This is a genomic window from Ruegeria sp. CL3, from assembly GCF_056536505.1.
In genome coordinates, this window is the sequence record NZ_JBQFPT010000009.1 from 165883 (window position 1) to 221639 (window position 55757).

General features: G+C 59.5%; 59 protein-coding genes, 1 tRNA gene and 1 riboswitch (2 of these 61 only partly in view). Of the genes, 31 read left to right on the plus strand and 29 right to left on the minus strand.

The annotated features are described in order from the left end of the window. The 3 genes from ACR0NO_RS15005 to ACR0NO_RS15015 form a co-directional block, all read left to right on the plus strand. Window positions 1–473 carry the 3' portion of a recombinase family protein gene (locus tag ACR0NO_RS15005; RefSeq protein ID WP_480724525.1) on the plus strand. It extends 100 nt beyond the left edge of the window, so only the last 473 of its 573 coding nucleotides appear in the window; its start codon lies off the left edge, out of view; the stop codon is at window positions 471–473. A 492-nt stretch (window positions 474–965) separates the two neighbouring features. Then, the gene (locus tag ACR0NO_RS15010; RefSeq protein WP_480724526.1) at window positions 966–1286 is read left to right on the plus strand and encodes a hypothetical protein; all 321 of its coding nucleotides are present in this window, start codon (window positions 966–968) and stop codon (window positions 1284–1286) included. Beyond that, window positions 1277–2374, plus strand: coding sequence for a tyrosine-type recombinase/integrase (locus ACR0NO_RS15015; protein WP_480724527.1), 1098 nt, complete (start codon window positions 1277–1279; stop codon window positions 2372–2374). Before ACR0NO_RS15010 ends, ACR0NO_RS15015 begins: the two co-directional genes overlap by 10 nt. 55 nt (window positions 2375–2429) lie before the next feature. Here the strand turns inward: ACR0NO_RS15015 and ACR0NO_RS15020 are convergent. Further along, window positions 2430–2505, minus strand: a tRNA-Lys gene (locus ACR0NO_RS15020). Between the two features lie 212 nt (window positions 2506–2717). On the opposite strand from ACR0NO_RS15020, the gene dapF reads away from it, so the two are divergent. Then, window positions 2718–3560 carry a diaminopimelate epimerase gene (gene dapF / locus ACR0NO_RS15025; RefSeq protein WP_480724528.1) on the plus strand — a complete coding sequence of 281 codons (843 nt, stop codon included), beginning with the start codon at window positions 2718–2720 and terminating at the stop codon, window positions 3558–3560. Continuing rightward, window positions 3557–4813: a tRNA (N(6)-L-threonylcarbamoyladenosine(37)-C(2))-methylthiotransferase MtaB gene (gene mtaB / locus ACR0NO_RS15030; RefSeq protein WP_480724529.1), complete on the plus strand. Its 1257-nt coding sequence runs from the start codon at window positions 3557–3559 to the stop codon at window positions 4811–4813. The genes dapF and mtaB overlap by 4 nt, the downstream gene beginning before the upstream one ends. A 202-nt stretch (window positions 4814–5015) precedes the next feature. Here the strand turns inward: mtaB and ACR0NO_RS15035 are convergent, their stop codons facing one another. Genes ACR0NO_RS15035 through petA form a run of 3 tightly spaced genes read right to left on the minus strand, consistent with a single transcriptional unit; the run spans window position 5016 to window position 7752 of the window. Continuing rightward, window positions 5016–5804, minus strand: coding sequence for a cytochrome c1 (locus ACR0NO_RS15035; RefSeq protein WP_170644066.1), 789 nt, complete (start codon window positions 5802–5804; stop codon window positions 5016–5018). A gap of 17 nt (window positions 5805–5821) precedes the next feature. Next, on the minus strand, window positions 5822–7153 hold the full coding sequence (gene petB, locus ACR0NO_RS15040) for a cytochrome b (protein ID WP_170379706.1): 1332 nt from the start codon (window positions 7151–7153) through the stop codon (window positions 5822–5824). A gap of 14 nt (window positions 7154–7167) precedes the next feature. Then, the gene (gene petA / locus ACR0NO_RS15045) at window positions 7168–7752 is read right to left on the minus strand and encodes a ubiquinol-cytochrome c reductase iron-sulfur subunit (protein ID WP_170379708.1); all 585 of its coding nucleotides are present in this window, start codon (window positions 7750–7752) and stop codon (window positions 7168–7170) included. A gap of 462 nt (window positions 7753–8214) precedes the next feature. On the opposite strand from petA, the gene ACR0NO_RS15050 reads away from it, so the two are divergent. Then, window positions 8215–8658: a c-type cytochrome gene (locus ACR0NO_RS15050; RefSeq protein WP_480724530.1), complete on the plus strand. Its 444-nt coding sequence runs from the start codon at window positions 8215–8217 to the stop codon at window positions 8656–8658. 3 nt (window positions 8659–8661) lie between these two features. On the opposite strand, the gene ACR0NO_RS15055 is transcribed toward ACR0NO_RS15050, so the two are convergent. Then, window positions 8662–9270 (minus strand): glutathione S-transferase, encoded by a 609-nt coding sequence (locus tag ACR0NO_RS15055; protein WP_480724531.1) that lies wholly within the window; start codon window positions 9268–9270, stop codon window positions 8662–8664. Between the two features lie 56 nt (window positions 9271–9326). Next, window positions 9327–9956: an FMN-binding negative transcriptional regulator gene (locus ACR0NO_RS15060; RefSeq protein ID WP_480724532.1), complete on the minus strand. Its 630-nt coding sequence runs from the start codon at window positions 9954–9956 to the stop codon at window positions 9327–9329. A gap of 54 nt (window positions 9957–10010) precedes the next feature. Beyond that, a riboswitch (FMN riboswitch) is annotated at window positions 10011–10165 on the plus strand. Between the two features lie 75 nt (window positions 10166–10240). Here ACR0NO_RS15060 and ACR0NO_RS15065 point away from each other — a divergent pair. The 5 genes from ACR0NO_RS15065 (at window position 10241) to cobO (ending at window position 14212) form a co-directional block, all read left to right on the plus strand. Next, entirely contained in the window at window positions 10241–10678 is a 438-nt protein-coding gene (locus ACR0NO_RS15065; protein ID WP_480724533.1) for a 6,7-dimethyl-8-ribityllumazine synthase, read from the plus strand. A gap of 141 nt (window positions 10679–10819) precedes the next feature. Further along, window positions 10820–11920 (plus strand): chorismate synthase, encoded by a 1101-nt coding sequence (gene aroC, locus ACR0NO_RS15070; protein ID WP_480724534.1) that lies wholly within the window; start codon window positions 10820–10822, stop codon window positions 11918–11920. Continuing rightward, window positions 11892–12566: an HD domain-containing protein gene (locus tag ACR0NO_RS15075; protein WP_480724535.1), complete on the plus strand. Its 675-nt coding sequence runs from the start codon at window positions 11892–11894 to the stop codon at window positions 12564–12566. Before aroC ends, ACR0NO_RS15075 begins: the two co-directional genes overlap by 29 nt. A gap of 54 nt (window positions 12567–12620) precedes the next feature. Beyond that, entirely contained in the window at window positions 12621–13556 is a 936-nt protein-coding gene (locus ACR0NO_RS15080; RefSeq protein ID WP_170640659.1) for a DMT family transporter, read from the plus strand. Between the two features lie 56 nt (window positions 13557–13612). Further along, a complete protein-coding gene (gene cobO, locus ACR0NO_RS15085) occupies window positions 13613–14212 on the plus strand; it encodes a cob(I)yrinic acid a,c-diamide adenosyltransferase (protein ID WP_480566359.1) in 600 nt (199 codons plus the stop codon). Here the strand turns inward: cobO and ACR0NO_RS15090 are convergent. The 4 genes from ACR0NO_RS15090 to ACR0NO_RS15105 form a co-directional block, all read right to left on the minus strand. Further along, the gene (locus tag ACR0NO_RS15090) at window positions 14209–14394 is read right to left on the minus strand and encodes a hypothetical protein (RefSeq protein WP_480724536.1); all 186 of its coding nucleotides are present in this window, start codon (window positions 14392–14394) and stop codon (window positions 14209–14211) included. The genes cobO and ACR0NO_RS15090 overlap by 4 nt on opposite strands. 250 nt (window positions 14395–14644) lie before the next feature. Further along, window positions 14645–15010 carry an SPW repeat domain-containing protein gene (locus ACR0NO_RS15095; protein WP_480724537.1) on the minus strand — a complete coding sequence of 122 codons (366 nt, stop codon included), beginning with the start codon at window positions 15008–15010 and terminating at the stop codon, window positions 14645–14647. A gap of 111 nt (window positions 15011–15121) precedes the next feature. Beyond that, window positions 15122–16072 carry an AraC family transcriptional regulator gene (locus ACR0NO_RS15100; RefSeq protein ID WP_480724538.1) on the minus strand — a complete coding sequence of 317 codons (951 nt, stop codon included), beginning with the start codon at window positions 16070–16072 and terminating at the stop codon, window positions 15122–15124. A 111-nt stretch (window positions 16073–16183) separates the two neighbouring features. Continuing rightward, window positions 16184–17050 (minus strand): branched-chain amino acid aminotransferase, encoded by an 867-nt coding sequence (locus ACR0NO_RS15105; protein WP_480724539.1) that lies wholly within the window; start codon window positions 17048–17050, stop codon window positions 16184–16186. 159 nt (window positions 17051–17209) lie between these two features. On the opposite strand from ACR0NO_RS15105, the gene ACR0NO_RS15110 reads away from it, so the two are divergent. The 6 genes from ACR0NO_RS15110 to dxs all read left to right on the plus strand — a co-directional run bounded on the left by ACR0NO_RS15110 (window position 17210) and on the right by dxs (window position 22467). Continuing rightward, complete coding sequence (locus ACR0NO_RS15110) at window positions 17210–17722, plus strand: MarR family transcriptional regulator (RefSeq protein ID WP_170459388.1); 513 nt, start codon at window positions 17210–17212, stop codon at window positions 17720–17722. Next, window positions 17719–18420 carry a response regulator gene (locus tag ACR0NO_RS15115; RefSeq protein ID WP_480724540.1) on the plus strand — a complete coding sequence of 234 codons (702 nt, stop codon included), beginning with the start codon at window positions 17719–17721 and terminating at the stop codon, window positions 18418–18420. Before ACR0NO_RS15110 ends, ACR0NO_RS15115 begins: the two co-directional genes overlap by 4 nt. A gap of 69 nt (window positions 18421–18489) precedes the next feature. Beyond that, window positions 18490–19416 carry a histone deacetylase family protein gene (locus ACR0NO_RS15120; protein WP_480724541.1) on the plus strand — a complete coding sequence of 309 codons (927 nt, stop codon included), beginning with the start codon at window positions 18490–18492 and terminating at the stop codon, window positions 19414–19416. After that, window positions 19413–19655, plus strand: coding sequence for an exodeoxyribonuclease VII small subunit (locus tag ACR0NO_RS15125; RefSeq protein WP_170484940.1), 243 nt, complete (start codon window positions 19413–19415; stop codon window positions 19653–19655). Before ACR0NO_RS15120 ends, ACR0NO_RS15125 begins: the two co-directional genes overlap by 4 nt. Further along, entirely contained in the window at window positions 19656–20522 is an 867-nt protein-coding gene (locus tag ACR0NO_RS15130) for a polyprenyl synthetase family protein (RefSeq protein WP_480724542.1), read from the plus strand. It abuts the gene before it with no gap. Between the two features lie 16 nt (window positions 20523–20538). Then, entirely contained in the window at window positions 20539–22467 is a 1929-nt protein-coding gene (dxs, locus tag ACR0NO_RS15135; RefSeq protein ID WP_480724543.1) for a 1-deoxy-D-xylulose-5-phosphate synthase, read from the plus strand. 9 nt (window positions 22468–22476) lie between these two features. On the opposite strand, the gene ACR0NO_RS15140 is transcribed toward dxs, so the two are convergent. Further along, window positions 22477–24687, minus strand: a complete 2211-nt coding sequence (locus tag ACR0NO_RS15140) for a hypothetical protein (RefSeq protein ID WP_480724544.1) — start codon at window positions 24685–24687, stop codon at window positions 22477–22479. Window positions 24688–24880: 193 nt separating this feature from the next. Between ACR0NO_RS15140 and ACR0NO_RS15145 the strand changes: the two genes are divergently transcribed. Further along, window positions 24881–25849 (plus strand): glycosyltransferase family 2 protein, encoded by a 969-nt coding sequence (locus ACR0NO_RS15145; RefSeq protein WP_419739107.1) that lies wholly within the window; start codon window positions 24881–24883, stop codon window positions 25847–25849. Window positions 25850–25852: 3 nt separating this feature from the next. Here the strand turns inward: ACR0NO_RS15145 and ACR0NO_RS15150 are convergent, their stop codons facing one another. The 8 genes from ACR0NO_RS15150 to ACR0NO_RS15185 all read right to left on the minus strand — a co-directional run bounded on the left by ACR0NO_RS15150 (window position 25853) and on the right by ACR0NO_RS15185 (window position 35570). After that, window positions 25853–28099: a glycosyltransferase family 2 protein gene (locus ACR0NO_RS15150; protein WP_480724545.1), complete on the minus strand. Its 2247-nt coding sequence runs from the start codon at window positions 28097–28099 to the stop codon at window positions 25853–25855. Then, a complete protein-coding gene (locus tag ACR0NO_RS15155; RefSeq protein ID WP_480724546.1) occupies window positions 28096–29136 on the minus strand; it encodes a glycosyltransferase family 2 protein in 1041 nt (346 codons plus the stop codon). The genes ACR0NO_RS15150 and ACR0NO_RS15155 overlap by 4 nt, the downstream gene beginning before the upstream one ends. A 189-nt stretch (window positions 29137–29325) precedes the next feature. Next, on the minus strand, window positions 29326–29793 hold the full coding sequence (locus ACR0NO_RS15160) for an Hsp20 family protein (RefSeq protein ID WP_170484927.1): 468 nt from the start codon (window positions 29791–29793) through the stop codon (window positions 29326–29328). A gap of 126 nt (window positions 29794–29919) precedes the next feature. Then, the gene (locus tag ACR0NO_RS15165; RefSeq protein ID WP_480724547.1) at window positions 29920–30732 is read right to left on the minus strand and encodes a trypsin-like serine peptidase; all 813 of its coding nucleotides are present in this window, start codon (window positions 30730–30732) and stop codon (window positions 29920–29922) included. Beyond that, window positions 30732–31523 (minus strand): trypsin-like serine peptidase, encoded by a 792-nt coding sequence (locus ACR0NO_RS15170; protein ID WP_480526893.1) that lies wholly within the window; start codon window positions 31521–31523, stop codon window positions 30732–30734. Before ACR0NO_RS15170 ends, ACR0NO_RS15165 begins: the two co-directional genes overlap by 1 nt. 119 nt (window positions 31524–31642) lie before the next feature. Then, complete coding sequence (gene glcF, locus ACR0NO_RS15175) at window positions 31643–32962, minus strand: glycolate oxidase subunit GlcF (RefSeq protein ID WP_480724548.1); 1320 nt, start codon at window positions 32960–32962, stop codon at window positions 31643–31645. A gap of 4 nt (window positions 32963–32966) precedes the next feature. After that, window positions 32967–34067, minus strand: coding sequence for an FAD-binding protein (locus ACR0NO_RS15180; protein ID WP_480724549.1), 1101 nt, complete (start codon window positions 34065–34067; stop codon window positions 32967–32969). A 63-nt stretch (window positions 34068–34130) separates the two neighbouring features. Then, window positions 34131–35570 carry an FAD-linked oxidase C-terminal domain-containing protein gene (locus ACR0NO_RS15185; protein WP_480724550.1) on the minus strand — a complete coding sequence of 480 codons (1440 nt, stop codon included), beginning with the start codon at window positions 35568–35570 and terminating at the stop codon, window positions 34131–34133. Window positions 35571–35651: 81 nt separating this feature from the next. Between ACR0NO_RS15185 and ACR0NO_RS15190 the strand changes: the two genes are divergently transcribed. Beyond that, entirely contained in the window at window positions 35652–36362 is a 711-nt protein-coding gene (locus ACR0NO_RS15190; RefSeq protein WP_480724551.1) for a DUF599 domain-containing protein, read from the plus strand. Window positions 36363–36397: 35 nt separating this feature from the next. After that, a complete protein-coding gene (locus ACR0NO_RS15195) occupies window positions 36398–36745 on the plus strand; it encodes a hypothetical protein (RefSeq protein WP_419739088.1) in 348 nt (115 codons plus the stop codon). Between the two features lie 107 nt (window positions 36746–36852). Here ACR0NO_RS15195 and ACR0NO_RS15200 read toward each other — a convergent pair whose 3' ends face one another. Genes ACR0NO_RS15200 through rsfS form a run of 3 tightly spaced genes read right to left on the minus strand, consistent with a single transcriptional unit; the run spans window position 36853 to window position 38225 of the window. After that, window positions 36853–37338, minus strand: coding sequence for a flavodoxin family protein (locus ACR0NO_RS15200; protein ID WP_480724552.1), 486 nt, complete (start codon window positions 37336–37338; stop codon window positions 36853–36855). 12 nt (window positions 37339–37350) lie between these two features. Continuing rightward, window positions 37351–37821 carry a 23S rRNA (pseudouridine(1915)-N(3))-methyltransferase RlmH gene (gene rlmH / locus ACR0NO_RS15205; RefSeq protein ID WP_170379769.1) on the minus strand — a complete coding sequence of 157 codons (471 nt, stop codon included), beginning with the start codon at window positions 37819–37821 and terminating at the stop codon, window positions 37351–37353. 44 nt (window positions 37822–37865) lie between these two features. Beyond that, on the minus strand, window positions 37866–38225 hold the full coding sequence (rsfS, locus tag ACR0NO_RS15210; protein ID WP_170379770.1) for a ribosome silencing factor: 360 nt from the start codon (window positions 38223–38225) through the stop codon (window positions 37866–37868). Between the two features lie 230 nt (window positions 38226–38455). Here rsfS and ACR0NO_RS15215 point away from each other — a divergent pair, with 230 nt between their 5' ends. From ACR0NO_RS15215 to ACR0NO_RS15240, 6 genes are all read left to right on the plus strand, one after another. Continuing rightward, window positions 38456–38563 (plus strand): isopropylmalate isomerase, encoded by a 108-nt coding sequence (locus tag ACR0NO_RS15215; protein WP_152611973.1) that lies wholly within the window; start codon window positions 38456–38458, stop codon window positions 38561–38563. 43 nt (window positions 38564–38606) lie between these two features. After that, window positions 38607–40010, plus strand: coding sequence for a 3-isopropylmalate dehydratase large subunit (leuC, locus tag ACR0NO_RS15220; protein WP_170379774.1), 1404 nt, complete (start codon window positions 38607–38609; stop codon window positions 40008–40010). A gap of 37 nt (window positions 40011–40047) precedes the next feature. Further along, the gene (locus tag ACR0NO_RS15225; protein WP_170379776.1) at window positions 40048–40602 is read left to right on the plus strand and encodes an HdeD family acid-resistance protein; all 555 of its coding nucleotides are present in this window, start codon (window positions 40048–40050) and stop codon (window positions 40600–40602) included. A gap of 42 nt (window positions 40603–40644) precedes the next feature. Then, a complete protein-coding gene (gene leuD, locus ACR0NO_RS15230; RefSeq protein ID WP_170472726.1) occupies window positions 40645–41250 on the plus strand; it encodes a 3-isopropylmalate dehydratase small subunit in 606 nt (201 codons plus the stop codon). Between the two features lie 333 nt (window positions 41251–41583). Further along, window positions 41584–42414, plus strand: a complete 831-nt coding sequence (locus ACR0NO_RS15235) for a hypothetical protein (RefSeq protein ID WP_480724553.1) — start codon at window positions 41584–41586, stop codon at window positions 42412–42414. Beyond that, window positions 42411–43439, plus strand: coding sequence for an endonuclease/exonuclease/phosphatase family protein (locus ACR0NO_RS15240; protein WP_480724554.1), 1029 nt, complete (start codon window positions 42411–42413; stop codon window positions 43437–43439). The genes ACR0NO_RS15235 and ACR0NO_RS15240 overlap by 4 nt, the downstream gene beginning before the upstream one ends. A gap of 3 nt (window positions 43440–43442) precedes the next feature. Here ACR0NO_RS15240 and ACR0NO_RS15245 read toward each other — a convergent pair whose 3' ends face one another. Beyond that, window positions 43443–43970 (minus strand): redoxin domain-containing protein, encoded by a 528-nt coding sequence (locus ACR0NO_RS15245; RefSeq protein ID WP_480724555.1) that lies wholly within the window; start codon window positions 43968–43970, stop codon window positions 43443–43445. Window positions 43971–44061: 91 nt separating this feature from the next. On the opposite strand from ACR0NO_RS15245, the gene leuB reads away from it, so the two are divergent. Continuing rightward, on the plus strand, window positions 44062–45165 hold the full coding sequence (gene leuB / locus ACR0NO_RS15250) for a 3-isopropylmalate dehydrogenase (protein ID WP_480724556.1): 1104 nt from the start codon (window positions 44062–44064) through the stop codon (window positions 45163–45165). A gap of 72 nt (window positions 45166–45237) precedes the next feature. Here the strand turns inward: leuB and ACR0NO_RS15255 are convergent, their stop codons facing one another. Then, complete coding sequence (locus ACR0NO_RS15255) at window positions 45238–47424, minus strand: transglycosylase domain-containing protein (RefSeq protein WP_480724557.1); 2187 nt, start codon at window positions 47422–47424, stop codon at window positions 45238–45240. Between the two features lie 260 nt (window positions 47425–47684). On the opposite strand from ACR0NO_RS15255, the gene ACR0NO_RS15260 reads away from it, so the two are divergent. From ACR0NO_RS15260 to ACR0NO_RS15270, 3 genes are all read left to right on the plus strand, one after another. Continuing rightward, window positions 47685–48023 carry a P-II family nitrogen regulator gene (locus ACR0NO_RS15260; RefSeq protein ID WP_170379789.1) on the plus strand — a complete coding sequence of 113 codons (339 nt, stop codon included), beginning with the start codon at window positions 47685–47687 and terminating at the stop codon, window positions 48021–48023. 34 nt (window positions 48024–48057) lie between these two features. Next, complete coding sequence (locus tag ACR0NO_RS15265) at window positions 48058–49371, plus strand: ammonium transporter (RefSeq protein ID WP_170644025.1); 1314 nt, start codon at window positions 48058–48060, stop codon at window positions 49369–49371. A 157-nt stretch (window positions 49372–49528) separates the two neighbouring features. Continuing rightward, window positions 49529–49894, plus strand: a complete 366-nt coding sequence (locus tag ACR0NO_RS15270; protein ID WP_480724558.1) for a SpoIIAA family protein — start codon at window positions 49529–49531, stop codon at window positions 49892–49894. Between the two features lie 56 nt (window positions 49895–49950). On the opposite strand, the gene ACR0NO_RS15275 is transcribed toward ACR0NO_RS15270, so the two are convergent. The 4 genes from ACR0NO_RS15275 to ACR0NO_RS15290 all read right to left on the minus strand — a co-directional run bounded on the left by ACR0NO_RS15275 (window position 49951) and on the right by ACR0NO_RS15290 (window position 52911). Then, entirely contained in the window at window positions 49951–51135 is a 1185-nt protein-coding gene (locus ACR0NO_RS15275; protein WP_480724559.1) for an amino acid aminotransferase, read from the minus strand. Beyond that, window positions 51135–51989 carry a 3-mercaptopyruvate sulfurtransferase gene (gene sseA / locus ACR0NO_RS15280; RefSeq protein WP_480724560.1) on the minus strand — a complete coding sequence of 285 codons (855 nt, stop codon included), beginning with the start codon at window positions 51987–51989 and terminating at the stop codon, window positions 51135–51137. Before sseA ends, ACR0NO_RS15275 begins: the two co-directional genes overlap by 1 nt. A 70-nt stretch (window positions 51990–52059) precedes the next feature. Next, window positions 52060–52332, minus strand: a complete 273-nt coding sequence (locus ACR0NO_RS15285) for a CBU_0592 family membrane protein (RefSeq protein WP_480676140.1) — start codon at window positions 52330–52332, stop codon at window positions 52060–52062. 24 nt (window positions 52333–52356) lie between these two features. Next, the gene (locus ACR0NO_RS15290; RefSeq protein ID WP_480724561.1) at window positions 52357–52911 is read right to left on the minus strand and encodes a helix-turn-helix domain-containing protein; all 555 of its coding nucleotides are present in this window, start codon (window positions 52909–52911) and stop codon (window positions 52357–52359) included. Between the two features lie 106 nt (window positions 52912–53017). Here ACR0NO_RS15290 and ilvD point away from each other — a divergent pair, with 106 nt between their 5' ends. Then, entirely contained in the window at window positions 53018–54850 is a 1833-nt protein-coding gene (ilvD, locus tag ACR0NO_RS15295) for a dihydroxy-acid dehydratase (RefSeq protein ID WP_480724562.1), read from the plus strand. Between the two features lie 371 nt (window positions 54851–55221). Here ilvD and ACR0NO_RS15300 read toward each other — a convergent pair whose 3' ends face one another. Beyond that, window positions 55222–55757, minus strand: partial view of a sulfotransferase family protein gene (locus ACR0NO_RS15300; protein WP_480724563.1) — the 3' portion only. 283 nt of this gene lie beyond the right edge of the window; 536 of the gene's 819 nt are visible here — the last part of the coding sequence; the start codon falls outside the window, past its right edge; it ends in the stop codon at window positions 55222–55224.

Consider the following 55757-nt stretch of genomic DNA (forward strand, 5'->3'; position numbering starts at 1 on the left):
AGACTAGCGGCAAGTCCCGAAACGACCGACCAGAACTGGCTGCAATGCTAAAGAGTATGCGTTCTGGAGACGAAGTATTTGTCTGGTCCATCGACAGGCTCGCTAGATCACTACGTGACCTAACCGACATAGTAGACGAGATCGCAAATCGCGGGGCTTCGATTTGTTTTGTGAAAGAGGGTCTTAAGTTTAGCAATGCAGACACGGACATTACCGGGCGCTTGATGCTTCAAGTTCTTGGCGCCATCGCTGAGTTTGAGCGAGCGTTGATCTTGCAACGCCAGAAAGAAGGCATCGAGAAAGCCAAGAAGGCTGGCCGTTACCGTGGCCGACCGCCGGCGGACAATCGAGAAGAGATTCAGCAACTCTTGAACAGCGGCCTTAAACCCAGCCAGATTGCCAAGCTCGCAAAGATCCATGTCTCCACAGTGTACAGAATAAAGGCCCAACTAAGTATCAAACTAACCTGCTGAACGCCTATGAAGTGTCGTTTGCCCTAGCGCCTATTCAATTGACGCTGCATTTTTCGAGTTCGACATTTCTGTGATAACCGAAGCCAGAAACTCTACGCCTGCGAACGTTAGTCCAAGATGCTTTTCGCGTGCGTCGCTACCAGGCTTCTTTATGACCCAACCCAAACCAGACCTTCCCGGCGGCCCTTCGCCCAATATCTCACAGTGTCGCCTTGCAGTTCCATGACCGATCCCAAGCGCCTCTGCGACATCTCGTATTCTTGGCTGTTGATCTGCCTTGGTTGCAGCACGCCTAGCAACAAAGAGAAACGTTCTGAGAGTGCCCACCGTCAGATCGGGCCTCTCTCGCCGACATGCTGATAGAAATGTCTCCAACTCATCCCAAGTAAGAGTGTCTCTATTCAAAAAGGCAGTCACATCCTCGGGTAAGTCTCCCAGAAACTCTGGAAAAAAGAAAAAGAACATAACTTCAGAACCTTGCCCAAAAAGAACTTGATTATCGCGCACACGTTCTATAATAGTGTCATTCCGAAGTCAACGAAGAATGGATCGAGTGATGCAGTATCTCACGCCACACCCAAAAATATGACGAAACCGGCGCCCGCCAGTGTGCGCACGTTCGAAATATTTTTGCTGCGGCAGGAGAACGAGATGAAAAGAGTCTCAACATTTAAGCAAAACGACATGACAAAGGTTCTCAAATCGTTTCGCGATGCGGGCCTTCCTACGCCCGTTATTGTAATTGAGCCGAACAAGCTCACCGTGACACCAATGGGCGCTGAGCCTGAAGAGGAGGCCAACCCATGGGACTGAAAAAGAACCAAAAGAGAACCTCAAAGCTCCAAAAAGAGTTTCCTGGCGCTAGCGCCTACAGGGATCGACATGGGGTTCGTCGCTGGCGATACCGTGAAAGCGGCTTTTCGGCAGAGTTGGGCACAAAGTACGGGAGCCAGGAGTTCGTTAGGCGGTACGAAGATGCGTTACTTCGCCTGAAATCTCCATCTGGTGAAACACGTAGAAAAGTGCTCAAAGGCACGGTCGCAGGTTTGGTGGATTCCTGGTACGAAAGCGACGACTTTCTCGGTCTCGCAGAAAGCACGCAAAAAGTTTATAGAGGCGTGGTAGACCCTTTCCGAGCAAAGCACGGCGCCAAACCGGTTGCCAAAATGAGACTTAGGCACGTAAAGGAAATTTTGGCTGAAAAGGCTAGAACGCCCAGCGCTGCCAGCAATCTTCGAAAGCGCTTAGCTCAGCTGTTTGATCACGCCGTTGCACTTGAGTGGCGCGAAGACAACCCAGTCCGCTCAACAAAGGCGAAGAAAGTATTCTCTCAAGGATTCCACACCTGGAAAGAGAGCGAGATCGAAAAATTCTTTAATTGCCACGAACCTGGGACTCTCGCTCACAGAACGGTGACCTTGATGCTTTACACTGGGGCCGCGAGAGCCGATGCAGTTCAACTTGGTCCGTTTAATGTCAAAGAAGGCAGGCTGACCTACTTTAGGCAAAAGACAGCTGGCAAAGGTGGCGTTGAAGTGACAATGCCATTGCACCCTGATCTCGCAAAAGTCTTGAGCGAACTGCCAAAAGATAGGCCCTACTTGGCCACCCTAAAGGGTACTGTCCGATCATCAGATTCGTTGGGGAATATGATGAGGCAGTGGTGTGACGAAGCCGGGTTGCCCGAATGCACAGCGCATGGCCTGCGCAAAGCATGCGCACGGCGACTTGCTGAAGCGGGGGCAACGCCTCATGAAATTATGTCCGTGACCGGACACAAAACTTTGTCCTTGGTTGAGCTCTACACCAAAGAAGCGGAGCGTAAAAGTATGGCAGATTCTGCTGTCAAAAAACTTGCGATGAGTTCAAACGAAGAACAAAACCTGGCGAACCTCGACTAATGGTTCGCCAATCAAACTCACAAACCCCCAAAAAGAAAGGGTAAATTATGAAAAGTGGTGAGCCGTGCAGGATTCGAACCTGCGACCCACTGATTAAAAGTCAGTTGCTCTACCAACTGAGCTAACGGCCCACTCTTTTGTCTGGATCTGTACGATCCGTGGCGCTCTTTAAGGCATTTTCCCGACCGGGTTCAAGACCTTATTTTGCACCTCGTTTCGCCAGAGTAATCAGTGTTTCCGGCGACCCGATAGGCGGCCTAATTAGGCAGGTGGCGCTGGGGGGTCAAGCCCTTTTTTCAGGAATCGTCACCGCAGGGTGGATTCATCGCAGGACCAACGTTATATGCCCGCCATGCAACAGAGACTCGATACCGGTTTGCCCTTCATGAAGATGCACGGGCTGGGCAATGACTTCGTCATTGTCGACGCGCGCGCGCAGGCGACGCCGATAAGCGCTGCGTTGGCAAAAGGAATCGGGCACCGGCGGTTTGGTGTCGGATTCGATCAGCTGGCCGTGATCGAGAACGGAGCAGCCGACGCGCATCTCGTGTTCTACAACGCGGACGGGTCGACCTCGGCCGCTTGCGGGAACGCCACACGGTGTATCGCCCGTTTCCTGATGGAAGAGAGCGGCAAAACAGACCTGACACTGACGACCGAACGCGGCACGTTATGCGCGCAGGATGCAGGCAACGGCCTGACCTCGGTCAATATGGGGCAGCCCCAGCTGGACTGGCAGGACATACCTTTGGCTGAAGAGATGGACACGCTGGAACTCCCGATTGAGGGCACGCCCTCGGCGACAGGCATGGGCAACCCCCATTGTACGTTTTTCGTGGACGACGCCGAAGCGATTCCCCTGGCCGAGTTCGGCGCGCGCTACGAACACCATCCGCTCTACCCTGAACGCACCAATGTGCAGGTGGCGCAGGTGATCGGGCCGGACCACATCCGTATGCGCGTCTGGGAGCGTGGAGTGGGCATCACGCTGGCCTCAGGGTCTTCGTCCTGTGCCACGGCTGTTGCTGCGGCCCGGCGCGGCCTGACGGGGCGCAAGGTTCAGATCGAGCTGGACGGCGGCACAATCTGGATCGACTGGCGCGATGATGGCGTCTGGATGACCGGGCCGACCTGCCATGTGTTCTCAGGCACTCTCACCCCGGAATTCCTGGGATCACTGGGATGAGCGCCCCGAAATTCACCACTCTGGGCTGTCGCCTGAACGCCTATGAGACTGAGGCGATGAAAGAGCTGTCTCAGCAAGCGGGTCTGCAAGATGCGGTGATCGTTAACACCTGCGCTGTGACAGCCGAGGCGGTTCGCAAGGCCCGGCAAGAGATTCGTAGGCTGCGCCGCGAAAACCCCAACGCGCGCCTGATCGTAACCGGATGCGCCGCGCAGACGGAACCGCAGACCTTCTCGGCCATGAACGAGGTCGATGCGGTGATCGGTAATACCGAGAAGATGCAGCCTGACACATGGAAAGGCATGGCGGCTGACTTCATCGGCGAGACCGAAACCGTTCAGGTCGATGACATCATGTCGGTCACCGAAACGGCAGGGCACCTGATCGACGGGTTCGGAACCCGCTCACGCGCATATGTGCAGGTCCAGAATGGCTGTGATCACCGTTGTACCTTCTGCATCATCCCCTATGGCCGCGGGAACTCTCGCAGTGTGCCGGCTGGAGTGGTCGTGGATCAGATCAAACGGCTGGTCGACAAAGGCTATAATGAGGTTGTCCTCACCGGCGTTGATCTGACCTCATGGGGCGCGGATCTGCCCGCACAACCCAAACTGGGCGATCTGGTCATGCGCATTCTGAAGCTCGTGCCCGATCTGCCGCGCCTGCGCATCAGCTCGATCGATTCGATCGAGGTGGACGAAAACCTGATGCAGGCCATCGCGACCGAGCCTCGCCTGATGCCGCACCTGCACCTGTCCCTGCAGCATGGCGACGACCTGATCCTGAAACGGATGAAACGCCGCCACCTGCGCGATGACGCCATCCGTTTCACCGAAGAGGCGCGCAGCCTGCGGCCCGATATGACCTTTGGCGCCGACATCATCGCTGGCTTCCCCACGGAAACCGAGGCGCATTTCGAGAATTCCCTCAAACTGGTCACGGACTGCAACCTGACTTGGCTGCACGTCTTCCCCTACTCCAAGCGCGAAGGCACGCCAGCGGCACGCATCCCTCAGCAGGTCAACGGCAAGATCATCAAGGACCGCGCCGCCCGCCTGCGCACAGCCGGAGAGGCGCAGGTCGCCAAACACCTCTCGGCCCAGATCGGCCAAACCCATCGCATCCTGATGGAAAACCCGCATATGGGCCGCACCGAACAATTCACTGAGGTCAGTTTCGACACCCCCCATCCCGAAGGTCAGATCGTCACGGCGACGATTACCGGGCAAACAGAAACCCAATTGCAAGCCTGATCCGCTCTTCATCTGGCCAAAAATACCCCGTTGGGGTGAGTGGCGAAAAAGAAATTGTCCAGTGGACGATTTCAGCCGCGAACGGGCGGAGCCCCGGAATTGGCCGCAGGCCAAGAGGGGCTGGCCCCTCTGCCCCCTCAAAAAGAAAAACCCCCGCAACCGGATAGGCGCGGGGGTTTTCAATTTCCAAAGCTCAAAAGCTTCACTGCTCGCGCAGCTTGCCCTTATGCGGTGCCCACAGGCGCTTATTGACCAGATACAGCAGCACCGACAGGACGGTCAGGAAGATCACGCCGACAAAACCGGCGTTCTTACGATCCGTTAGCTTGGGCTCAGCGGCCCACATCAGGAAGGCTGCAACGTCTTCGGACATGGCTTCGACAGTGGCCGCGTGGCCATCGGCGAATTCAACCTGATCTTCGGACAGCGGCGGGCCCATCGAAATCCAGCCTCCGGGGAAGGCCTTGTTTTCGTAAAGGATCGTGCCCGCCTCTTCCTTCTCTTCACCAGTGTAGCCGTCCAGCAGAGAGGCGATGTATTCCGCGCCGCCCATGCCTTTGACCAGCTGGTTGATGCCAAGACCGTAGGGGCCGTGGAAGCCCGCGCGGGCTTTGGCCATCAGGCTCAGGTCCGGCGCGCCAACACCGTTATTCGCCGGGAAGTGGTCGGTCGGGATCGCCGGGCGGAAATCGTCCAATTCGGGGTCGAAAACCTCGAAATTGTCCGCCGCGTAAGTGATCACCTGCTCTTCACTGTAACCCAGCGCTTCCAGATCGCGCAGAGGAACGTATTGCAGGCCATGGCAGGCCGCGCAGACTTCGGTATAGACCTGAAGGCCGCGTTGCAGCTGGTTCTGATCCCAGGTCCCGAACGGACCCTCAAACGAGAAGTCGAAATCCTCGATATGAGTGTCATAGTCGCCTGCCGCAAAGGAAGCGGCAGGGGTAAGGGCCAGGGCAAACGCAGCGCCGATTGCAAGTTTCTTGAACATGTTTCCGGTCCCTCTTCTTACTCGGCCGGCGTGGCGTCGGCGTCAGCCTTGCCATAATGCGCGTTGAAGTCTTCTTCGATGGTCTCAGGCGGGGCCAGAGGTTTCTCGATCACGCCAAGCAGCGGCAGGATTACGAGGAAATACGCAAACCAGTACGCAGAGGCGATCAGCGAGAAAGTCGCGTAGGGCTCTTCCGCAGGCATCGCACCCAGCCACATCAGCGCAAAGAAGTCGATGATCAGCAGGTAGAACCACCATTTGAACATCGGGCGATACCGACCTGAACGCACAGTCGAGGTGTCCAGCCAGGGCGCCAGAGCCATGGCCAGGATCGCACCGAACATCGCCAGAACACCGAAGAATTTCGCATCAATGATGCCGCCGGTGATGAAGCTGGCGAACTGAACAACCCAGACCTCACCGGTGAAGGCGCGCAGGATCGCGTAGAACGGCAGAAAGTACCATTCGGGCACGATATGTGCAGGCGTCACAAGCGGGTTGGCCTCGATGTAGTTATCGGGGTGACCCAGATAGTTCGGCATGAAGCCCACGATGGCCCAGAACACGACCAGGATGACCGCCAGAGCGAACAGATCCTTGATCACGAAATACGGCCAGAAGGGCAGCGTGTCTTTTTCGGCCTCGGCCTTTGAGCCGCGACGCACTTCAACACCCGTCGGGTTGTTGTTACCGGTGGTGTGGAAGGCCCAGATATGCACGATAACCAGCGCCGCAATGATGAACGGCAGCAGATAGTGCAGCGAGAAGAAGCGGTTCAGCGTGGCGTTATCCACTGCGGGTCCGCCCAGCAGCCATGTCTGCAGCGCATCACCCACAAACGGGATCGCACCAAACAGGCCGGTGATCACGGTCGCACCCCAGAAGGACATCTGACCCCAAGGCAGAACATAGCCCATGAAGGCGGTGCCCATCATCATCAGGTAGATCAGCATACCGATGATCCACGTGATCTCACGCGGGGCTTTGTAGGAGCCGTAGTAAAGACCACGGAACATGTGAATGTAGACCGCAACAAAGAACAGCGACGCGCCGTTCATGTGCAGGTAGCGGATGAAATAGCCGCCATTCACGTTACGCATGATGTGTTCGACGCTGGCAAAGGCCAGATCGACATGCGGCGTGTAGTGCATAACCAGCATGATGCCGGTGACGATTTGCAGCACCAGGCAGAAGGCCAGAACGATGCCCCAGATCCACATCCAGTTCAGGTTCTTGGGTGTGGGAATCATCAGGGTGTCGTACATCAGGCCGACGATAGGCAGGCGGCTGTGCAGCCACTTTTCGCCGTTTGACTTCGGCTCGTAGTGATCGTGGGGAATGCCGGACATAAGTTGGGTCTCCCTTAGCCGAGTTTAATGGTTGAAGCGTCGACCCACTCGACCGGTGGGATCGGCAGGTTCTCAGGCGCGGGGCCTTTGCGGATCCGGCCTGCCAGATCGTAGTGCGAGCCGTGGCAGGGGCAGAACCAGCCGCCAAAGTCGCCTGCATCACCCAGAGGCACACAGCCCAGGTGGGTACAAACGCCCATCTGAACGATCCACGCGCCCTCTGCCTCGCCTTCGGGCGATGGCATAACGCGGTTGGCGTCGGTCGCGGGTGCATCTGCGTTGATGTTGAAGTTCCGGGCCAGCGGGTCTGGCAGGTTACCTACCGCTTCTTCGTCCTGCTGCTGCGCTTCGGCGATTTCAGCGCCGGTGCGGTGACGGATGAAGACCGGTTTACCCAGCCACTTGACCGTCAGCTGTGTACCCGGCTCAACCCCGCTTACATCCGTACGGATCGAGGACAGAGCCTGCACATCCGCCGACGGGTTCATCTGATTGATCATAGGCCATACCGCAGCACCGGTCGCTACGACCCCTGCGCCGCCCGCGACGTAGTACAGGAAATCTCTGCGGGTGCCTTCGTGGTCTTCTACGTGGGACACGAGGTTTTCTCCGATTGTCTAGCGCCCGTGCGAACGGGCCAATAGCTGGAACCCGGCACGGATGCCGGGTCTTAGCGGAATTCTCTACCGAGCAGAATAGTATTCGTCCAGCGGTGTTGAATGCGCAATACGCCGCATCTGCGTAATTTATCATCGCGCGGGGCAGTCTTTTTGATGTTTCTCGCCCTCATGTTTCAACGAAGCGTCGAATCAGCCCCGCTTGATTCGCGCCATGTGACCCCGATCTGACCGGGGTCAGCGAACCTGAGCCGACAGCACAAGCGGGTCGCATTGGTGCGAAAACCTGAAAAATCCGACATACGAAACCGGGTTTGTTCAGCAACAAATCATATGCCTGAAATAGACGATTTTTCGCACCGCGAACGGGCCTGTTTCCTGTTGCACTTGTTGCGCGAATACCTGATGCCCGGTTTCGCGCGAACGCCGATCAGGAGACCCCCCATGTCAAAGACCCACTTGGCCGCCGTTCTGTTAACGATTTCTATTTCGACCCAAGCCACCGCGGCCGGAGACCCCGCCAAAGGCGAAAAACTCTATAACCGCTGCTCGGCCTGCCACGCGATCATCAAGGATGGCGAGGTTCTGGTCAAAGGCGGCATCACAGGCCCCAACCTATACGGGGTTGTGGGCCGCACCGCCGGATCCGAGAACGACTATCGCTATGGCAGCGAACGCCTACCCATCGGCATGTTCACCGACGACATGATCCGCGCCGGTGACACAGGTCTGGTCTGGACCGAGGAAAACATCGCCGCTTACTCCGAGGACCCGATCGGGTTTATCAAGGAGTTTCTTCAGGACGATACCGCCCGCCCCAATATGAGCGTGAAGCTCAAGAAAGGCGCGGACGACATTGCCGCCTATCTGGCGACGTTCAGCCAGTAAGGTTTACGTCACCGGGCGCGTAGCGACCATGCTCGGACGCGCGTCAAACTCGGCAAACCAGCTTGCAAGGGCATCATTGCCCTTGCGCCAGCCTCGCGCATCATGACGCAGATCCAGATAGCCCAGCGCGCAAGCCACCGCCACTTGTCCCATGTCCAGCGGACCCGACAGATGCGCCATCCAACGCTGGTTCAGGACTGCACAGGCGCGCTCGACCTTGATCCACTGTGAATCCACCCATTCATCCCATTGCTTGTCTTCGGGACGCAGCCGGCTTTCATACGTCATCAATAGCGCGGCATCCAGAATGCCATCTGCCAGTGCCTCAAGCGTCAGAACATCCCAGCGCCGCGCACCTTCAGGGTAAAGCTGGCCCCCGGCGCGGTCATCCAGAAAGGCGCAGATCACGCGACTGTCGAACAGGGTCGGGCCGTCAGGCCGCTCCAGCGCGGGAACCTTGGTCAAAGGCGCCTTGCCGATCAAGGGTGCGGCTGGCGCCACAGGCGTACCCGCCACCGTCTCCAACTCAACATCCTCCAGCTGTTCTGTTTCATGCAACAAAACCATGACTTTACGGACATATGGCGAAGTCAGGCTGTGATAGAGTTTCATGCGCGCGCTCCTTTGTTTGGGCCGACCTTACAACAGGGTGCAAAAAACAAAAGCCGTCATTTCCCCGAGGGCTCCACAGCGCGCATCAGCGCCTGCAGGGCCTGCACTTCTGAGCCGATTCCAAACGTCCCGACCTCCGCCGCCGCCCGCATCCGAACGTCATCAGGTTTGTTCTGGTTCAGCTTCCACGTGCCTTGAATGTCCTCAACCCGCATCCGGCAGGGCAGAATCATCCGCATCATCCGCTCCAGCACGTCGTCGTCCATCTTGCTGCTGTGCCAGGGCGGCTTCGGGCGCAGCCGGTCTTCGAAAAACGCCGACTGCCGGTCCAGCAGGTCTCGCATCTCCTCCGCCGGGCGCAGTTCCAGAAAGCCGGTTAGGTGAACGGCGACATAATTCCACGTCGGCACCTGATCGCTCACCTCATACCAATCGGGCGAGACATAGCTGTCGGGCCCCGAAACTGCGATCCGCGCCGCCTGCGGTGTCTTCAAAAGCCGGACAATCGGATTCGACCGGACAAGATGTAGCTCCGCCACCGCGCCATCTTCGGACAGCAGAAACGGCACGTGGCTGATCAATGGCGCGGCATCCGTCGACATGGCCAAAACGCCAAAGGCGCGATCGCGGGCAAAGGCGATATGTCGGCTGATCTCCTCAGCGCGAAAGGCGGGATTCGGGTGCATGAGACTCCTCCTGCCAAATCTCTTGCAGAGGAGGCCCAATCTATGCAAGGTCCGCCTCGTTCTCAGGGCGGGGTGAAATTCCCCACCGGCGGTATACGGGCGATGATCCGTAAGCCCGCGAGCGGCCTCGCCGTGTTCACGAAGGGGTGTCAGCAGATCTGGTGAGAGGCCAGAGCCGACGGTTAAAGTCCGGATGAAAGAGAACGTGCCAGATGCGTCGGTGAAACGGCGTGTCTGCTCGTGATCGCCTTGGGTGAAGTGTCTGTTTTGCTAAGGAGATCATGATGACACACACCCGCTATGCTTTCGTCAAAGCCAACTGGCATTCCGATATCGTTGACCGCGCGCTCGAAGGGTATCTGGAGCTCATCCCCGCCGATCAGGTTGACGTGTTCGACGTCCCCGGCGCGTTTGAAATGCCCCTGATCGCACGCGATCTGGCCCAAACCGGCCAATACGCAGCCGTCGCTTGTGCAGCCTTCGTGGTCGATGGAGGCATCTACCGGCACGATTTCGTAGCCCAGGCCGTGGTTGACGGCCTGATGCGCGCAAGCCTCGACACCGGCGTCCCGGTCCTGTCGGTCTCGCTCACTCCACACCAATATCAGGAAACCGACCACCACAACGCCATCTACCGCGACCACTTCGTGCAAAAAGGGCGCGAGGCCGCCAACGCCGCCCTCAGCATCACGAAAACCCGCCAGGCGATCAAGGCGGCCTGATCCTTCTTCTGTTTGAAAATACCTCGGGGGAGGCGCGCTTGCGCGGCGGGGGCAGAGCCCCCTCTCCCCATTTCAAACGCAAATCCACTTGAGGCCAAAGGCTCTCCCCGCTAATCACAACCCCGCAAAGGAGCCCGCCCCATGTCGATGAACAGCTTTGGACACCTCTTCCGCGTCACCACCTGGGGCGAAAGCCACGGACCCGCCTTGGGCGCAACGGTCGACGGCTGCCCTCCGGGCGTGCAGATCGACGAGGCGATGATCCAGCACTGGCTGGACAAGCGCAAACCGGGGCAGAACAAGTTCACCACCCAGCGGCGCGAACCTGATCAGGTCAAAATCCTGTCCGGCGTGTTCGAAGGCCAGACCACCGGCACGCCGGTTCAGCTGATGATCGAGAACACCGATCAGCGCTCGAAAGACTACGGTGATATCATGGAGAAGTTCCGCCCGGGACATGCCGATATCACCTACTGGCAGAAATACGGCATCCGCGACTATCGCGGCGGAGGGCGCAGCTCGGCCCGTGAAACCGCCTCGCGCGTTGCGGCTGGAGGGCTGGCGCGTGAAGCGATCAAACAGATCGCACCCAATGTGCAGATCACCGGCTATATGACCCAAATCGGCCCGCACAAATTCGACCGCGCCAATTTCGACTGGTCGCAGATCGAACAGAATCCGTTCTGGACGCCAGACGCCAAGGCCGCCGAGAATTGGGCTGACTATCTGGACGGTCTGCGCAAGTCCGGCAATTCGGTCGGTGCGGTGGTCGAAGTGGTGGCGCGCGGCGTCCCCGCCGGGATCGGCGCGCCGATTTATGCCAAGTTAGACACTGATCTCGCCGCCGCGATGATGTCGATCAACGCCGTTAAAGGCGTCGAGATCGGCGAAGGCATGGCCGCCGCGGAACTGACCGGTGAGGCCAACGCGGATGAGATTTTCATGGGCCAGAACGGCCCGCAATACAGCTCGAACCACGCCGGTGGCATCCTTGGCGGGATCTCCACGGGGCAGGATGTCGTAGTGCGCTTTGCCGTCAAACCGACTTCGTCAATTTTGACCACGCGCAAGACGATCACTAAATCCGGTGAGGAAACCGAGATCATCACCAAAGGCCGCCACGACCCTTGCGTCGGCATCCGCGCTGTGCCGGTGGGTGAGGCGATGATGGCTTGCGTGATCCTTGACCATCTGCTGCTGCACCGAGGCCAGATTGGCGAGAACCGTGGACATATTGGCTGATCTGCGCACACGCCTGCGCGGCATCGTCGCGCAGCGCATGCAAACCGATCCCGCACATGATTTGGCCCATCTGGACCGTGTCTGGCGAAACGCGCAAGCGATTGCAGACGATAAGGCGGACATGGCCGTGCTGCTGGCCGCCAGCTATCTGCATGATCTGATCAACCTGCCAAAGAACGACCCGAACCGCCACTTGGCCTCACGCCAATCCGCACAGGAATCAGAGCCTATTCTAAAGGAATTGGGCTTTTCTGACGCGCAGATCCAAGCCACCCAACACGCGATCGAAGCGCACAGCTTCTCAGCCAACATTCAGCCCCGCACATCCGAAGCCCGCATCCTGCGAGATGCGGACCGGCTCGATGCGCTGGGGGCCATCGGTATCGCGCGCACCATTGCGGTCGCTGGTGCTTTGGGTCGGGATCTCTACGACCCCGAAGATCCTTTTGCTGAAGAACGCGATCTGGACGACCTGAATTTTTCGATCGATCACTGGAAAGTAAAGCTGCTGAGCCTGCCCGACGATATGTTGACCGAGGCGGGCCATGCTCTGGCGCAAGAACGCCGGGCGCAGATGCTTGAATTCCTCAGGGCCTTCGCGGATGAAATCGGCCACCCTGTCCCCGACGCCTGGAATTCCCCCTGATTGGTACAATCCCGTCGTTGATCTTTCCGCGCCAAAAGCGCAGGTTCCCGGCCAATGGCACAATCCTTGACATCGCACCGCCCCGCTCTTGCTGTGGGCCTGAAATTGACCGCCTTGATGCTGTTCACTTTGATGTCGGCCTTGGTCAAAGCGTTGTCCGAAGATTTTCCACCGGGTGAGCTGGTCTTTTTCCGGTCTCTCTTGGCGATTCCCGTCATCATCGCCTGGCTGATCTGGCGCGGGGAGCTGTCGCAGGGTTTTGTCGTCAAGAAACCCATGGGCCATTTCTGGCGCGGTGTTCTGGGCACCAGCGCAATGGGCCTGACCTTTACCGGCCTCAGCCTGCTGCCTTTGCCCGAGGTCACCGCCATCGGCTACGCGACCCCGATTTTCACCCTCGTCCTGGCCGCCTTGCTGTTGGGCGAGCGCATTCGCATGATCCGCATCGGTGCGGTGATGCTGGGGCTTGTGGGGGTTCTGATCATGCTTTGGCCCCGGCTTGGCAGCACCGAGATGGAGGTGGCGGCAACGATTGGCGCCCTTTGCGTTCTGGCCGCGACCATCGCGCGGGCCTTTGTGCAAATCCATATCCGGCAATTGGTCAAGGTCGACCACCCCGCCGCCATCGTGTTCTATTTCTCGATCACGGCAACGCTGCTTTCATCGCTGACCGTGTTTTGGGGTTGGACCATGCCGACACTGGATCAGGCTCTGTTGTTGGTCGTTGTGGGCCTGATTGGTGGGGTTGCGCAAATCCTTGTCACCTCGTCCTACCGGTTTGGCCAGGCGTCGATGCTGGCGCCTTATGACTACACCACCATGCTGTTCGCCATTGCGATCAGCTATTTCTGGTTCGATGAGCTGCCGACGCTGGCGATCTTGCTGGGTGCGGCACTGGTGATCGCGGGCAATGTGGTCGTGGTTTGGCGCGAACATCAGCTGGGGTTGGAGCGCGGCAAGGCGCGGTCTCTGACCGACCACAAACCGTGACTTTACCTTTCGCCAACTTCGCTTAGTTTGAGCGCAACAATCAATGAGGGCTCCGCATGAGTGACGCACAAGACCACAAGGAAAAGATGCAAGAGGTGCAGGCCAAGCACCGCAAGAAAGTGTCCGAAGCGGTCGACCCTGACCGTGGTTTGGTGCTGATCAATACCGGCAAGGGTAAAGGCAAATCCTCGGCCGCTTTTGGTGTGGTGATCCGTGCGCTTGGCTGGGGGCAGAAGGTGGCGGTCGTTCAGTTCATCAAGGGTAAATGGAAAACCGGCGAGCGGCGTTTTTTCGAAGAACGCGATCTGGTGACGTGGCACACGATGGGCGAAGGCTTTACCTGGGACACTCAGGATCGCGAGCGCGACATCGCCGCCGCCACAGCCGCGTTCGACAAGGCCTGCGACCTGATGGCCAGCGGAGACTACGATCTGGTCGTACTGGATGAGATCAACATCGCGCTGCGCTATGAATACCTGTCGGTTGAACGTGTGATTGAGGGGTTGAATGGCCGCTCCGACGAGACCAGCGTATTCCTGACGGGACGTGATGCCCCGCAAGAACTGCGGGACTATGCCGATCTGGTCACTGAGATGACCGAAGAAAAGCACCCTTTCAAGGCCGGAATCAAAGCCCAGCGCGGTGTGGACTACTAACCACGCGCCCCTTTGGGTGTTTCTTTGACAAATTCGTCCGAGGGCTGCTGGTTCAGCTCTCGGCATTTTTCTGCGTCGCAGGCCTTGCGATCCAGATAGGCCTCGACATCCGAGGCTAGTGCGTCGCAATCGCAGGACGCGCGACACGGGTCGGATAGCAGCTCTTCAAATCTGGTACGCATCGGTGCCCTCGGTCGTTCCCGGAACGGTGGCAGGCCATCACGACTGAACTTGCTGAGCCCACAGACCGCCCCGGAACCTTGTGCTTGATCGGTTCATCTGGCGTTGATTTTTTCTGACTGTTTTTGTCGGTTTTTGCAAGGGAAAACGACCTGGCAAGATAGCGAGCCTGCTTGCCCGGAAAATCAGACCCTAAAAAGGGAAAAGCCGCGCAAGATGGCGCGGCTTTGAGCAGTGAGGGATAGACAGGATTCAGGCCGCTGCGGTCTGTTCAGGCGCGCTGAGCGAGATTACAGCGACTACAGCGACCCCGTTCAGCCAGTAGAACAGCGCGTCGATTCCCGAAAAGCCGAGGAAGCTGGGGGCCAACAGGAAGGTCACGCCAACGGCCAGATCCACGGCCAGATGCAGCTTGTAAGGTAGCACTCTCCAAATCCCCAGGTGATGGTCAGTGAGCACCGTCAGGACGAAAGCGGCAATGCCGGTAACAACGGACAGCCACAGTGCCAGCGGATTGGATTGGCCCAGTCCAAGCACAAAGGGCAGCACCATCAGCGCAACGGCAACAGGATAGTCGAGATAGGCGTGAATATTGCGGGTGACAAAACGGAGGGACATCTGGATTTCCTTTCCTCAATCAGAGACAGATCAAGAATAGGACCTGCATTGGGAACGCAGCAGCCCAGATCGTTTGCAAAACATTGCAGATCGTTCAGAAGTGTCGGTGGATCAGTGCATCTCGCGATAAGCGGCGGGGGACACTCCGACCTGTTTCTTGAACACCCGCGAAAACGCCGCCTCAGACGCATATCCGGCCTCGGCTGCGGCGTCGGCCACGTTCCAACGCCCCTCGGTCAGACCTTGGCAGGCGATCTGCATTCTCCAGTCCGTCAGATATTGCATCGGGGTGGTTCCCATCTTCTCAGCAAAAAGCTGGGCAAAAGCCGTGCGCGACATCGCTGCCTCATTGGCGAGACTAGCCACGCTCCACTCCTGCGCGGGGGCTTGGTGGAACGCGGTCAAAGCGCGCGAGATTCGTGGGTCGGCAAAACCAGCCAAGGCGTCATCGTCGGGGCTTTGATGTTCCAGATAGGCCCGGATCGCCTGTGCAAACAGCACTTCGGACAGTTTCAGGGCAATTAGGTCGCCGCCAATCCGCGCGCCGGATACCTCCGAGCCGATCATGCGCAGGGTGGCCTCGATCCACGATCCCGCCTCTTCTCCGTAGTTCTGGATCAGGATGTAGGGCGGTAGACGGTCGATCAGCATATGACCTGTACCATTCCGGCCAGCCGGTCCAATGAACGAAAAATGTCCGCAGATCAGTTGGGTATCGCGTTCCTCGTCCCCGCCGCCATAAACCAGAACGCCGTCACCGGTATAGCCCGCGATGTCGAGGACTTGCTCTAACGGCAGAGCGTCAAATGGCCTGACCTCGTTGCACAGCAGCGCATGTTGCGCGCCATGCGGGATTACGATCAGGTCACCCTGTTTCAGACGCACGGTCTCGCCGGTTGCCGGGATGTGGACCTTCAGCTCTCCGCGCTGGACGAAATGAAACCGGGCCACGTTTTCAAAGCCGGGCACCTGAATCCCGAAAGGCGGGGTGAAGGAGGTTCGGAAATAGAACGTACCGCGCAGGGATAGGCGGGTGAGGATATCGCTGAGAAGGTCCAACATAGGACAAAGATACAGCGCGGCACGCCAAGGTCCATGCTGTTGAACGATCTGCAAAACACTCTGCACGACCTGCAACAAAAACCCCCGCCGAAGCGGGGGTTTCAGGTCTTATCAGGTGCGGACGAGTTTCTCGTAGTCTTCCGCGATTTCGCGGGTCAGATCGCCCACTTCAAAGGTGTAGTCGCCAATCTGCCCGACCGGAGTGACCTCGGCCGCCGTACCGGTCAGCCAGCATTGTTCGAAATCAGCCATTTCCTCGGGCTTGATGCGGCGCTCATGCACGGTAATGCCCTTGTCTTTCAGCATCTGGATGACGGTCTGGCGGGTGATGCCGTTCAGGAAGCAATCCGCCAGCGGAGTGTGGACCTCAGCATCCTTGACGAAGAAGACATTTGCACCGGTGGCCTCGGCCACGTAGCCGCGCCAATCCATGAACAGCGCATCTGAGCAGCCCTTGGCCTCGGCCTTGTGCTTGGAGATGGTGCAGATCATGTAGAGACCCGCCGCTTTGGCATGCACGGGGATGGTTTCCGGGCTGGGGCGTTTCCATTCGGCGATGTCCAGCTTGGCACCTTGCATCTTGGCGTCGCCGTAGTAGGCCCCCCACGGCCAGACGGCGACAGCCATCCGCACGGGGTTCTTGGCCGAGGCCACGCCCATATCCTCGCCCGAACCACGCCAGACCAGCGCGCGGACGTAAGCGTCCTGCAGGCCGCTGGCTTTCAGTGCCTCTTCCTTGGCGGCCTCGATCTTATCCACATCGTAGGGCATCGGCATGTCCAGCGCCTCGGCCGAGGCGATCAGACGTTCGGAATGTTCCCGGCTTTTGAAGATCTTGCCGTTATAGGCGCGCTCGCCTTCGAACACGGACGAGGCGTAGTGCATCGCATGTGTCAGGATGTGGACATTGGCCTCGCGCCATGGGACCAGCTTGCCATCCAACCAGATGGTGCCATCACGATCATCATACCCCGCCATGCGAAACCTCCTGAACCGGGTTGAATTTGCGAATGTTGCGCTAGTTAGGACCGGAGCGGACACAATCTTGCGCAAAAACTGCGATTCGATACCTGTCTGCCCTTGGAATGTCAATAAGGCTGACTTAAACTGTAGACCGAGTAACGCATGAGGCATGATATGTCGGAAATCCGCCCCGCCCCGATTTATGGGGGTGAAAGCCTGTTATTCCTGACTGATGAACAGTTGCGGCAGGGGATTGAGGCGATGTTTTTCGCTTATCGGGGGTTCACGGCGGATCCGGATCGTATCCTCTCGGACATGTCTTATGGGCGGGCGCATCACCGCGCGATCCACTTCATCAACCGCGCCCCCGGCACGACGGTCAACAACCTGCTGGCCATCCTGGGCGTGACGAAACAATCCCTGAACCGGGTACTGCGGACCCTGATCGAAGACGGCATGGTCGAAAGCCGGGTTGGGACCGTCGACAAGCGCGAGCGGCATCTGTTTCTGACGGAAAAAGGCCGCGCACTTGAGGCGACATTGTCCGACGCCCAGCGCGCGCGGATGCGGGCCGCTTACAAGGATGCGGGGCCCGAGGCCGTGGCCGGTTTCCGCAAAGTACTTGAAGCAATGATGGATGCTGATATGCGTCATGCTTACAAGAAGTTGCGGGATACGACCTCATGAGCGATATGGATGCCCACCTGCTGATCGTCGATGATGACGAGCGCATTCGCGACCTGCTGAAAAAATTCCTGATGCGGAACGGGTTTCTGGTGACCGCCGCACGCGACGCGGCGCATGCGCGGCGTGTGCTGTCCGGGCTAGACTTCGACATGATCGTTCTGGATGTGATGATGCCCGGCGAGGATGGCGTGAGCCTGACCAAAGCGCTGCGCGAGACCCACAGCACTCCGATCCTTCTCCTGACGGCGCGCGGCGAGACCGAGCATCGGATCGCTGGGCTTGAGGCCGGGGCCGATGACTATCTGGCCAAACCGTTTGAGCCGAAAGAGCTATTGCTGCGCATCAACGCCATTCTGCGGCGGATGCCCGAAGCTCCTACTCAGGATGCAGCCGCGAAAATCCTGACCCTTGGCCCGATCCGCTACGACATCGAGCGTGGTGAGATGTGGCAGGGTGAGGACCCGGTGCGTCTGACCGCAACCGAAAGCCAGTTGATGAAGATCTTCTCGGCCAAGCCGGGTGAGCCGATCAGCCGGGCAAAACTGGTCGAGGATCTGGGGCGCGACAAGGGACAGGCGCAGGAACGGGCGGTTGACGTGCAGATCACGCGATTGCGTCGCAAGATCGAACAGGACCCCAAGCAGCCCCGATACCTGCAAACCGTTCGCGGCGCAGGGTATATGCTGGCACCGGATTGACCGGGCCGCCGCGCGGCGATTTTATGCCTTCGGCGAGGATATTTTTAGCCAGATGAAGAGGGGATCCCGATGAAGACGGCCTTGTTGACCCATGCAGATTGTCTGGGCCATGTCACCCCCGATGGCCATCCTGAGCGGGTGGCGCGGCTAGAGCAAATACTACATGCGCTGGAGGCATTGGACCTGGACCGCAGGACCGCTCCGATGGTGGCGGATGACGATTTGCTGCGGGTACATCCTGAGGACTACATTCGCGATATACGGGCCGCGCGGCCTGCAGAAGGGTATACGCAGATTGATGGGGATACGTTTATGTCTCCGGGGTCGGTCGATGCCGCGTATCACGGCGCTGGGGCCGTTGTTCGGGCGGTGGATCTGGTGCTGTCTGGCGAGGTCCCGAATGCGTTCTGCGCCATTCGGCCTCCGGGACATCACGCAGAGACCGACAAGGCGATGGGATTTTGCCTGTTCGGCAATGCCGCGCTGGGTGCCAAACATGCTCTGGACCATCACGGGCTGGCCCGTGTTGCGGTAGTGGATTTCGATGTACATCACGGCAATGGCACGCAGGACCTGTTATGGGACGAAAAACGTGCGCTCGTGATCACCAGCCAGCAGATGCCCTTGTGGCCCGGCTCCGGTCGCCCCGATGAAACCGGGGCCTATGACACGGTTCTGAACATCCCCCTGCCACCTGCAAGCGGTGGGGCTGAGATGCGCGCGGCCTATGAGTCGCAAGCCTTCCCGCGTCTGAGAGCCTTTAGGCCCGACCTGATCATTATCTCGGCCGGGTTTGATGCCCATCAGGACGATCCACTGGCCAATCTCAACTGGTCCACGGGCGACTTCGCCTGGATCACCGCCGAACTGTGCAAGATCGCCGATGAGGTTTGTGAGGGCCGTATCGTCTCGACTCTGGAAGGCGGGTATGATCTGAACGCATTGGCCGAGGCGACACGCGCCCATGTGGAAGAACTGATGAAGGCAGCACGATGACCGATACCCCCGTTGAGCAAATGACGTTTGAACAGGCGATGAAAGAGCTTGAGGCCGTAGTGGGCCAATTGGAACGCGGTGATGTGGCGCTGGATCAGTCGATTGCACTGTATGAGCGCGGCGCGGCTTTGAAGAAGCGCTGCGAAGATGAGTTGAAGCGCGCTGAGGAAAAAGTCGCCGCCATCACGCTGGACGCCAGCGGGCAGCCAACCGGGACGACTCCAGTCGAAGGTCAGTAAATGTTTCGCGACACGCTGGCGCAGGACGCGGCGCGGATTCAGGGCCATTTCGATCTGGTTCTGGGCGCACTGGACGATCTGGATGTGACGCGGGCCATGGCCTACGCCACCGAAGGCGGAAAGCGTCTGCGGGGGTTTCTGGTTCTGGAAAGCGCGCGCTTGCATGGCGTTAGTGCCACGCAGGCGATCTGGCCCGCGACCGCGATTGAGGCGTTGCACGCTTATTCCCTCGTCCATGATGACCTGCCCTGTATGGATGACGATGACCTGCGACGCGGGCGCCCAACGGTTCACGTGAAATGGGACGAAGGCACTGCCGTTCTGGCCGGGGATGCTTTGCAGACCCTGGCGTTTGAGCTTTGCACACGGCCCGAAACCGGCAAGCCCGAGATTCGTGCCGAACTGGCGATGACTCTGGCCAAAGCAAGCGGGGCGCAGGGCATGGTTCTGGGTCAGGCACTGGATATTGCGGCTGAAACGGCGTCTGCCCCGCTGTCGCTGGACGAAATCACGCGGCTGCAAGCAGGCAAGACGGGGGCGTTGATCGAATGGTCCGCCTGCGCGGGCGCTCGGTTGGCGCAAGCCGATCCGACACCGTTGCGCCAATATGCCCAAGCCCTTGGGCTTGCTTTTCAAATCGCCGATGACATCTTGGATATCGAGGGCGATGCCGAAAAGGCAGGCAAACGGCTGCAGAAAGACGCGGATGCAGGCAAAGCAACCTTTGTTTCGCTTCTGGGATTGGATGCAGCCAAGGCCCGTGCCGCAGAGCTAGTAGGCGAAGCCTGCGCCGCGCTGGATGGGTATGGGGCCAAGGCTGAAACCTTGAAGGACGCTGCTCGCTTCGTTATTGCCCGGGACAGCTAAGCCAGGAACGCGCCAAATGTCTGACCGTCCGAATACGCCACTGCTGGACCTTGTGAACCGCCCTGCGGATCTGAAGCAGTTCTCGGATGCTCAACTGCATCAGGTGGCGCAGGAATTGCGGGCCGAGACGATCTCGGCCGTGTCGGTCACCGGCGGGCATCTGGGCGCGGGCCTTGGTGTGGTTGAGTTGACGACGGCGTTGCATGCAGTCTTCGACACACCACGCGACAAGATTATTTGGGATGTCGGGCATCAGTGCTATCCGCATAAGATCCTGACCGAACGCCGCGACCGTATCCGTACCTTGCGCATGAAGGATGGCCTCAGCGGCTTCACCAAACGCAGTGAAAGCCCCTATGACCCGTTTGGTGCGGCGCATTCCAGCACTTCGATCAGTGCCGCATTGGGCTTTGCCGTCGCCCGCGATCTGGGCGGGGTAACCCCAGAAGGGCTGGGCGATGCGATTGCGGTGATCGGCGATGGCTCGATGTCTGCGGGCATGGCTTTTGAGGCGATGAACAACGCAGGCCACCTGCGAAAGCGCCTGATCGTGATCCTGAACGACAATGAGATGAGCATCGCCCCGCCTGTGGGCGCTCTGTCGACTTACCTGTCGCGCATCTACGCCGAGGAACCGTTTCACGAGCTGAAGGCCGCCGCCAAAGGCGCGGTCTCTCTGCTGCCCGAGCCGTTCCGCGAAGGAGCCAAACGCGCGAAAGAGATGCTCAAAGGGATGGCCGTTGGCGGGACCTTGTTCGAAGAGTTGGGGTTCTCTTACCTCGGCCCGATCGACGGGCATGACATGGACCAGTTGCTGCCGGTTCTGCGCACCGTCAAGGCACGGGCCACGGGGCCGATCCTGATCCACGTGCTGACCAAAAAGGGCAAGGGCTACGCCCCGGCCGAGCAGGCTCGCGACAAGGGCCACGCGACCGCCAAGTTCGATGTGGTCACGGGTGAGCAGAAGAAAGCGCCTTCAAACGCGCCGTCCTATACCTCGGTCTTTGGCAAAACGCTGGTGGAAGAGGCCGCACGGGATGACAAGATCGTCGCCGTCACCGCCGCCATGCCCGATGGTACCGGGTTGAACCTGTTTGCCGAACGCTACCCCTCGCGCTGTTTTGACGTGGCGATTGCGGAGCAGCATGGCGTGACTTTCTGTGCTGCGTTGGCTGCGGGCGGGATGAAGCCCTTCTGCGCGATGTATTCGACATTCCTGCAGCGCGGCTATGATCAGGTTGTGCATGACGTGGCGATCCAGCGCCTGCCGGTACGCTTTGCCATCGACCGTGCCGGTCTTGTTGGCGCGGATGGGGCCACACATGCCGGCTCCTTCGACATTGCCTATTTGGCCAATCTGCCCGGCATGGTGGTCATGGCCGCCGCAGATGAGGCCGAACTGATGCATATGGTGGCCACCGCAGCAGCCCATGATGACGGCCCGATTGCGTTCCGCTATCCACGGGGAGAGGGCGTTGGCGTCGATCTGCCCGAACGTGGCGAGGTTCTGGAAATCGGCAAGGGCCGGTTGATGCAGAAAGGCGCGCGCGTGGCTTTGTTGTCCTTCGGCACCCGTCTGGCCGAGGTTCAGAAAGCAGCCGAGGCCCTGTCGGCACGCGGCATCACCCCGACCATTGCGGACGCGCGCTTTGCCAAGCCGCTGGACCGTGATCTGATCATTGATCTGGTCGAAAACCACGAGGCGCTGATCACCATCGAAGAAGGCGCCTTGGGCGGTTTCGGCAGTCACGTCGCGCAGCTCTTGGCAGACGAAGGCGTGTTTGATCGCGGGTTCAAATACCGCTCGATGGTCCTGCCCGACATCTTCATTGATCAGGCCAGCCCGGCGGATATGTACGCGGTGGCGGGCATGAATGCCGAACAGATCGAAGCCAAGGTTCTGGATATTCTGGGCGTTGCGACCATCGGCGAAAAACGCGCCTGATCGCCGCGTTTAACCCAGCTCTTTTAACCCCAGCCGCACGGCCCGGTTGGGGTTTTGTTTCAGGATATGAGCGCCCAGGCGACGGGCGAGGTCCTTGTGCCCTTTCTTGACCGCGCGATTGAACAGCTCTCGCTGGTAGCGCGGGAATTGTCTGCGGGCGCGCAGAAAGGTGTAGAACTCAGCCTCGGTCAGGGTTCCGTTCAACGCCCCCAGAATGATCGGGTGCAAGATACCCATCTGCAGCAGAGATGACCCCAACCGATGCCCCAGCAGCGGCGCGCGCAGATGCGAGACGTTGGCATTCGTGAACCGCGCTGCGTGGCCCGCATCCAGCGGCTCGTAAGGGTCATAGAGGATCGACACCCGCCGCGCCGCCTGACTGACCAGCGCAGCATCTCCGTAGGGACCGGTGAAGTCTCGATCCCACACGGTTTTATAGCGCGTCTCCCACGGGACAACGGACTTGTCGACCGTGCTTTGTGGTGAGATCGCGACTACATCGCACCCCGGTGCCGCCGGAGAAAAGGCGCAGGCCGCATAACCACCCATCGAGGCCCCGTAGAACACAACGCGCTGAAACTGGTCGAAGAAACCGCTGTGCTTCAACTCATCGAATTGGTCATAAACCCAGGGTTCGCGATACCAGGTCCAGCCGCCCGCGATGGCCGACAGCATCGACCAGTTTTGCTCTTTGATGAAGGAATATCCCCAAGGGCGACGGTCCTTGCGATTGTTCATCGCCACGTCCAGATTGTCGAAGGTCACGACCAGAGTGTCCTTGGACCGCGGCACAAAAAGCAGCGAGTGCCCGTTCTCACCGGGCCGATACCAGCCGTCCTTGCCTGCAAGATCCGTCGCGATCTGCGCCCAGCTGCTTGCGGCATCGGTGGGTTCGGGCGGTTTGGGCAGGACCTTCACGCGGGTGATCTCGTGCCCGTCAACCTCATGCGTGGCGATCTTTTCATTGGTCCCGAAGGCCTTGAGGAAGGGAAACGCGCCCGAGCCTTTGCGGATATCCATGAAGAGCCGCGTGTCGGAATGCAGCATCCGGGTCAGGAATTTCTCGAGGAACGGCACCCTATAGTGATCGCCGAACCCTTGGAGATTGCACAGCACATCCACCGGCTTCAACCGATCCTCGGAGGCGATAATTTCGATCCGGTCCGGGTCGACCTCATGATCAGTCAGAAAGGCGACGTAGTCGGCAATCCAAGGCTCCTCTTCGGGTTTGAACTTGCCGCGGCGGTTCACGTCGACCAGCTTGACGTCGCAATCGAACTTGTGATGCAGCGCCAGAACAAAGCTGCGCGCCTTGCCGGTCAGATCCGCGACCGAGCGGACCTCGGTCAGGTCGACCTCATCAATCAGCGCGCCGTCAAACACCGTATGCCCGCGCCCTTTGATCGGCGCGAGGACGGGGTTGATGCCTGTCTCTGCCACAAGTTTGGCAAGATACGTGCCCTTGGGCGGCAGGCCGTTGTGATGATTGCCCAACTGGCGTTTGTTCGAGGCCCACAGATGCAGCGCCGTGGTGTCTTCGGTAATGAGCTGCTTGGCCACCGCAACACGACGCATGAACTTGTACCGCTCGGGGAAGGTGACCGGGTAGAAGGCACTGACCGGCAGGGCGTGATGTTCCAAACCCATGGCGTGTACGAAGTGGGTCACCATCATCGGACCCCATACACCCCATGGCTGCTGCGAGATGTGAACCGGATTGCCGCTTTCCGCCGCCTGCTGCATGGCGCGCTGTTTCGCCTTTGGCAGGAACGGCGCGATGGAATAGCGATCTTCTGTGAAATCCAGCATCTGGCGCAGCAGCTCGCTGTCAGCGGGTATGCCCAGCACCGCGTTGTTGATCCGAGGTGAGTCCCGCAGCTCATACCCAAAGACATAGTCGCTGTCATAGGTCATAGGACGGTGGCAGAAGACATCCGTGTCGATCCAGATCATGCCGGGGCATTTCTGGATCATGTGCAGCCGGAAGCAATCAGCAAACAGCGCGAATGAGTTCTTCTGTTCGTATTTGATGAAATCGTCGGTATCTATGATCTCGCGCCCGTCGCGACGGATCACGCCATCGGGGACGTTGGGGATATCCTCGTAGGAAAACAGGGTGATCTTCTGCCCCTTGTCCACAAAGGATTTCAGGCAAAGCTGCTCAAGCCAACTGAGCGGGCCACCGATCCATAACGTGCCAACCTCGCGCGTGCGTGCCATCCGCGTATCCTTGTGCCTGCGTGTATTTTGGCACACGCGTCGTTTTCTTGATCCTAAGGTCTTGCGCCGCGCTTGGGTACCGCCAGATTACGCAGCAGGCGCGAATAGTTGGCCGGGCGTGACCTTGCTGCATCCCGTTTCGCGCCGCATAGACAAGACCTAGGCGTCACAGCAGGCAAGCGAGCAGACAGTCATGAGCAACGAGACTTATACAGTCGTCTCAACGATGAAAAACGAAGGCCCCTACATCATCGATTGGGTGGCGCATTACAAAACGCTGGGCTTTGACCACATTCTGGTCTGCACGAATGACTGCACTGATCCCACCGTCGAAATCCTTCTGCGCCTGCAAGAGATGGGGCTGGTCACCCAGCACAACACAATCATTCGCGGCGGCGGCATTCACCGTTCGGCCCTGCGGCAGGCCTCGCGTCGCTACGACATCGTGATGGATGCCAAATGGGTCTTTGTCTGCGATGTGGATGAGTACCTGAATATCCATATGGGCGATGGCTCGGCCCGCGCGCTGGTCGAAGGGTCTGGTGCGGATGCGGATGTAATCTCGGTTCCTTGGCGGGTCTTCGGCCCGGACCATATCGAGCGGTTCGACGACGCGCCCGTCACCCAGCAATTCACCATGGGCGAGCTTGAATGGGACGCAGAGGAACGGCCCAAAACCGGTAAATTCGTCAAGTCTCTCTACACCAACCAGCATAAATTCAAGCGGATGGGCCTGCATGCGCCGGTGTCGCTTGATGAGCATGTCTCGGACACGAAGCGTGTTCTGCCCGGCGGCGCGGACTACGTCGTTGATGGCGCCCGCACCGAGAACCCGCCCCTGTTTACCCACGCGCAGGTCAACCACTACGCGTTGCGTTCGATGGAGAGTTTTCTGATCAAACGCGCGCGCGGGCGGGCGAACCACAGCCACCACGTGCTGGGTATGGAATACTGGGACAGGTTCAACCTCAACGACGAAAAAGACACCTCGATCGAGCGCTACGCCCCCCAAAGCAACAAACTGGCGGAGGAACTGAAATCGGACCCGGTTTTGAGCGCTCTGCACGCGCGGGCGGTCGAATGGCACCGGCGCAAAGCAGCCTCAATGAAGCTGGATCCGGAAATGGATGAGCTGGTAAACGGACTGAAAGCTGCGCTTTAGGCTCTAATGTTGGGTTTCCCCGTCATGATCGACGGTAAAGAACCAATCCTTGTCGGGGTCACGTTCCAGCACGTCATCCGGAATGGATGAAGGACCTTTGAGGAACACATTCGCCCCGAAATGCCGGTGCAGACGCGCAAGCTTTTCCAGGCGCGCGCCTGTCAGTTCGGCGTAGAAAGCGGCGTAGTTCGGCGTGGCTTTCAACTCCGCGATCTTGGCGCGGTGGCGGTCTACGGAATGGACATGCGCGGCGGCGATCTCGGGATCGCTGAGTAGGCGGTCCAGTTCGGCCTGCATTGCAGGCACCATACGCGCGATGGAGTGATCCTCAGCGTAGTTGTTGTTCATGCGGAACCAGTAGGCGAGGCCCTGATCCCGCTCAACGTGGTTCACCCGGCCCCTGTCGCGCTTGACCAAAAAGCTCTCGGCCGAGCGGACGGCGTAGTGGTTTAGCTGCACCAGATCGTAGCCATAGGTGTTGATCGTGGACCGCCAGCCATTGCGAAACATCGAACGCGGCATCGGCGCGCCGGACCCGTTGACCCAGTTGATCTCCTCCCACAATTGCGGATTGAGGCCCTTGGGGCGATGTACACCCAGCTTTCGAAACAGGCCGATGTTGCGGAACAGCGTCTTGAAACCCCAGGCCTGATGCGGCTTGCGGGCATATTCCGGGGCGCAGCGCTGGAATTGTTCGATGACGGGCCTGTCCTCGAACCCGTGCAGATCGCCATTGCCGAATAGACGCCAAGTCATCGCGATCATGTTGGCGTCAGGCACAGCGGCAAACAGAGCGTCCAGAGTGCCGTCGCCGCATTTGATGTTCACGTATTCATCCACATCAATGCAGGCGACCCAAGTGGCATCCTTGACGATCTGCTCATCATCCGCGGAATGCAAGGCCGCGTGCTGCGGGCGCATGCCCATCTGCCGGAACGGGTTGTCGCGATGCTGAACCAGGCCCTTGCTTTGCAGCATCTCCAGCATCGTATCGGTGCCGTCTGTGCAGTCATTGGTGTAGATCAGGAAATCATCAAACCCTATGGCCCGATGATAGGCGAGCCATTCCAGAATGAACGGACCTTCGTTCTTCATCGTGGTCACGATGGCACACCGCCCACGCCCTGTTTCCTTTGAGGTGACCTCCAACTCGGGCATCCGCACCGGTTTGTGCCCCCAGGTCGTGGCGGACAATTGCAACAGCGACTCATGCTCGATCAGAGAGGTCTTGGGCACGATTTTCGAAATCGAGCGTGTCGGGTGCCGCAACAGCATGTGACGGTAGAACCCCATAGTTAGGGTCGAATCCGGGCGGGCATTTCCGACCCGGACCAGCCGCCAGACCGCATCTGGGGCGGATTTGGCTGGCGCGATGCACCAGCGCTGCCGACCGCCCGTCGCATCGAATTGCACGCAGATATGATCGCCGAAATGCGCCTTTTGGCCCGCACGCACGCGCCACGGATAGCAATGCCGTCCGAACAGCGCGATCAGCCCGCCCTCGGCTGCAACGGCTGCGTCGAATACAGATGTATCTGTTTCGACCATAAGGTCATGCACGTCGATGTTTGCCACGGCGCGCGCCTGCGCCAGAAACCGTGTGCGCAAGATTTCATAGACCGAAAACGCGCCAAGCGGGCTGTCCCATGGGTTGGGGGGCGGGACCTCCATCCGGTCCTTGCCCGGAGACTCGCTAACGCAATAGGGATGAGCCTCGGGCGGAAGGTCGGGTTTGCCCAGCGGCACCGGACTTTGGACCAGAACCACCTGACAGGGCAAGGCATGGCTTTCCAGACCCTCGCGAAGCGCGGCGGTAAACCCATCCTCAGCACCCAGAGGGGCACGATCGAGGATCACTACGGCCTCAAGCCCCTGCGTTTCAATGTGGTACGCCAACCACTGCAACACGATCTCGGCGCTTTCGCCGTTGCGTTGGGCGATGAAGGCGTTCTGCCCCTCGAACAGCGCGCATTCCGAGGGCGCACAGTTCAGATCAAAGGCCTCCCCGCAGATCGTAAATCGAGGGTGGGCGTCCTGCGGCAAGCGATAGCGCAGAATGCGCGCGTCGCCCACGGCGCCTACCTCCTCAGCTAAGCTGCCCTCAGGGGGGATGATTTCCTCAGCCGCAATCAAACGATCAAAGAACAACGTGACGGCCTGCGCGCCATCGTCCTGATGCACGACCGCATCGAGCAGGATCGCGACACCCAAATCCTGACCTGCAAGCTGCCGTTCGATCAGTCCCATCATTCAGCCGCCTTCGACAAAAGCGAGACCTGCCTAGCCACAAACGCAGCCCCCTCTTGCGCAGAGGGCGGGATGCTGTTGACCAGCCCAAGACGGAACTCCAGCCGCACGGCCTCGATGTCTTGCTGCAAGGCCACATAGGCGGCGCGGTGCCAGTTCAAGCAGGCCTCATGCGCGGCGGCCACACCGGGCAGGCCCATCAGGTCCGCATAAACATCGCGGGTCGCATTGATCATTGCGGCAATGCTTGTCTCTTCGACCGTATTCCAATTGCGCTCGGCCCAATAGGTCATCCCGATCTCGCGGTCCATGTGGTTCGGCAAACCGCGGGCGCGTTTGACAATGAACTCTTCGCGCGAGCGCAGGGCATAGTGGTTCAACCAAACCTGACGCGCCCCCATCGGCAGACCATAGAGCGAAATCACACCGTCATTCCCCGCGAAACCTGCCGGCAGGTCCGCTCCATCCGGGCCGATCCAGCGCGCGGGTTTTGACGGTTTGCTGCGGGGCCGATGTACCCCCAGCTTCTGAAACGCTTCCGGGCGGTGGAGCGTCTTGAACAGGTGGCCGAGGGGAAAATGCAGATCCTCGGGTGCGGCTTGCGTGAACCTCTCGGGCGTCAAACCGCTGCCACGCTTCACCTGGCCGCCCGCGCCAAAGAACCGCCACGGCAGGGCAAGAGCGTCGAAAGACCCTGATGCTGCCTCGATCCGGGTCAACAAATCCGGCAGAGTGGCATCCCGCAGACACAAGAATTCATCACAATCGAAAAACAGCGCCCAGTCGGCCGAAGCGTAAGCCGGGTGATCCGAGGCGTGTTTCAACGCCTGCCACTGCACGGCCTTGTTGCCCTTGGGGTTGAAGGGAAGATGCTCAATCCGCGCATCCTGGGCCAGCGCCTGCAACAACGCATCCGACCCATCCGAGCAATCGTGGCTTAGAACCAGAAACCGGTCGACCCCTGCCGCAAGGTGATGGGCCAGCCACTCCACCAGAAATGGCCCGTCATCCTTCTGACATGTGATGCCCAATAGGGTCATGCATGACCTCTGACTGCTCTTGGTGTTTTCATTCACTTATAGGCAGATCGGAACAGGAAAGCCACGTGGTTGATCAGGGAAGGGAGCCCTTGGGTAGCGCCAAAAAACAACGCCCCGCGTCTGGAGGAACGCGGGGCGGGTGTTGCGGCAGTCAGGGAGGAGGAGACCGCCGCAAGAACTTAAGGCGCGTTAGTTCACGGCCTTGGCATCAACCACATCTTTTTCGATGGCCTTGCCCGAGGAAATCTGAATCCGGCGCGGTTTCAACGCTTCGGGCACTTCGCGCTTGAGGTCAATGTTCAGCATGCCGTTCTCATGGCTGGCACCTGTCACGCGGACATGGTCGGCCAGAGCAAAGCGGCGCTCAAACGCACGGGTGGCGATCCCGCGGTGCAGATAGCTGCGGTCCTTGTCCTCGGCGGCTTTCTTGCCAGCCACGATCAGTGCGTTTTCCTTCACTTCGACGGACAGGTCTTCTTCGGAAAAACCGGCGACAGCGACGGAAATCCGATAGGTGTCGGCGTCGGTTTTTTCGATGTTGTATGGGGGATAGCTGGGCTGTGCCACGTCGTTGGTCAGAACGCGGTCCATCATGTCGGCGATCTGGTCGAAACCAATGGTGGCGCGGTGCAGCGGTGCAAAATCAAAACTACGCATGTGTCGTTATCCTCATCCTTGAGCGATTTACGATGTTCAGCCCTCCGATCTGGACGGGCGTTGGGTTATACCGGACCCCGTTGTGGCGATCCGATACAAATCACATGGGTAACGATTTGCGTAAGTTCAACCCCCGCCCGAGCTGATGAATTTCGCGCCTGACTCGGACTTGCCAGAACCCACCTGCAATCTGCGGATCTTAGCTTCGGGCCGGGGCGCATCGCGCCGCATGATCGCCTTGAGTTCGGAGACGACCGGAGACAGCTCCATCCCGAAGCCGATCTTGCGGCCCCCACTCTCGCCAATAGCGGAGACAACCGACAAAATCTGCCAGCGCGACCCGTTTTTGGTCAGAACGGCCGACCCCGATGAGCCAAAAGTGACGTCGCAATCAAAGGTGATCAGCCCGTCTCGCCGATCCAGGATTCGACAGGATTTTTCGCGCGTTATGGCCTCGGACCGGCCTCGCCCGTAAGAGGCGATACTGAGTTCCGAGCCGATGACGGGCCCCTGATACAAGACAAACGGGTCGGCAATTGAATAGGGGATCGGCTCATCCAGCCTCATAAGCGCCACATCCTCGCGGACGCCTTGAGACGACAGAGGGTCATTGGTCCCATAACTTGGAAGCGTAGCAATCTGCACCACCTTGCGCTCGGCTAGGGCGACGCCATTGCTCAGTCCAGCGCGGAATGTCACCTCACCAGGCTCATAGGCCTGTCCGGTGCGTTTGTCCAAGGCACAATGGGCGGCTGTCAGCACCATGTCCTGCGCAATCAGCGTTCCCGTACAGAAAGATCGTTTGCCCACATCCAGTCGGCCGATCGCCTCCCACCCATAGAGGTCATCGCGATCGGTTAGCGTGCGTTTGTTGCTTTGGGCCTGCGCAGCCGTGGCCACAATAGAGGCGCAAAGTAACAAACAGGCAAAGGCGCGCATCATGGCCGGATAAACCTTGCCCCGACATTCTTGCCAGACCCGGTGCTGCCCGAAGACAGGCCAAACCCATTGCCATTGGAAAGTTCCGCCTGCAGCAGCTGTAGCGATCCATCCAGCGCGGTACCCAGCGACACGTTTTCCCCGTTAAGCTCGGCTTTGGCCGACACCACAGATACGATACGCGGACGCTCACCGCTCAGCGAGAAAATCGGCGCGCCAGAGGCCCCGAAATCGACATCGCAGGACATTACCAAAACGCCCCGATGCCCGGCCATGACCGAGCAAACCTGCTGCAGCGACGGGGCCTCGGCCCGGTCATGCGCGTAAGACACCACACCCACCTGCTCGCCTTGGTCGGGGCGCGCGCCGGTCTCAAAAGGAATAACGGTGGTGTTTCGAACCGGCTGCCAGAGCTCAATCAACGCCAGATCATAGCGGACACGGTCGCTGGTGGCCCTGCCATTGTATACATATTTCGGATGAATCACGGCCTGACGCGCCGGACGATAGGCCGAAGCGCTCCCACGTCGCCAACCCGCCAGAAACTCGATCCGCGACGGGTCGATTCGCTTCTTGGTGTGCTTTTCGAACAGGCAATGCGCGGCGGTCAGCACCAGCGTGGGCGAGATCAGCGCGCCGGTGCAAAACCCGGTGCCATCAATATCCAGCCGCCCCACGGCCATCCATTGCCGCCCGGAATCCGACGTCTCGAGGCTTTTCAGCCCGGTATCTTGCGCCGAGGCGGCCATTGGCAGCACACTCAGCACGATGGCCTTGATCCAGTTGCGCACGCGGTTCTCCGGCTATCCGTTCCGGTCAACTGTTCTACGGGTCGCGTGGGGCGAAAATAGGGCAGGTCGGGTCGACAGGATTTTCCTGTTCAACTGATGCCAAGTCGCATCATGCCCGCCTAGCGCAAAATAGGCACCTCGGAGTTCGCTCCACCCGCCTGCAAACCGCGCGGTTTGGGACCTCCGGTGGCCCAATCCAGAAGCTCGACCGTATGGACGATCGGCAGCTCGGTTCCCGATCCGATCTGCATCATGCAGCCGATATTTCCGGCAGCTATCAGGTCGGGCTTTTTCGCCTCAAGCGTTCGCACCTTGCGCTGCTTCAGCTGGCCCGAGATCTCGGGCTGCATCAGATTATACGTTCCGGCACTTCCGCAGCACAGATGGCTGTCAGCGGGTTCAACAACCTTGAAGCCAGCGCTTTTCAGCAGCTCCTTCGGGTAGGTCTTGATCTGCTGCCCATGCTGCAAGGAACACGCGGCGTGATAGGCCACGGTCAGCCCCTGATCCGACTGCTCGGGCAGATCCAGTTGCATCAGCACCTCGCTGATATCCATCGCAAGGGCCGACACCCGCGCCGCATCCTGCGCCAGAGGGTCATTTCGGAACATATGCCCATAGTCCTTGACCGTCGTCCCACAGCCCGAGGTGTTAATGACGATGGCGTCGAGCCCGTCTCCATCCATCTCACGCACCCAAGCGCGAATATTGGCCGCCGCTGCTGCGTGGCTCTGCTTGCTTTTGCCCATGTGATGGGTCAGTGCACCACAGCATCCGGCCCCTTCGGCCACCACCACCTCGCACCCCAAACGGGTCAGCAGACGGATCGTGGCGTCGTTGATATCGGTGTTCAGAGCCTTTTGCGCACAGCCTGTCATCAAAGCCACACGCTTTTTGCGCGGCGTTTTGGGCGCAAAGCTCTGGGGGTCGTCGTTGCGACTGACCGGAGGGATATGTTGCGGCGCCATATCCAGCATCGCCCGCAAGCGCGCATCCGGCATCAGAAACCGGAACGGACGGCCCAGCTTGGCCCCGATCAAGGCCCAGCGAAATCGCATCGGATAGGGCAAGATCTGCGCCAGAACCCAGCGCAGCACACGATCGGACAATGGGCGCTTGTAGTTGTTCTCGATATACTCGCGCGCGTGATCGACCAGATGCATGTAATGCACGCCTGACGGGCAGGTCGTCATGCAAGCCAAACAGGACAGGCACCGGTCGATATGTTTGACCGTCTTCTCGTCCGGTACACGCTCATTCTCAAGCATATCCTTGATCAGGTAGATACGGCCGCGAGGGCTGTCCAACTCATCGCCCAGCACCTGATAAGTGGGGCATGTGGCGGTGCAAAACCCGCAATGGACGCAACTGCGCAGGATCTCGTTTGCGCGCTGGATGCCTGGGTCATGCAACTGTTCTTCGGTGAAAGTCGTCTGCATCGGCCTACCCCATCAATCCCGGATTAAACAGAGCCTGTGGATCGAACCGCTGCCGCAAACCTTGGCTCAGGGCTGCAACCGGTGTGGGCTCAGGTTGGAACCGGCCTAGCGCCTCAACGGTCTCGGATTTCGCCCGCACGATCGAGGCATGGCCCTGAAAACCGCCAAGCCGCGCACGGACATCGGTGCCCTCATCCACCAACGCCCAGATCAAACCGCCGCCCCAATCGAGCAGGAGTTTGTTCGCCTCAAGCCGCGCAGTGATTTCCGGCGCATCGCTGGGTTTGACCGAGATCCGCCAGACATCGCCCTCTTTCCCCGCGAACGGGGTCACGTCCCGGATCGCGCACCAAGTGGCATCTGAATCCTCAACAACGGCGACGTCTCCAAACCCCGACAGCACGTCCTGCAATCGTTCGACACGATACGCAACCGAATCCGCAAACCCCTCAATCCGCAGCAAGGCCTGACCCGTTTCAGGGGCAAACGCAGCCCCGCTCACTTCATAAGGCGACCTCAATGCGGCAGACAGAACCTCAACCGCGCCCGAGGCATGGGCAACTGGCACGCCCAGGGTCACGACCGCCTCGGGTTTCGGCAACACTTTCAACGACACTTCGGTCAGCACCCCCAGCGTCCCCCAGGAGCCCGCCATCAGCTTGACCAGGTCATAGCCGGTGACATTCTTCATCACCCGCCCGCCATTCTTGACGACCTGCCCTAGCCCGTCGACATAGCGCACGCCCAGCAGAAAATCCCGACACGCGCCGGCCTGCACCCGCCGTGGCCCTGAGATATTGGCGGCGATAACTCCGCCAATCGTCGGCTCACCCGAGGTGCCGAGCAGCGCGCGGTAATCCGCAGGCTCGAACGCCAGTTGCTGACCTTCGGCCTCCAGCGCGGCGTCAATCTCAGCCACCGGGGTTCCTGCCTGCGCAACCAAAGTCAGCGCGCCGGGTTCATAGAGCGATATCCCACGCAACCCATCCACATTCAAAACCGCCCCCGGGCCATCCACCCCGCGCGTCCCGCCACCTGCAATACGCACCGGCCCGTGCAACCCGGCCACGATCTCGGCCAGTTCCATCTCTGTCTCAGGTCTCATGACACTTCTTCTGTTCCAAAATACCTCGGGGGAGTCGCGCCTGCGCGACGGGGGCAGAGCCCCCTATTCCGCAGCCATCCGTCGCGCCTGTGACACGTCCAACGGGAACACCTTGGCCGGGTTCAACAGCCACTGCGGGTCGAACACATCCTTCACCGCCATCTGCGCCTCAAGATCGGCCGCGCTATATTGATGCGACATCAGATCCCGTTTCTCGATGCCCACCCCGTGCTCTCCGGTCAGGCAGCCGCCCACATCCACGCAGAGCTTCAGGATATCGGCACCAAATGCCTCACATTTCTCCAGATCACCGGGCTTATTGGCATCGAACAGGATCAACGGGTGCATATTGCCGTCGCCTGCGTGGAAAACATTGCCGACGGGCAGGCCGTAATCCTCGCTCAACTCCCCGATGCGACGCAGAACCTGTGGCAGCGCCGAGACGGGGATCGTGCCGTCCAGACACATATAGTCGTTCATCTGTCCCATCGCGCCAAAGGCCGATTTCCGACCCAGCCAAATCTTGGCGCTTTCTTCCGCCGACTGACTTTCGCGCAGTTCCACCGGGTTGTGGCGTTTGGCGATCTCGACGATCTTCGACAGCTGGTAGTCGATCTCGGCATCCGAGCCTTCGACCTCGACAATCAGCAGCGCGTGGCAGTCAGGATAGCCAGCATGGGCGAAGTTCTCACACGCCTTGATGCAGAGCGTATCCATGAACTCAATCGCGACCGGCAAGATACCCGACTTGATGATGTCCGATACGCACTGACCGGCGACCTCATTGTCATCGAACCCCATCAGAACAGGCCGCGCGCCTTCTGGTTTGCGCAGGATGCGCAGCGTCGCCTCGGTCACGACGCCAAGCTGCCCTTCCGAGCCACAGATGACCCCCAACAGGTCCAGCCCGCCGGAATCCAGATGCGCGCCGCCGATCTCGACCACGCTGCCATCCATCATCACCATGGTCACACCCAATAGGTTGTTGGTGGTCACGCCGTATTTCAGACAGTGCGCCCCGCCCGAGTTCATCGCGATGTTCCCCGCAATTGCGCAAGCCAACTGGGAGGATGGGTCGGGGGCGTAGAAGAAATCCTCCTCCTCAACCGCGCCAGTCACGCTGAGATTGGTGCGGCCGGTCTGTACGCGGATGAAGCGGTTATCATAGTCGGTCTCCAGCACGTCATTCATACGCGCCACGCCAAGGATCACACAATCCGCCGTCGGCAGCGCCCCGCCCGCCAACGAAGTCCCCGAGCCGCGCGGGACCACCGGCACGCTCTCGTCATGGCAAATGCGGAGCACGTCCGAGACCTCTTGCGTGGTCGAAGGCAGCACCGCCAGCATGGGCGGGCAACGATACGCGGTCAGCGCGTCACACTCATAGGCCCGAGTCTCTGACGGGTCGTAAATCACCGCATCCTCAGGCAAAACCTGCAGCAATCGCGCCAGAACGGCCTGCTTTCGCGCAAGCACTTCAGGATTTGGCTGGGGCATTTCCATGGCTGATCCTCCGATTTGGTAAAATAATATTACCAATTTCTCCGTCTGGCAAGTTTTATGATCTGACCCTACTGTCGCGCCATGACCTGGATTGATCGCGCGCTTATGTTTTCGACGCTGGACTATGCGGCCGTTTTGCTTTTGCTGGCGGCCTGGCAAGGGATCGGCTGGAAGATCGAACACCCATCACCGGGCAAGCTTTCGGTTGCGATGATGATGGATGATTTCCGCCGTGGCTGGATGCACGAGATGGTCACCCGCCAGCCCCGCATGTTCGACGCGCAGGTTGTTGCGGCCATGCGACAAGGCAGCACCTTCTTTGCCTCAACCACGATGATCGCCATTGGCGGCGGGCTGGCCTTGTTGGGCAATACCGAGCAACTGGCGGGCGTTGCCAGCGATCTGGCCATCGGCAGCGCCCCTGCATTGGTGTGGGAGATCAAGATCCTCGTCGTGATCCTGTTTCTGGCAAACGCATTTCTGAAATATGTCTGGGCGCACCGCTTGTTCGGCTACTGTGCCGTCCTTATGGCCGCCGTGCCGAATGATCCCGATGACCCGGAAGCCTACCCGCGCGCCGCGCAGGCTGCCGAGATTTGTGTGACCGCCGCCCGCAGCTTTAACCGTGCGCTCAGGGCCACCTACTTCGCGCTTGCCTCGCTAGCGTGGTTTCTTGGACCCATCGCGTTGTTCATCGGCACTGTGATCACCTTTGGCGTCCTCTACCGGCGTGAGTTCGCATCACATTCGCGAACGGTGCTTCTGACCTTGCCCCCTGACACCAAGACGTGATCCCTATTTCGCAACCAATTCCTTAGGATCTGACCATGCGCTACCTGATTCTGACCGCTTTCCTTGCCACACCCGTTCTTGCCGATCCGCCGACTATCGAGAGTGTCTCGGCCAGCCGCAGCGGGGATTCGTGGCGTTTTGATGTGACGATCCGGCATCCGGATACCGGATGGGATGACTACGCCGATGGCTGGCGTGTTCTGGACATGGACGGGGCCGAACTTGGCATGCGCGTGTTGCATCATCCGCACGTGGACGAACAGCCCTTCACCCGCTCGCTGAGCGGCGTCTCGATTCCCGAAGGCACCACGCAGGTGCAGATTCAAGCCCGCGACAACGTCGGTGGTTGGAGCGAAGACACCACGATCATCGACCTGAACTAAGGATCATATCGTTTCGGGTTAAACCTGAGACACGAATACCCTGCCACGCTTTCAGCGTTCTCGGGACATTCGTGTTACGTGATGTTTCAGGTAAAACCCGAAACGCTTTAGAACACCCCGAGGCTCAGCCCCGCCGCCATGGCCGCGCCGATCTCGCGGCAGTGCTCAAGCTTGTCGTCGGGGATTGTCTTCTCAGCCAGTATCGCCTCGGGCGATTGGGCATGGGTGCAAATGATCAAAGGCGGCTGCACCTCTTTCAACCGCCAGCCGGTGGCGATGCGGGCGGTTTGACGGGCCGCGTTCTCTCCGTCCGACCCGGCACAGATCATCTGGGCGTAGGGGCGGCCCTCGATCCGGCCCAGAACAGGATAGTAGCTTCGATCGAAGAACTCTTTCATCAGACCCGAAATCGCGGCGAGGTTTTCGGGGGCGCAGAAAATGTAGCCGTCAGCGGCCAGCAGGTCTTCGGGCCCAGCCTGATCTGCGGTTTTCAGGACGATATCTGCCTCATCCCTGCCCGCCTCGGCCGCCGCTTCGGCCATTTGCCGAGCGCCGCCGGTGCGCGAATGGTAGACAATCAGAAGCTGCGCCATGTCAGACCCGTTTCAGACCCGGTGATAGGGGCCGCCCGACAAGATGGTTGCAGCCCGGTAGAGTTGTTCGGCTAGCATCACACGGACCAGCATATGGGGCCAGACCATGGACCCGAATGAGATGGAAAAATCCGCCTCGGCGCGCAGTGAAGGGTCAATTCCGTCTGCTCCGCCGATGATCAGCGCCAGATCCTGCCGCCCAGCGTCGCGCCAGTTTCCCAGCTTTTGGGCAAAATCCGGTGAGGACATCAGCCGTCCGCGCTCATCCAGCGTGCAGATCACCGCTCCTTTGGGCAGCGCCTTGCGCAGCAAACCGGCCTCGGCGCCCATCCCTGCGTTTTTCTTGTCTTCAACCTCGATCACCCGCGCAGGACCAAGGCCCAGGCCACGGCCGGTGCGGTCAAAACGGGTCAGGTAGTCGTCAAGCAGGGTTTTCTCGGGTCCGGCGCGCAATCGCCCGACCGCAACTATGCTGATACGCATATCTCTCTCGCTTCCGACCCTTCAATAAAGGCCGGGATGGCGCCTCAGTTGGCTGAGGCGCTGCCGCCCGCAGGCTGCCACATCTTTTCCAGCTGGTAGAATTCACGCACTTCGGGGCGGAAGATATGGACGATCACATCGCCCGTATCGATCAACACCCAGTCGCCGGCATCCTTGCCTTCGACCTTCGAGGTGAAACCGAATTCCTGCTTGATGCGATCCGTCAGCTTTTCCGCCATGGCTGCGACCTGACGGGTCGACCGACCCGAGGCAATCACCATATGATCCGCAACAGAAGACTTACCTTGCAGGTTGATCTGCACGACGTCTTCGGCCTTGTCGTCGGAAAGTGAGGAAAGGATACGCTCAAGCAGCTTGTCGCTGATTGACTGAGAGTGGGCCATTACACTGGCCCCGTCATCGGCGGGCAAACCCGCCTGGGTATGTAGAGACAGGACATAGTCCTCCTTTGCTGCGCGCCGTAAAACCCGGCGCGGGGTAAATTCAAGGTAGCAAGCGACCCATGACATTTCAATGAAGCACGCCTGATGCCTCGCATGAATGTGCTCTGATGGCATCTGGGGGCCTTACAAGACCTTGATAGACTCGGCCAGTGTCTATATCTGACCGGAATATGAGACTCAATGTAGCCCAACTTCAGAATCTGGAAGACCGCGCGCGGTTGCGCGAACGGTTCTATGGGGCTGCCCGCACGGTTCTGGCCCGCCTATCGGCGGCCTAAGCCACCTCGCCAGCTATTTCTCATTACATACGGGAGAGGACCGATGTCCCCCAAAACACTCTATGACAAGATCTGGGATGCCCATGTCGCGCATGAAGCCGATGATGGTACCTGCCTGCTTTATATCGACCGCCACCTGGTTCACGAAGTAACCAGCCCGCAGGCGTTCGAAGGCCTGCGCATGGCCGGCCGTAAGGTGCGCGCACCGGAAAAGACCATCGCCGTGCCGGACCACAACGTTCCGACCACACCGGACCGCGTGAACGGGATCGAAAACCCCGAATCGCGCATTCAGGTCGAGGCGCTGGACAAGAACGCCAAGGATTTCGGCATTCACTACTACCCGGTGCATGACGTCCGCCAGGGTATCGTCCACATCGTCGGCCCCGAGCAAGGCTGGACCCTACCCGGCATGACCGTCGTTTGCGGCGACAGCCACACCGCAACCCACGGCGCGTTTGGCGCTCTGGCCCACGGCATTGGTACGTCCGAGGTTGAGCACGTACTGGCCACCCAGACCCTGATCCAGAAGAAGTCCAAGAACATGAAGGTCGAGATCACCGGCAAATTGCAGCCGGGCGTGACCGCGAAGGACATCACTCTGGCCGTGATCGGTGAGACCGGCACTGCTGGCGGAACCGGCTATGTCATCGAATACTGCGGTGAAGCGATCCGTGATCTGTCGATGGAAGGCCGCATGACCGTCTGCAACATGGCGATCGAAGGCGGCGCGCGTGCCGGTCTGATCGCGCCGGACGAAACCACCTTTGAATATGTCAAAGGCCGCCCGCATGCTCCGAAAGGTGCTCAGTGGGAAGCGGCGCTGGACTGGTGGAAAACACTCTACACCGACGAAGGTGCGCATTTCGACAAGGTCATCACCCTGCGCGGTGAAGATATCGCGCCGGTCGTCACATGGGGCACCAGCCCCGAAGACGTACTGCCGATCACCGCAACTGTCCCGCACCCTGAGGATTTCGAGGGCGGCAAAGTCGACGCGGCCCGCCGTTCGATCGAATATATGGGTCTGGAAGCCGGTCAGAAGTTGAGCGATGTCGAGGTCGACACCGTCTTTATCGGGTCCTGCACCAACGGCCGCATCGAAGATCTGCGCGCCGCCGCGGAAATCCTGAAGGGCAAGAAGATCAAGGACGGCATGCGCGCCATGGTCGTGCCCGGTTCAGGTCTTGTCCGCGCTCAGGCCGAAGAAGAAGGTCTGGCCGAAATCTTCAAAGAGGCCGGTTTCGAATGGCGTCTGGCAGGATGCTCAATGTGTCTGGCGATGAACCCCGACCAGCTGCAACCTGGCGAGCGTTGTGCCGCGACTTCGAACCGCAATTTCGAAGGCCGTCAGGGGCGTGGTGGGCGGACTCACTTGCTGAGCCCGGCAATGGCTGCCGCTGCGGCAATCACAGGACGGCTGACAGACGTCCGTGAATTGATGTAAGGTCCCCTCATATCTAGATATTTGAGGGATTGAACAAATGAGTGACTGGATCAAATGGCTCCTGCTGGGGCTCCTATCCATAGCGTTCGGTATCTTTGTGCTGGGCGCACCTGTCGTGGCATCTGTCGCCGTGACGGTGGTAACCGGTGTGTTGCTGCTGATCTCGGGCGTGCTGCAGGTTGTTGGCGGCTTCACAGTTGAAGGCGTTGGCAACAAAATCCTGTCACTCATCATGGGTGCGGTCATGCTGTTTCTGGGCTGGTCCTTTCTGGATCACCCCCTGCAAGGCACGCTGACGCTGGCGACCGTTATGCTGATCCTGTTCATGGCAGGCGGCATCGCGCGGATCATTCTGTCGTTCCAGATGAAGGGAACGCAGTTTTTCTGGCCCACGATGATCTCAGGCATCTTGTCGATCGTCCTCGCAGGCATCATCTGGAGCTATGTCGGGCAGCAACCGCAGGCCCTGCTGAGCATTCTGGGGATCTTCCTGGGCATCGAGATGCTGTTTAACGGGTTCGGATTGGTCTTCATGGCGTTCTTCGTCAAGAACGCACCCAAAGACGAAACAACTGAAGCGAAAGAAGCTTAAACGCGAGGCACGGGCGCGGCCCTACCCCGCAGGAGTGTAGACATGGAAAAGTTTGACAAAGTCCACGGGGTGGCCGCCCCAATGCCGCTGATCAATATCGACACCGATATGATCATCCCCAAAGTTCACCTGAAGACCATCAAACGGTCCGGCCTTGGCGTCGTTCTGTTTGACGAGATGCGCTATCACGACGACGGGCAGGAGAATGAAGAATTCGTTCTGAACAAACCCGCCTATCGCGAGGCCGAGATTCTGGTGGCCGGAGACAATTTTGGCTGCGGGTCGTCGCGGGAACACGCACCTTGGGCGATCAAGGATTTCGGCATCAAGGTCGTGATCTCGACCAGCTTCGCCGACATCTTCTTCAACAACTGTTTCAAGAACGGCATCCTGCCCATCGTGGTCGAAGAAGAGCATCACGCGGTTCTGATGGATGACGCGCATAAGGGTGAAAACGCCCGCATGACCGTGCATTTGGAAGATCAGAAGATTACCACTTCGGACGGTGTTGAGATCACCTTCGACATCGACCCGCACCGCAAGCACTGCCTGCTGAACGGTCTGGACGATATCGGCCTGACGATGGAAAAAGACCATCACATCGACAAGTTCGAGGATCACGCCGGTCAGGCCCGTCCCTGGGTGTGATTCTGGGGACGAATCTGTTGATACTCAACCTAACGGAGTCGCCAAGGCGGCTCCGTTCGCATTCTTGGGGTTGAAAATCCGAGAACCACAACATGTAGGTCTCAAATTGAGATACACGTCGGATTTGCGTCGAAATTGATGCAATCCCGCACCAGTTGCGCCATCATTTTGCCCGAAATCACGTGTTATCTGCACCCTGGCTTGAGCGAATTACCGCTTATCGTCCATGTTGGGCCGAAAGAGGTATCCGTCATAAAACGCAGGCGACGGGCGCAAGTTGGAATGAAGCCGACATAGAATTGGCTGGTTCCGGTTTGAAAAAGGGTTCGGATAGTGATTGCACGCACGACAGGGGCGGCGATACGTGGGATTTTGGTCGCCGTTATGGTGTTGACCCCCGCGTTGTACCTGCCAGTTTCATCGACGAACGGGACCGAGGTCATTGTCTTCCTCGCGATCCTGGCGTTCATCCTGACCTTTGCCGAATATAACTCGGCCTTCCCCAGCTTTATCGAATTCCGTGATGCGCCGCCGGTGAACCGTTTGCGGTTCGTTGGCCTGATGTCGATGGTCACGTTCCTGACGCTGATCTGCAAAAACGCCTATGCGCCGACTGAAATGACCCGCTTTTCCTACGCGATGGGCTTGTCCGTCGCGAATGTGGTGGATTTCCCCTATTCGCCGGTTCGGTTGATCGTTTTGATGCTGCCCGCAGACGCTGCCCAGCCTCTGGTTGAGCTTGTTCGTGTCGCTGCCAGCATCGCCTACATGGCAGCATTGGTGACCATCGCTAGCTTCGCCTATGCTGTGAAACTGCGCGGCTGGCCGACTGGAAACGGGGCGTTCAATGTGTGGACAAACCTGCCTCTGTTCGACCCGACCAAGGGTGGTGACGTGGTAACCCGCCTGCAGCGCGATGGGCGCCTGAACATCTGCATTGGCATCCTGTTGCCCTTCCTGATCCCGGCAGTGATGAAACTGCTGACAAATATCTTGCTCTCGATCTCGCTGAGCAACCCTCAGACCCTGATCTGGACCATGTGCGCTTGGGCCTTCCTGCCCGCAAGCATGATCATGCGCGGTATGGCGACCCTGCGGATTGCCGGGCTGATCGTTGAGAAACGCCGCGCCTATTCCACGACCGAGTCCACGCAGACCGCATGATCCGTGCCCTGATCCTGCTGATGCTGCCTCTGGCCGCACAGGCAGAGACCGTGCGCGTTGCCACCTATAACACCGAACTCAGCCGCAAAGGCCCCGGGTTGCTGCTGCGCGATATTCAGCGAGATGACGATCAGGTTCAGGCAGTCGTTGACGTCTTAGTGGCCGTCCATCCTGACATTCTGGCGTTGCAGGGGATCGACTGGGATATCGATGGTTGGGCGCTGGCTGCTTTGATCGACGAGCTGCGCGCGGCCGGTCTGGACTATCCACATCATTTTGCCGCGCAGCCCAATACAGGGATAGACAGCGGTCTGGACCTGGACGGAGACGGACGTACCCAAGGACCGGGCGACTCACAGGGCTGGGGCTTGTTCACGGGTCATGGTGGGCTAGCCGTTCTGTCCCGATACGAGATTGCACAGGACGAGGCACAGAATTTCGCGTCCCTGCTGTGGTCAGAACTTCCGGGGGCTGAACTGCCGGTCGTAAATGGCGCGCCCTACCCCTCAGCACAGGCGCAGGCGGCGCAGAGGCTGTCCTCCACCGGGCATTGGGTGGTTCCCGTCACCACGCCTTTTGGTCATCTGAATCTGATGACCTTTCACGCCACTCCGCCGGTCTTCGACGGGCCAGAGGACCGCAATGGCCTGCGCAATCGCGATGAGATCCGGTTCTGGTCCCTGCTGCTGGACGGGCGGCTTGGCCCCGTTCCGGACGGCCCTTTTGTCATCGCCGGCGACGCCAATCTGGACCCCGGCAAGAGCAACGGACGCACCGAGACTATCGCCGCTCTTCTCTCGGACCCCCGCCTGCAAGACCCCCAGCCCAAGACCGCAGAGGGCGACGCCGCAACTGTAAACTGGAAAGCCGTCGGAGAGCTGAGGGTGGACTATGTCCTGCCCTCAGCCGACCTGCAGGTCATCAAGTCGGGCGTGTTCTGGCCCAACCCTGAGGACCCGATGCGCGAGACCGCCCAGCGCGCCAGCCGTCACCGGCTGGTGTGGGTCGATGTCGCGCTGCCATAAGGCCTAGAGCGGGCCTGTATAGGTACCACGCGCAGGATAGTTGTTTCCGAGGGTGAATTTCAGACCGCCAACGATATCTGCCATGGCCGGACGTCCAAAAGGCGTTGTCTGCTGCCACGCGTAATACAGCGTCCGGTCCGTAGCGATGTAGAAATGCCCGGGCTCGGCAAAGAAGGCGGGCTCGGCGCTGCCTTCGCGCGCGGTTGAGATGTTCAGGCCCCAATCCTCTCGCGCGGCGGCCAACGGCAGGCTGTGCCCGACACGCAGGCGCGACACACCGGCCTTTTCAGCGGCTTCGGCCGCGCGGTCGGCAGTATCTGTGGTAATCATGATGACCTCGACGCCCAGCGCGGCAAAATCATCCAGCGCCGCTTCGACCTCGGTCATCTGCTTGACGCAGATCGGGCAGTGCAGGCCGCGATACTGGATCACCAGCGTTCCGTTTTCGCCTTTGTCGGCCTCAAGATCGAACACCCCGTGCCCGACTGTTTCAATTTTCAGGCCTGGGACGGGATTTCCCGGTATCAACATGTATTTTCCTCGTGATTCATCCGGATCGTCTCATTGACCCGGTGCGGCGCAGACGCTAGGCCCTTTGCGACAAAACGCAAGGAGACTGTCGATGTCCAACCCCTCGCTCCTCATCCTGCCCGGAGACGGAATTGGCCCGGAAGTTATGGCCGAAGTGCGCAGAATCATCTCTTGGTTCGACACCAATCGCGGCCTTCACTTTGACGTGAGCGAGGATCTGGTCGGCGGCGCGGCCTATGACGCCCATGGCAAACCCCTGTCGGATGAGACCATGGCCAAGGCTCAAGAGGTGGACGCGGTTCTGCTGGGCGCTGTTGGCGGCCCGAAATACGACGATCTGGACTTCAGCCTGAAGCCCGAACGCGGGTTGTTGCGCCTGCGCAAGGAAATGGACCTTTATTCCAACCTGCGCCCGGCCCAGTGCTTTGACGCGCTGGCGGATTTCTCGTCGCTGAAAACCGATGTTGTGGCCGGTCTGGATATCATGATCGTGCGCGAGCTGACCTCGGGCATCTATTTCGGCGAGCCGCGTGGCATCTTCGAGGAAGGCAATGAGCGCGTGGGCGTCAACACCCAGCGCTATACCGAATCTGAGATCGAACGCGCTGCGCGCTCGGCCTTTGAACTGGCAATGCGCCGGAACAAGAAGCTGTGCTCGATGGAAAAAGCCAATGTCATGGAATCGGGCATTCTGTGGCGCGAAGTGGTGAACGAGGTCGCCAAGGAGTACCCCGAGGTCGAAGTCACCCATATGTATGCCGACAATGGTGCGATGCAGCTGGTGCGCGCGCCCAAACAGTTCGACGTGATCGTGACCGACAACCTGTTCGGCGACATCCTGTCGGATTGCGCCGCAATGCTGACCGGCTCGCTGGGCATGCTGCCGTCTGCGTCCTTGGGTGCCCCGATGGAGAATGGTCGTCCCAAGGCGATGTACGAGCCGGTCCACGGCTCGGCCCCGGATATCGCGGGCGAAGGCAAAGCCAACCCGATCGCCTGTATCCTCAGCTTCGCCATGGCGCTGCGCTACAGCTTTGATCAGGGGGCCGAGGCCGACCGTCTGGAAGCCGCGATCGAGAAAGTGCTGGCCGACGGTGTTCGCACTGCAGACCTGCTGGCCGATGAAGGTGTGACCCCGGTTTCGACCTCGGAAATGGGCGATGCAATCCTGGCCGCTCTGGACGCCAGCGTCTGATCCACATTCAGTTTGAATTTAAAAAGGCGGCACCCGATGTGTCGCCTTTTTTTGTGTTTGGACCGCGACGCGTTAGTTCCCGCCGAAGATATCCCGGATCAGGTTGTTGATGGCGCGTTCAAACCCTCCGCCCTGTTTGCGGCGGGGCTGAGGTTGCGCGACCTGCACAGGCGGCTCTGGCGCGATCATCGGCAGAGGCGTGGGCGTCATCCCTTCGGTCACGCGCAGCATCGTCTCTTTCCAGATTTCGGCCGGCAACCCGCCTCCGGTGACACCGGACAGGGGCGTGTTGTCGTCGTATCCCATCCAGACACCGGCCACGTAGTCGGCCGTGAACCCGATGAACCACGCATCCCGCGCCGCCTGCGTCGTTCCGGTCTTGCCCGCCACCTGCCACCCCGGCAGCTGGGCGCGGCCACCTGTGCCCTCGGACACCACACGCTCCATCATCCAGATCAGTTCCTTGGCGGCTTTGTCATTGATCACCCGCTCGCCAATCCCTGTAGTCGTCACCATCACCGGGGTTTCATCGCCCAGCAGTTTCAACTCGGTCAGGCCGTAGGGTTCAACCGACGAGCCGCCGTTCAGAATACCCGCATAAGCACCCGTCATCTCGATCAGGGTGCTTTCTGAGGCGCCCAGCGCCAGCGCGGGGCCTTGTGCCAGATCGCTGGCGATCCCGAAACCGGTGGCGACCGTACGTACATTGTCGAGACCCGAAATCTCGGCAACTTTCACCGCCGGAATGTTCAGAGAGTTCTTGAGCGCATCCGCCAGCGTGACCTGCCCGTAGTATTTGTTGGTGTAGTTCTTGGGGCACCATTGACCCGATCCGGGGATGTTCACGCAGTAGGGCTCATCCATCACCGTGTCATAGGGCGAATACCCAAGCTCCAACGCGGTGGCATAGACAAAAGGCTTGAACGACGACCCGGTCTGCCGCAGCGCCTGTGTCGCACGGTTGAACGCGCCCGAAACGCGGGTTTTGCGGCCACCGACCATGGCCCGCACCGCCCCATCCGCCGACATCACTACGATCGCGGCTTGCGCTTTTGATCCTTCCCGAACCTTCTCCTGAAAGATGAATTGCAGCGCCTCTTCCGCCGAGGTCTGGATACGCGGATCTAATGTCGTGCGGATCACCACATCCTCGGTGGTGTTGCGGGTGAAGAACTCGGGCCCGCTGGCCATGACCCAATCGGCGAAATAGCCGCCTGCACGCGCGGCGGCGGCCTCGGAGAGTTGCGCAGGACGGGCACGCGCTTCACTGGCCTGCGCGCCGGACAGGTAGCCCTGCGCTTCCATCAGCCCAACCACAAGTCGCGCCCGATCCTGCGAGCGCTGCAGGTTGTTCGTCGGTGCATAGCGCGATGGGGCCACCAAAAGACCGGCCAGCATTGCGGCTTCTGCCGGAGAGACCTCGGCCGCGGATTTTCCGAAATAGCGCTGGCTGGCCGCTTCGAACCCACGTGCGCCTGCACCAAGGAATGCGCGGTTCAGGTAAATCGTCAGGATTTCATCCTTGGAGTATTTCACCTCCATCGCCAGCGCATAAATCGCCTCTTTGCCTTTGCGCCATAACGAACCCTGACGACAATCCGCTTCATAGGCGGCCTCCGACTCCCACGCGGCGGGATCGTAAGGCACACCCAGACACAGCAGCTTGGCGGTCTGCTGCGTGATGGTCGAGCCACCATGGCCCGAGAGCGGACCGCGCCCTTCGCTCAGGTTGATGCGTACCGCGCTGGCCACACCACGCGGGCTGACGCCGAAATGGCGGTAGAACCGTTTATCTTCGGTCGCGATCACCGCGTTCTTGAGATGGGGAGAGACGGTATCGGCGGTGATCACCCCGCCGAACTGGTCCCCGCGCCAGGCAAAAACCTTGCCATCGCGGTCCAGCATCGTCACCGAGCCGCGTGCGCGACCATCCAGCAAGGCATCGACATCGGGCAGAGAAGTATAGACCACCCCCACTGCCAGCGCGATCAGCATGGCGACCACGGCCCCAACGCGCCATGTCACGCCCCAGACCAGCCGCCAGATCCAGCGGAACAGACGACGGAAAAAACCTCCGCCATCGCCGCCCGACCGCTTGCGCGTTTTCTTCCGGGTCGTCTTGCGGGTCGCGGTTTTTCGGGCGGTCGACTTCTTGCCCGCAGGCTTGGCAACCCGCTTGGTCGTCGAAGGTTTGCATGCCTTCGAAGGGTATCTTTTATCCGCGACCAGTGTCGGTTTGCGGCGCTTGGACTCAGACATGCTCAAACTCTGCCCGTTTATACTTTTGCCTCACCATACCCTGACGTCCCGCCTATGTTGAGGTCCGATTTTCCGGAACTGCCCCTCCCAATTTCGCCTATTATTTAATCATCAAGCACTGTTTGTGCAAAAATTGTGCAATATTGCGTCATTTTCAGTCGGTTTCACGTCGGGGAATCGTTCCTTAACGCCCCGACACGCGCTCTTTTTCTGCACATGCAAACAAGCCGGCCCGATCCGGAGTAGTAGAGGGGACAGACGTGAAACTGATCATTGCGACAATCAAGCCGTTCAAGCTCGAGGAGGTGCGCGAGGCACTGACCGAAGCGGGCGTGCGCGGCATGATGGTGACCGAAATCAAGGGCTTCGGCTCGCAATCCGGTCACACCGAAATCTACCGTGGCGCGGAATACGCCGTGAACTTCGTACCCAAGATCAAGCTTGAGATCGTGGTACCTGCAACGATGGCCGATCAGATCGTTGAGACAATCACCAACACCGCCAAGACCGGCAAGATCGGTGACGGCAAGATTTTCGTCCTCGATGTCGAGCAGGCCATGCGCGTGCGGACTGGGGAAACGAACGAAGAGGCGCTGTAAGGCGCCCACACTCACTATCATTCGAGGACTGACTATGAACCTGATGAAATCTCTCATCCCTGCTGCCGCGATTGTCGCGCTGCCGCAGATGGGTCTGGCGCAAGAGGCCGCCGCCGAAGGCGAAGCTGCGCTGCACACCCAGTATATCTTCACCACCCTGCTGTTCCTGATGGCGGGCTTCCTGGTCTTCTTCATGGCGGCAGGCTTTGCCATGCTGGAAGGCGGTCTGGTGCGTTCCAAGAACGTGGCCATGCAGATGATCAAGAACGTGGCGCTGTTTTCCATTGCCGCGATCATGTACTGGCTGGTTGGCTTCAACACGATGTACCCGGGCGACTTCAACGGCTTCTTTGCCATTGGCGGCCCAACCGTGCTGGACCCGGTTGGTGTTGACCCTGCCGAGGCCGCATTGGACTATGCCTCGATCGGGTCGGACTTCTTCTTCCAGCTGGTCTTTGTGGCTGCAACCGCGTCCATCGTGTCGGGTGCCGTGGCCGAGCGGATCAAGCTGTTCCCCTTCCTGATCTTCGTGGTCGTGCTGACCGGTATCCTGTACCCGATCTCGGGCTCCTGGCAGTGGGGCGGCGGCTGGTTGTCTGAAGCTGGCTTCTCGGATTTCGCTGGTTCGACCGTCGTACACTCGGTCGGTGGCTGGGCAGCTCTGGCAGGCGTGATCGTTCTGGGCCCGCGTATCGGCAAGTACAAGGACGGCAAAGTCCATCCGATGCCCGGTTCGAACCTGGCGCTGGCAACTTTGGGTACGTTCATCCTGTGGCTGGGTTGGTTCGGCTTCAACGGCGGCTCGCAGCTGGCGATGGGCACCGTGGGCGATGTAACGGACGTGTCGCGTATCTTCGCCAACACCAACATGGCAGCTGCATCCGGTGCCGTAACCGCGCTGATCCTGACCCAACTGCTGTACAAAAAGCCTGACCTGACCATGGTGCTGAACGGCGCGCTGGCCGGTCTGGTATCGATCACCGCTGAACCTCTGGCCCCGACCCTGTTCGGTGCGCTGTGGATCGGTGCAGTTGGCGGTATCATCGTGGTCTTCACTGTCCCGCTGCTGGACAAGTTCAAGCTGGACGACGTTGTCGGCGCAATCCCGGTTCACCTGTTCGCAGGCATCTGGGGCACCATCGCCGTCATCTTCTACGGCGAGGCGTCTCTGGGCACCCAGCTGCTGGGTATCGCGGCCTACGGTGTGTTCACCTTTGTTGGCGCACTGATCCTGTGGACCATCCTGAAAGCCATTGTTGGCATCCGCGTCAGCGAAGAGGACGAGATCAACGGCCTCGACATGGCAGAGCTGGGCATGGAAGCTTACCCCGAGTTCTCGAAAGGGTAAGTGCCGCTTACAGAACCATTGGAATGGCCCGGCGCAATGCCGGGCCATTTTACTTTTGGTTGATCCCTTGCACCCTCAACTCTGGTATATGGCTGAACACTGAAAACAGCCGACCAATCAACGGTCGCAAAGACGTACATCAGATCGGGAGAGAGTTATGTACAAGGTGCTGGACCAAAGCGAGGGCAATATCCTTGGCCTAGAAATTTCCGGCAAAATCGACATCACGCAGGAACGTGAGTTGATCGAAAAAGCCGAGGACATTCTAAAAGATCACGCCAAGATCAGCGTGCTCGTGGTCGTCGACAAAGGGGTCTCTGCCACATTTGAGGCCGCTATGACTGATCTGAAATGGGTCATCAAGAATGTGAAGAAACTTGGTAAGCTGGCGATTGTCGCTGACAGCGTGTTCTTGGGTCACCTGGTCGAGATCGACGCGAAATTTGCCGCTATGATCGACATCGGTGAAAAGCACTTTACCACCGACGAACTTGATAAGGCGTGGGTTTGGATCAAGTCTTGAGCTTCAAAGCAAAAAAGCCGCGAATTTCGCGGCTTTCTTGATTTCCAAAGGGTGGCTTAGCAGCCCACATCCACGATCGCTTTTGCCAGAATAGGCACAGTTGTCGCGTTTAGACCCGCGATGTTCAACCGGCTGTCGCCGACCATGTAGATCCCGTGGTCCGCGCGCAGCTTCTCCACCAGCTCGGGCGCAGCACCCAGACGTGAGAACATACCGCGGTGTTGGGCGACAAAGCTGAACCGATCCGACCCGGTCAGGCGCTGAAGCTCATCCGCCAGCTGCTGACGCAGGCCCAGCATGGACAGGCGGACCTCTTCCAGTTCGGCTTGCCAATCGGCACGCAGGGCGTCATCGGTCAGGATCGTGGTGACAACGCGCGCGCCGTGATCCGGCGGGAATGAATAGTTCTGGCGGTTCAGGAAGGCCAGCGTCGACTGGTTCAGCGAGGTTTGCGCCGCATCGTCGCTGATCGCCATCAGCAGGCCAGTACGCTCACGGTACACGCCGAAGTTCTTCGAGCAGGACGCCGCGATCAGGCAGCGCTTGACCGACGAGGCCACCAGACGGGTGGCCTGCGCGTCTTCCTCAAGACCGTCACCGAAACCCTGATAGGCGATGTCGATCATCGCCACGAGGCCCAGTTCGTTGATCAGGTTCACAACCTCTTGCCACTGCATCAGGTTCAGGTTCGCGCCGGTGGGGTTGTGGCAGCAACCATGCAGCAGAACCACGTCGCCGGCCTTGGCAGTTTTCAGGTCCTCGATCATGCCATCGAAATCGACGCCACGGGTTTCGCCGTCGAAGTAGCGATACTGGACAGTCTCCATGCCCAGATAGTTCAGGATCGAGAGGTGGTTCGGCCATGTCGGATTCGACACGAACACGCGGGCCTCAGGGTTGGCCATGCGGATCATCTCGAACGCCTGACGGCAGGCGCCGGTGCCACCGGGGGTCGCGACGGCGGCAATGTTGGCGCGCGGTACTGCGTCGCCGAGGATCAGGCCGATCATCGCATCAGCATAGGCCGGATCACCTGCCAGACCGGTATAGGCTTTGGTCTCCTGCTCTTCGAGAATGCGCTTTTCGGCGGCCTTGACGGCGCGCATCACCGGGGTCACGCCCTCGGCGTTCTTGTAGACGCCGACGCCCAGATCAATCTTCTGGTCGCGCGGGTCTTCACGGTACATCTGCATCAGCGCCAGGATCTTGTCGGCTGGCTGCGGCTTGAGGTTCTCGAACATCAGTTCTCTCCGGTTGCGACAGGCAGGGTTGGGAAGGCACCCCATTCGGCCCAGGACCCGTCATAAAGCGAGTGGTCTTTTTTGCCCATGCGCTCCAGCGCAAGGCTGAGGATCGCAGCCGTGACGCCCGACCCACAGGAGGTGATCGCGGGTTTCGACAGGTCCACGCCTGCGGCCTCGAACACGGCGCGGCAATCCTCGGGCGATTTCATCGTGCCGTTCTTGTTCAGCAATTGGCCGAAGGGCACGTTGCGCGATCCCGGGATGTGGCCCGAGCGCAGACCTTCGCGCGGCTCGGCCTCGGTGCCCGCGAAACGTGGGGCAGAGCGGGCGTCGATGATCTCATGATCGGCCAGCTTGGCGGCCGCCGAGACCTGTGTCACGTCTCGCACCAGATGGTTCTGCACCCGCACCGTCATGTGGCGATCGCGGATCACGGGCGGCAGGTCTTCAACTTCGCGCCCCTCGGCCTGCCATTTCGGTAGACCACCATCCAGAACGGCGATATTTTCCTGACCCATCAGCCGGAACATCCACCAGACACGCGCGGCCGACATCAGCCCGGCCCCGTCATAGACCACCACCTGATGACCATCGCCCACTCCCATAGCGCGCAGGCGCGACATGAATTTCTCGACCGGAGGGGCCATATGCGGCAGATCCGAACGGTGGTCTGAAATGTCATCGATATCGAAGAACCGGGCGCCGGGGATATGTGCCGCGTCATATTCCGCCTTGGCATCACGGTTCTGCGCAGGCAAGTACCACGATCCATCCAGGATCCGCAGATCCGGGTCCTTCAGATGGGCGGCAAGCCAGTCGGTAGAAACGAGGGTTTTGGGATCGTCTTGCATCAAAGCCTCCCCTAAGCGCGGTTGGGTTTTCCCTATACGCGCAAAGGGCCGTATTCAAGCCAGGTTAGCGCTATTCCGCGCCCCGTTTCAGCCGGAAATACTGAATTATCCCGATCACGCTGATGACAATCCAAAACCCCTCGATCAGCATCGAGGCCAGATTGAAGTTATGCAGCAGAGAGTATGCAATCAGCACCGACCCCAGCAGATTGATCACCGGAAAGGCCAGATCGTCGGAATTCATCATCCGCATCTGCGTCGCAAAATAGGCCGCGACCACGACTAGCGCTCCGGCTGATCCCACGGCATCCACGATAGTCAGGCTGTTCAGCACGTCCGTCATTGCAAATAATCCTGAAAGGCCGGATTACCCGACCGAGGCCAGCTCGGCCGTTTGAAAATAATGATGCATGTTCAGAAAGGCCGCTCCATCTGGCCCAGCGCGATAGCCATGCGGTAGATCAGCGGCAAAGCGCAGCCCCTCACCGGCCTTGAGAGCGACCCATTTGCCATCCTGCAAAACCTCTAGTGCGCCGTTCAGCACGAAGACCTCCTCGGTCACCCCGGCGGCGTGGGCCGGGGATTCGTGGCTTTGATTGGCGGCCAGTTCGACATGGAAGGTCTCGGCCCCAAGGGCGGGATCGAAGGGAAAGACGATCTTGACCTGAATGCTGCCCGGAAAGGTCACGGTCCGGAACACGCCCTGCGCGCGCGCGTCCGAAGTCCCGATCAAGGCGCTCAGCGGAACCTGAAACCCCTTGGCAATTTTCCACAGGGTCGCGATGGTGGGGCTTGATTCGCCACGCTCAATCTGGCCCAACATGGCTTTGCTGACACCCGTCAACTCGGCCACTTTGGACAGGCTGAGGCCCGATGCCGCCCGCACTTCCTTTAGTTTCAGCGTAATTTCGTCCGATTCCATATCCGCGCCCAACGATTTGTCTTGTGCGTTATAACGCACATGTGGTACGTGCGCTATAACGTACGCACCCCGCATATCGCAACCGGGGCAAAAGGGAAACAGCATCATGCCAATGTACCGATCCAGAACTTCTACCCATGGCCGCAACATGGCCGGTGCCCGCGGCTTGTGGCGTGCCACCGGTATGCAGGATGACGATTTCGGCAAACCGATCATCGCCATCGTCAACTCGTTCACCCAATTCGTGCCCGGTCACGTCCACCTGAAAGACCTGGGCCAGATGGTTGCGCGCGAGGTTGAGGCCGCTGGTGGTGTCGCCAAAGAGTTCAACACCATCGCCGTGGATGACGGCATCGCCATGGGTCACGACGGCATGCTCTATTCGTTGCCCTCGCGCGAGGTGATCGCGGATTCGGTGGAATATATGGTCAACGCGCACTGTGCGGACGCGATGGTCTGTATTTCGAACTGCGACAAGATCACCCCCGGCATGCTTATGGCCGCGATGCGCCTGAACATTCCGGCGATCTTTGTCTCGGGCGGCCCGATGGAGGCTGGCAAGATCGACATCGCCGATCTGGACGTTAAAAAGATCGACCTGGTCGACGCGATGGTTGCCGCAGCGGACGACAAGTACACCGACGAACAGGTCAAACATATCGAGGAAAACGCCTGCCCCACCTGCGGCTCCTGCTCGGGCATGTTCACGGCGAACTCGATGAACTGTCTGGCCGAGGCGCTGGGTCTGGCGCTGCCCGGCAACGGCTCGACCCTGGCGACCCATTCGGACCGCAAAGAGCTGTTCATTGAAGCCGGTCGCCGCATCGTCGAGATCACCAAACGGCACTACGATCTGGACGAGAAGGGCTTCCTACCCCGCGAAATCGCCACCTTTGATGCGTTCGAGAACGCGATGTCGCTGGATATTGCGATGGGCGGATCGACCAACACTGTTCTGCACCTGCTGGCCATCGCTTATGAGGGCGGCGTCGATTTCGATATGTCCGACATGGACCGCCTTAGCCGCAATGTGCCCTGCCTGTGCAAGGTCGCGCCCAACACCGAGAACGTGCATATGGAGGACGTCCACCGCGCAGGCGGCATCTTCTCGATCCTCGGAGAGCTGAGCCGCGCCGGGCTGCTGCACGAAGGCTGCAGCACCGTGCATTCAGCTACCATGGGCGAGGCGATTGCCAACTGGGACATCAAGGTTGCCAACAACCCGAAGGCACAGGAGCTGTTCAAGGCGGCCCCCGGCGGCGTGCGCACCACGCAGGCCTTCAGCCAGTCGAACCGCTATAAAGAGCTGGACACCGACCGCGAAGGCGGCGTCATCCGCTCCAAGGAGCACGCGTTCAGTCAGGACGGTGGTCTGGCAGTTCTGTTCGGCAATATCGCCCGTGACGGGTGTATCGTAAAAACCGCGGGTGTGGATGAGAACATCCTGAAATTCACCGGTACGGCCTATGTCTGCGAAAGCCAGGATCAGGCGGTTAGCGACATCCTGACCGGCAAGGTGAAAGAGGGCGATGTGGTGGTTATCCGCTACGAAGGGCCGCGCGGAGGGCCGGGCATGCAGGAGATGCTGTACCCGACCTCATACCTGAAATCCAAAGGTCTCGGCAAAGCCTGCGCCCTTTTGACTGACGGCCGTTTCTCGGGCGGCACATCGGGCCTTTCGATTGGTCACGTCTCGCCTGAGGCGGCTGAAGGTGGCGTCATCGGCCTGGTGCAAACCGGCGACAAGATCGAAATCGACATCCCTGCCCGCTCGATCCATCTGGCGGTCTCGGATGAGGATCTGGCCGAACGGCGCAAGGTTCAGGACGAAAAAGGCTGGGCCCCGGCCGCACCGCGCAAACGCAAAGTGTCCACTGCGCTGAAGGCTTATGCAAAGCTGACCACCAGCGCAGCAAAGGGAGCGGTACGCGAGCTGTAACGTCTTCGGGAGCGAAACCCAAAGGCCCCATCCGCCAGGCGAGTGGGGCCTTTTTGAGGCGCATGGAGCAATCCCTCAGTCGGACATTCCTCTCAGAGATACAGTCATGCGACCGACACGACTTAGAAGTCATTCAGAATACGGAAATTAGCCGTCAGCACCTCGCTCACGAACTGAGCGTCCAGTGAACCCCAACTCCCGGTACGCTGGGATTCGATACCTTGCGATCAATACAACAATCCCAAACGCTCCCGCGTCCGAAACGCGCCATTGGCTCCGCCGATACCCCGTCCGGGCCCAACCAGAGGAGATGGCTCGTCAGAGACATTGACGATGGGCGGGAGCGTTCCCCTGCCCCAAATCAGCCAGGGCTACGATCCGAGTTTCGCGTGGATTTCATCCAAGTCGATCTCACCCACCGGCATCTTGTTTGCGGGGTTTTCGAAATCGTATTTGAACAGCTCGAAATCCTGTTTGTAGATCTCATAGACCAGATGCATCGAAAGATCGTCGAAATAGTCCTCGACCGGGTGAGCGCGCTTGGGTCCGTGGCCTTCGGATTCGTTGAACCTCGGGATCTCGGACAAGGTCACGGGATGCGCGGTCTCGATATGGTTCAGAACGTCCTGCATCCCGTCATTGAATTTCTCGGTCCAGAAAATGTTGTCATAGCGCCCGCCATTAACCACAAAGGTCGACACATGCCCCGACATGGCCGACCAGTGGATATCCGGGTCCATCGGCCTGCGCCACCGGATCGTATCCCGCGCAAACAGAAGGAAGCGGCGGAAACTGGCGATCTGGTCGAACTCACCCTTTCCATCGTCGCCGCCAACCTCGATCCCATAGTTATAAACCAGCGTTGGCACCAGCTTGCCTCGGTACCGCTTGCCGTTGCGCTGAATGC

Bases quoted from the DNA above. Each gene is read 5' to 3' on its own strand.
- ACR0NO_RS15090 (WP_480724536.1), bottom strand. From the start codon at position 14,394: ATGCGTACCAGATTTGAAGAGCTGCTATCCGACCCGTGTCGCGCGTCC.
- ACR0NO_RS15055 (WP_480724531.1), bottom strand. From the start codon at position 9,270: ATGAAACTCTATCACAGCCTGACTTCGCCATATGTCCGTAAAGTCATG.
- ACR0NO_RS15190 (WP_480724551.1), top strand. From the start codon at position 35,652: ATGACCTGGATTGATCGCGCGCTTATGTTTTCGACGCTGGACTATGCG.
- ACR0NO_RS15150 (WP_480724545.1), bottom strand. From the start codon at position 28,099: ATGATGGGACTGATCGAACGGCAGCTTGCAGGTCAGGATTTGGGTGTC.
- ACR0NO_RS15200 (WP_480724552.1), bottom strand. From the start codon at position 37,338: ATGGCGCAGCTTCTGATTGTCTACCATTCGCGCACCGGCGGCGCTCGG.
- ACR0NO_RS15290 (WP_480724561.1), bottom strand. From the start codon at position 52,911: ATGGAATCGGACGAAATTACGCTGAAACTAAAGGAAGTGCGGGCGGCA.
- ACR0NO_RS15115 (WP_480724540.1), top strand. From the start codon at position 17,719: ATGAGCGATATGGATGCCCACCTGCTGATCGTCGATGATGACGAGCGC.
- rlmH (WP_170379769.1), bottom strand. From the start codon at position 37,821: ATGCGTATCAGCATAGTTGCGGTCGGGCGATTGCGCGCCGGACCCGAG.
- ACR0NO_RS15050 (WP_480724530.1), top strand. From the start codon at position 8,215: ATGTCAAAGACCCACTTGGCCGCCGTTCTGTTAACGATTTCTATTTCG.
- leuB (WP_480724556.1), top strand. From the start codon at position 44,062: ATGTCCAACCCCTCGCTCCTCATCCTGCCCGGAGACGGAATTGGCCCG.
- ACR0NO_RS15120 (WP_480724541.1), top strand. From the start codon at position 18,490: ATGAAGACGGCCTTGTTGACCCATGCAGATTGTCTGGGCCATGTCACC.
- ACR0NO_RS15285 (WP_480676140.1), bottom strand. From the start codon at position 52,332: ATGACGGACGTGCTGAACAGCCTGACTATCGTGGATGCCGTGGGATCA.
- ACR0NO_RS15140 (WP_480724544.1), bottom strand. From the start codon at position 24,687: ATGGCACGCACGCGCGAGGTTGGCACGTTATGGATCGGTGGCCCGCTC.
- ACR0NO_RS15105 (WP_480724539.1), bottom strand. From the start codon at position 17,050: ATGGCGGGGTATGATGATCGTGATGGCACCATCTGGTTGGATGGCAAG.
- ACR0NO_RS15255 (WP_480724557.1), bottom strand. From the start codon at position 47,424: ATGTCTGAGTCCAAGCGCCGCAAACCGACACTGGTCGCGGATAAAAGA.
- cobO (WP_480566359.1), top strand. From the start codon at position 13,613: ATGAGTGACGCACAAGACCACAAGGAAAAGATGCAAGAGGTGCAGGCC.
- glcF (WP_480724548.1), bottom strand. From the start codon at position 32,962: ATGCAGACGACTTTCACCGAAGAACAGTTGCATGACCCAGGCATCCAG.
- ACR0NO_RS15100 (WP_480724538.1), bottom strand. From the start codon at position 16,072: ATGTTGGACCTTCTCAGCGATATCCTCACCCGCCTATCCCTGCGCGGT.
- ACR0NO_RS15145 (WP_419739107.1), top strand. From the start codon at position 24,881: ATGAGCAACGAGACTTATACAGTCGTCTCAACGATGAAAAACGAAGGC.
- ACR0NO_RS15215 (WP_152611973.1), top strand. From the start codon at position 38,456: ATGAGACTCAATGTAGCCCAACTTCAGAATCTGGAAGACCGCGCGCGG.
- ACR0NO_RS15270 (WP_480724558.1), top strand. From the start codon at position 49,529: ATGTACAAGGTGCTGGACCAAAGCGAGGGCAATATCCTTGGCCTAGAA.
- ACR0NO_RS15110 (WP_170459388.1), top strand. From the start codon at position 17,210: ATGTCGGAAATCCGCCCCGCCCCGATTTATGGGGGTGAAAGCCTGTTA.
- ACR0NO_RS15095 (WP_480724537.1), bottom strand. From the start codon at position 15,010: ATGTCCCTCCGTTTTGTCACCCGCAATATTCACGCCTATCTCGACTAT.
- petB (WP_170379706.1), bottom strand. From the start codon at position 7,153: ATGTCCGGCATTCCCCACGATCACTACGAGCCGAAGTCAAACGGCGAA.
- ACR0NO_RS15015 (WP_480724527.1), top strand. From the start codon at position 1,277: ATGGGACTGAAAAAGAACCAAAAGAGAACCTCAAAGCTCCAAAAAGAG.
- ACR0NO_RS15125 (WP_170484940.1), top strand. From the start codon at position 19,413: ATGACCGATACCCCCGTTGAGCAAATGACGTTTGAACAGGCGATGAAA.
- dapF (WP_480724528.1), top strand. From the start codon at position 2,718: ATGCCCGCCATGCAACAGAGACTCGATACCGGTTTGCCCTTCATGAAG.
- ACR0NO_RS15240 (WP_480724554.1), top strand. From the start codon at position 42,411: ATGATCCGTGCCCTGATCCTGCTGATGCTGCCTCTGGCCGCACAGGCA.
- ilvD (WP_480724562.1), top strand. From the start codon at position 53,018: ATGCCAATGTACCGATCCAGAACTTCTACCCATGGCCGCAACATGGCC.
- mtaB (WP_480724529.1), top strand. From the start codon at position 3,557: ATGAGCGCCCCGAAATTCACCACTCTGGGCTGTCGCCTGAACGCCTAT.
- ACR0NO_RS15060 (WP_480724532.1), bottom strand. From the start codon at position 9,956: ATGCACCCGAATCCCGCCTTTCGCGCTGAGGAGATCAGCCGACATATC.
- sseA (WP_480724560.1), bottom strand. From the start codon at position 51,989: ATGCAAGACGATCCCAAAACCCTCGTTTCTACCGACTGGCTTGCCGCC.
- ACR0NO_RS15275 (WP_480724559.1), bottom strand. From the start codon at position 51,135: ATGTTCGAGAACCTCAAGCCGCAGCCAGCCGACAAGATCCTGGCGCTG.
- leuC (WP_170379774.1), top strand. From the start codon at position 38,607: ATGTCCCCCAAAACACTCTATGACAAGATCTGGGATGCCCATGTCGCG.
- ACR0NO_RS15180 (WP_480724549.1), bottom strand. From the start codon at position 34,067: ATGAGACCTGAGACAGAGATGGAACTGGCCGAGATCGTGGCCGGGTTG.
- leuD (WP_170472726.1), top strand. From the start codon at position 40,645: ATGGAAAAGTTTGACAAAGTCCACGGGGTGGCCGCCCCAATGCCGCTG.
- rsfS (WP_170379770.1), bottom strand. From the start codon at position 38,225: ATGGCCCACTCTCAGTCAATCAGCGACAAGCTGCTTGAGCGTATCCTT.
- ACR0NO_RS15265 (WP_170644025.1), top strand. From the start codon at position 48,058: ATGAACCTGATGAAATCTCTCATCCCTGCTGCCGCGATTGTCGCGCTG.
- dxs (WP_480724543.1), top strand. From the start codon at position 20,539: ATGTCTGACCGTCCGAATACGCCACTGCTGGACCTTGTGAACCGCCCT.
- ACR0NO_RS15195 (WP_419739088.1), top strand. From the start codon at position 36,398: ATGCGCTACCTGATTCTGACCGCTTTCCTTGCCACACCCGTTCTTGCC.
- ACR0NO_RS15245 (WP_480724555.1), bottom strand. From the start codon at position 43,970: ATGTTGATACCGGGAAATCCCGTCCCAGGCCTGAAAATTGAAACAGTC.
- aroC (WP_480724534.1), top strand. From the start codon at position 10,820: ATGTCGATGAACAGCTTTGGACACCTCTTCCGCGTCACCACCTGGGGC.
- ACR0NO_RS15080 (WP_170640659.1), top strand. From the start codon at position 12,621: ATGGCACAATCCTTGACATCGCACCGCCCCGCTCTTGCTGTGGGCCTG.
- ACR0NO_RS15185 (WP_480724550.1), bottom strand. From the start codon at position 35,570: ATGGAAATGCCCCAGCCAAATCCTGAAGTGCTTGCGCGAAAGCAGGCC.
- ACR0NO_RS15225 (WP_170379776.1), top strand. From the start codon at position 40,048: ATGAGTGACTGGATCAAATGGCTCCTGCTGGGGCTCCTATCCATAGCG.
- ACR0NO_RS15065 (WP_480724533.1), top strand. From the start codon at position 10,241: ATGACACACACCCGCTATGCTTTCGTCAAAGCCAACTGGCATTCCGAT.
- ACR0NO_RS15130 (WP_480724542.1), top strand. From the start codon at position 19,656: ATGTTTCGCGACACGCTGGCGCAGGACGCGGCGCGGATTCAGGGCCAT.
- ACR0NO_RS15155 (WP_480724546.1), bottom strand. From the start codon at position 29,136: ATGACCCTATTGGGCATCACATGTCAGAAGGATGACGGGCCATTTCTG.
- ACR0NO_RS15165 (WP_480724547.1), bottom strand. From the start codon at position 30,732: ATGCGCGCCTTTGCCTGTTTGTTACTTTGCGCCTCTATTGTGGCCACG.
- ACR0NO_RS15160 (WP_170484927.1), bottom strand. From the start codon at position 29,793: ATGCGTAGTTTTGATTTTGCACCGCTGCACCGCGCCACCATTGGTTTC.
- ACR0NO_RS15035 (WP_170644066.1), bottom strand. From the start codon at position 5,804: ATGTTCAAGAAACTTGCAATCGGCGCTGCGTTTGCCCTGGCCCTTACC.